Source organism: Mixta mediterraneensis (genome assembly GCF_014946725.1).
GTDB lineage: Bacteria > Pseudomonadota > Gammaproteobacteria > Enterobacterales > Enterobacteriaceae > Pantoea > Pantoea mediterraneensis.
The window spans coordinates 1-51,825 of record NZ_JACFXY010000019.1 but is presented as its reverse complement, the minus strand read 5'-3'; the positions used below and the strand labels follow the sequence as shown (position 1 = coordinate 51,825).

The following is a 51,825-nucleotide window of genomic DNA, read 5'->3' as shown; positions in this document are numbered from 1 at the left end:
GACTGAAAGATAAGCTGAAAAGCGGTCAACTCCAGAAGAAAACGAAAGCAACAACGCTCGAATGATTCAAAGGGGGTGGGTCAGTTTTACTTTGGCAGGGTGGGTCAGAATTCGATCGGTATTGACATGTACCGGTGCGCAGCCTCATCCAGCTCTGCCCGGCTTCCCCATGCCCCTTGTTGCTTACGCCAGTTCAGCCTAACGGCTTTCAGCAGGCGGCACATCTGCTGGCAGATAAAGTAGCAGGCCACCACGTTGCGCGCATCGCCCACAAAGGCCACGTCGCTGTCCGGGTGCATCATTTCGTTCCACAGGTAGATATCGTAGCAGCCCAGCATCATGGCCACGCGTTTTGCCACGAAACCGCCATACCAGTAATACGCGGTGCGGGGAATGTTCAGGCGGCGGCTCTCGGCAATATTACCGGTATGGAATGACAGCAGGCCAGATTCCGTCAGTTCCCGGACCAGCCCCTCCAGCACCCTGTGCCAGGTACCGGTTTCGCTGTGCTCAGACAGTGCTGAAAAGTACCGGCTGACAATGCCGGCAATCTGCTGTTCCGGCACGGCGTCACCATTCTCTGTCTGAAGGGACAGTTTACGGCACAGTTCCTCGCGCTCCACCAGGGCATTCAGCATGGCATCACTTGTCACGTTCTGCGCGGTGGCCAGTGACGCAACACGTTCACGCAGGTCGTCAGAGAGAAAGACGCCCGCCCCGGCGGCCACCGCCGACGGTATCCTGACGCGGCGTGATACGGGCTTGTAGATTTCGCCGGTCTCAGGCCTGATTTTCAGACCAGCCTTAAGCCAGCGGCTCAGCTCCTGGGGAAGGATATCCGGGTTGTCCTTCAGAAAGCGCGCCCGGTTTCCGCGCGCCGTTCCGTACACGCTGTCAATGTAGTCGGTCAGCAGCATAACAATATCCACAGAAGTGTTTATAAACACAATCGTTTATATCATATGCATACCTGACTGGCGAGCAGTGCGCAGCCGGTCCACTGAATGCCGCGTCAGCGGCATGGAGGCGCCAGCGGGTGGTAAACAGGGCACTGGCGGTGAGTGGCGCCGTGACCCGGCGCAGCCGGTTACCGTTCTGATAGGTTCTGCCAATCCATCCCTTTTCCCTGCCAGACACAAACCCGCTAAAAGCGATACAGAAGCTTTTGTGCGCTGTCGGAGTGGTCACGACAAGGCGTAGCCGCAGTCGGGGCGTATCTCCGCGTTAGCGGGCCGTGAGGGCCGCTTACGGGCGTGTTAATCCAGACCTTCCAGCGATACTTCTTAAAGCGACTTGCTTCTAGTTACAACACTCATCATTAAAAGCGACGTTGTTCCGGCCCTCCGGGCCGGGGCGGCCTCGCTTTTCAGTGGTGGGAGGGGCTGTGAGGGTTGAGGCAGGCACTGTTCCTGCTTTTGAGTGAGTATTTTGAATGTTGTAACTATATGTATTGTGTTGGGGCCCGTCGCGTAGCGATGGGAGCTACTTAAGGTAGTTGCCGAACCGGCGCGGACATAGTCCGCTGCAAGGGCGGGCATTTTCAGGAGCCTGTCCACAGGTCAGGCGACGAACAGGTTATATATTTATATGAATGAAATAAAAGATATTTAAAAGAAGTACAGAGCAGGCTTTTAAAGGAAACCACGCACTTTGAAATCAGGTCGGCTGGCGCTCTGTAAGCATAACGGTTGTAACCTTATGGAAAAGTCCCTTGCAGTTATTTGTGGGTAACTGAATCTGGCGATGAGATGTGGCCACTCTGATGCAATTTCTGGCCATTCTGATGGCGGAATGGGGTGAATGTCAGGAAGGACGGCCGTCATTTCGTGCAGAAAACCGTCAGTCTGGAGCTGCAGACGTGCGAAACCCTCCGGCGCCAGCCGGATTTTTCAGTCAGGTAGGTTATATGGGGACGGTGGCCAGCCGCGTGTAGTTGTTGCAGCGCGACATCAGCATGCGCTCTTTCACGCGCCGCTCCAGCTCACGCTCGAGAGCATCCCTGTCGCCGACGAAACGCCCTCTGGCGTAGTCACGCGTCAGCTGCTGTTTCACCAGCGTCACAATGTCCTTACGGGCTCTGTCCGCGTCACGTCGGGCGCGGGCGCGCTTCAGGCCATGCTGTTTACGTTCGGACTGGTAGCTGCGGAACCGTTCACGCACAAACCGCCAGGCCTTCGCTATCAGCTCGTCCATCTCCAGCGGCTTCAGGTTCTGCTTCTTACGCTGCTGATTCTCCCATTCCACACGGCTGCGCCTCGCGGCCACAACGGCCACGTCAGAGACGTCGAGCGCCGAGAACAGTGCCGGCGTGAAGGTGATATCGGTCGGGATATTGCAGCCAATCTGCGGGTCATACTCGGTCTGATAGGTAATCAGCCCCAGCCCCGCCATAAACGTCAGCGCCCGCGTGGCGCGGGTGATGGACAGATTGCCGCTTTTCGACTCGGTGGCGAGACCGCACTCGATGGCCAGATTGGTGATGGAGCGCTGAACGCGGTTGGCCAGCGGGTCATAGTGGAAACACAGCCCCTGGAGCAGGGCATCGATGGCCCGGCGGCGCAACAGTGGCGGCATCCGGTGACGTTTACCCAGCGAGCGCAAGAACGCCACATGGATGGAAAAGTCAAAACGGGACGTGAAGCCTTCGGCTTTCGCCATCAGCTTACGACAGAACGGCAGTGTCTTTTTGCCTTCACGCGGCGTGAATGCCGGGTTCGGGTTTTTGACCTGACGGTAATGGGAGAACAGGGTCTGGGCGTCAGTCACACCTTCCCGCACTTATGTTGCACGGAAGGAGCACTGAGCACAGAAGGTATTGCAGTTTTCTGAGCATGCACATATACTCCCTGCATAGAGCAACAGCTTCTATACAGTTTTATGTAGCCCCGTTAATCTTCTCCGGTCGCCAAACTCAGCGAAGATTATCGGGGTTTTCTTTTTTTCCGGTTCAGGGAATCTCTATAAGAACCAGTATCCTGCCACCTTGCGGCATGGCCAACCACGAATATCATCAAACGATCTGCAATCTAACACTCTGATAGAGTTCAGGCAAGAAAGTGATGTCGCTACAATTCAAGTAACACTACTATCAACTTCTTTTTTGAGCAGTCTCTCAATCATTTCCGCCTGAGTAACACCTTCAATTTCGCACATATGTTGAAGCTGTTCTTTTAAAGCTGCAGGCAGGAAAACCCGAAGTTCTTTATGCGTAGAACGCTTCCTTGCCAAAGATGTCTGTTGTCTTTCGGCAAGACTCAGAGGATTACCTTTTCTATAAGCACGTTTCGATGAGGAAGTTACTGCATTTCCGACCTGCGACATCTCTGCCTCCTCAAGGATCAAACAAGGATCGTTTCGCAGAGGATACTACAGATTTTTGAAATCAGCGACTTAACTTCAGACAAAAGTGTGAACCGTGTTGGCGCACGGTCTACGTTGTATGATCGTTTTCCGGAGGGTCAGTACGTCTGTTTCCAGTCCGTTCCCTACGCCCAGCGGGATGTCCAGTGGTCCAGATAACGCTGCGCCACTGTGGGGTCATCCCAGACTACAAGCACGTTCTCCGAATTCGAACGGTCCGCAGCCCTGCTGAAGTTAAACGAGCCGACCTGAGTGTTGCGCCCGTCAGCGACGATCACTTTGTCATGGAGAATTTTGTAAGCACTGACAGTACGAACCGGTATACCGGCACCCAACAGAAGATTCATGGCTGCTTTACTGGCGTGGTTGTTCTTTCCTGTATTGGCTTTCCCGTCCAGAACCACGGCCACATCCACTCCCCGGCGTTTTGCTCTGACAAGCGCCCTGACCACCTCCGGAGAGGTGAAGGAATAGCCCATCAGGCGGATATCCTGCTGTGCTGAGTCAATGGTCTTAAGGACCAGCTGCAGCGCCGTTCCTTCCGGTGAAAAACCCGCCTCGATACTGGCTGCGCAAACTACCGGCACAGGCGCTGAAAGTGCCAGACTGAGCAGACCTGGCAGACACCATCTTCGGACACTACGGTTTAATCGCATTGCGATCCTCATTACATGCTCCCCATAAAATGCGGGGATACTATCTGCACATCACCAGGCAGCAGCCACAGGCTCAGAGCCAGCTCCTCCATCAACACCAGCGTAACGACGACGAATGTCCACATTCGATGATCGCGCTTCAGAAGACGACTGAAAAATACTGCACTGACTATCAAAATGCCGACGGTTACCCAGGGGGCGAACTGGTTGATAAGCATTGCATCGCTGCTGCATTCAAAACATGCCATATGATTTCATCTTCTCTGAATTAACTAAGAAACGCCGGAAGCGGGGAAAACTCGTTTTTACCCGCTTCCGGGGTTGGCCAACCGAACAGCGTGAGGGCGGCAGGCCAAGGGCACATTGACCAGGCAAACGCGCAGGTCAGCATACCCGGCGATGCCGGAAACAACGTTCAGTCTGGCTGGATTTAGGTTGATGCTGACCGGGGTCAGTTGGGCCCGTCGCAACGATGGGCGTCACAGGGCGGCAGTCAGGAAGACCACCACTAGGATGAAAATCAGCGAATACCGCCCGCCGCTTTCTGGATAGCGGCGTTCAGGGTTTCGCCGTCAGTGAAACCAGGGATAACGGTCACATTGTCCGCGCTGGCACCACTGGACGGCATGACCACCAGGGCCGGTGTGCCGCTGAAGCCCAGCTGCTGTGCCAGTGCACCGATACCCTCGAGGGTCCCCTGAACATCCGGCGCGGTTTTCACATCGAGCTTCACGGCTTTTGCCGCTGCGGTAATATCGGCATCCGTCAGCTTGCCCTCATTATGCCCGGTGGCATACACCGCATTATGGTACTGCAGATAAGCCTCACTGCCCTTTTGCTGGTAAATCTGCAGCCCGGTTTTCGCTGCCATCAGGGACGCCGGCCAGCGGGTTCCGAAGATAGGGAGTTCCTTGAACACGAAGCGCACACCCGGGTTGGCCTTCATCACCTTCTCCAGCGCCGGTGCCAGGCGGGCACAGTAGATGCACTGGTAATCGAAGAATTCGACGACCGTCACTTTCGCATCCGCGGGACCATATGATGGCGTGCCTTTATCGTTCAGTAGCGCGGCCTGATGCTGAATCACGGCCGCCGTCATCGCCTGCTGCTGCTTTTCCTGCTGCTGTGCCTGCAGTTTCTGACTGACCTCAACCAGCACTTCAGGATGAGCCAGCAGGTAGTCTTTCGCGATTTCACCAATGCGGGCCTCCTGCTCCGGAGTAAAGACAGGTGTGGCTTTCTCCGCCGCATTTGCCATACCGGACAACAGAGCGCTGGTCATCAGCATCGCCAGTGCGGTGCGCTTTACTGTTAACATTTTAATGTTCCTTTTTTTCATCTATGGCGGGTACTTTTGCCGCCTGTTTCTTCGGTTTGTCTGCCTGTACCCTCGCAAGCTTTGCCGTGGCTGCACGTTCACGCTCAGGCGGAATGAGCGATTCAACAGAGCCATCCGCGTTGTAGCATGCGACTCCGGCCGTCAGGCCGCTCAGATACGTTTCCGTCCGCGTCAGCGTTTTCAGACAGCGGCGTATTACCTTCTTCGACAACGGCAGTGCCCGGCGTTCTGCATCGGCAAAGAGCTGTTCCCTTACCCCGATGGCCAGCGGGCGCAGCTGGCCGCCAGCGTACAGGCCCGGCCAGTGTGTACTCAGCGTCTGCCCGGCGTCCGCCGGGCGCATCAGCCGCGCCGGACGGCCAGGGCGTGGCTTTTTCTTCGGTGGAGGAGGTATTACCTCCACCGCTTTGTTGGGTGGGAGTGCTGGTTGTTTTTTTTCCTTTGTCTTTTTCGGTTGCCCTTTGCCCGGCTGGAGCATCCGGGAGGCGGGCGGTCGGTCATCCGCCAGCGGCTTTTTATTGCGTTTCGGCCCGGTGTTCACCACCACCGTTTTCCGCCGGGAGACCGTGATGTCCGCCCCCGCCTCGCTGGCAGGCACGGACGCGTCTGCTGGCGGGGCCTTACGCTTCAGGCTCAGGCGCGGACGGGTTTTGTCATCATTCACAGGCTGACTCCTGTAGTGTGTTGATAGCTCGGGGTGACTGATAGGTGAAGTATTCTACAGGACCAACGCTGGCGGCATTGATATTGCGCGACAGATGTCGGTTACTCGCCAATTTCCTTCTCTTTCACTAACTCGCGCTCAACCCGGTGAAGCTGGTCGGTCACACTTTCCCGCTGCCGCGCCTGTTGACGGTCCTGTTGTATGACCTGACTCAGCCCGGCCTGCTCCTGCTGCCGGGACTGTTCAGCCTCACGCTGCAGTGCACGGGACTCTGCGCGCTCCGCCTGTTGCTGAGCATCCGGGCGTTCGGCGTCACCCGACAAATGCGGCGCAGCCTCCGGCTGCTGCTGGCGTCGGGCCTCTTCTGCCAGCGCTTTCGCCATCCGCTGCTCTTCCGGCGTTTTGAGGCTCACCGGGTCCGGCGTGTCGGCAAGGTTGTCGGTCGGGTGATGAGCAATGCCGGCATTGTCCGGCAGAACCAGGCCACCACTCAGACGCTTCATGATGGCATCGGTGGGTGATTCACCCCTGACGACCACAATACCGTCGCCGGGATGCTGCATCCCCAGCTGCCGGGCCTCTGCCAGGTCTGCGGCCTGACGGGTCAGGCCGGTTTCGCTTTGCCGGAATAACACCAGTGTGGCATCTTCACTGCCGAGCAGGCGGGCGTTATCACTCAGGCCCCGTAACCGGCCATCGCCATCAAGCTGCACCTCCCGCAGCAATACCGCCCGCTGTACGCCGCTGGCATCGTGCACCGGCAGCGCCACATGCGGCGCCGGATATTTCCGGCTGCCGTGGATAAAGCGGGCCTCGCCCGCCTCCGGTAACTGTGTTGCCAGTGCCCGCCCCAGGGCGCTGGCCGATAATGGCGTGGCTTTTTCCCACAACTGCCGTGCAGTTGCCGCCTGACGGTCATCATCGGCCAGCAACACATCGTGGGCCGTCTGCCGCTCCGCCGGTGCGGAGACCTTCTTCAGCCACTTACCCAGATTGTCGGTATAGACCTGTACATGCGCTTTTACACGCGACAGGCCGACATACGCATCGCGCAGAGAGGCCAGCGCCTGGCGCCCACCGTCCACGCCGGCAAGCACGATGACATACAATGCGCTGGCCCCCTGAGCCTTGTGCGCGGTTCCGGCATAGCCGTAGTCCAGATGACGGTCGGCAATGTCGGTATTCGGATTCAGGATGCGGGTCTCCTCCCCCTGGGTCAGCTGCAGCTCGCCCTCTTTTGTCACGCCGGTGACGGTCCAGTTGCTGTTCGCTTCGCGTCCGCGCTCGCGGTCAGAGCGGGAGAAACTCACCTTCTCCCCGACCGAGACGGCCATCTCCCGGGGTTTAAACACCGCGATGTCCCGCAGGCTGCTCTCAAAGGCTGACAGCGCCTGTGCCTGACCGGTCTCATCAACCAGCTCGACATAACCGTTCTGACGGCTGTCCTGCCCGGCCCGGATGGTATAATAGCGGTCGTTAATCAGCGCGATATTGCCGTGTTGCGCAGCCATCCCCGCCACCGACTTCAGTCTGTCGGTCTGCGTTTTCACCCGTTCCAGCACGGTAATGGCCACTTCACGGCCAAGCTCGCCGCGCTCCTGCAACTGAGCATGAATGGCGGTATTGATGGCGTTCTTGTCAGCGTTGGTCTGGGTGACAATCGGCGTATTGTCACGTGCTTCTGCGGTACGACCGGTAAAGTCATCGACGATGGCCTGTATCACCCGGTCACCCTGCTCTTCCTTCTGCTCTTTCGTCTGGGGGATGGCCACCACGGATTGTGTCGGTGACCAGCGACCCGGCGTTCTCGGCACCGTATCCGGCGTCACGCTGCGGATGGTGTCCAGCGCAGCCGGGACCTGGCGGGCAATGACCGATTCAATGGCCGGTTTCAGTGCCGGACTCTGGCGCACAATATCCTGCATGATGGCGGTATCTAACGGACTGCGTTCCTGCAGTAGTGTGAAGGGCGCGCCGTTATCCACCGGCAGCAGCTGGTCCCGGTCACCGCTCAGCACCGCGCGACCACCGCCGGCGGCAATATAGCCCATCGCATCGGCCATATCCCGGTTACCCACCATCGAGCTCTCGTCCACCAGGAACAGGGTCTTACTGAAATCGGGCGTCCCTCCGCCCTGAATCCGGCGCTCCACATCCATCAGGAAGCTCGCCAGCGTCTGCGCTTTGACGCCTACATCAGCCATCTCACCCACCGCCCGGTGGGTCGGGGCCAGCCCGACGACGTCCGGGCGCTGGTCTGCCGGCAGGGTCTCCAGCGCCGCCAGTACGGTTTTCAGCTGAGTGGTCTTCCCCACACCGGCATAGCCCTGTATCCCGATGAAACGGTCGGTGCTCTCCAGTATCAGGCTGGAGGCCTGCTGCTGCCCTGCCGTCAGCCCTGCAAACAATGCCGGGTCGGCGTGGCTCAGAAGCGATGACTGCGTATCCAGCCCCTCCACCACCAGACGGATGATGCGTTTCTCCGCCTCATAGCTCGCAGCCGTCACATACAGCTGCTGTGCGATGCCTTTCGGTCCCGGTACCGGGATGAGTTCACCGGTCTGCACCTGGCGGGCCAGTTCACGGTCCACATCATCCTTACGCAGGGAGGCATGCAACGGCAGCGCATTCGCCAGGACGTCGGGGCGACTGAACACCACCTCACTGCCCTGGGTCAGCGTCACTGCCTGCCGTACCGCTTTCTCGGCCGGGCTCATCAGCGCATCCTGCGCCGCCGACATCGCGTCAGCCAGCTCACCGTTCTGCGGGTTCACCTGCGCCAGCGCGGTACGGTACAGCGGCGAGCGGGACAACCGGCGCTCAGCTTCATCGTTTGCCAGCGGGGTATAAAGCTGTATGTGTTCGCCGCTGCGGGCCAGGGTATTGAGCATCGTCGCCCCGGTATCGCGACCGGAGACCGCTGCCAGCACCGTGCCCTGCTCGCTGACACGCTTTCCCGGCGAGGTGACGTAACCGTACCCGGCCTTCAGCGGTTCATCGGTACGAGTAACCCGCGTCTGCCCGTCATGCTCCACCACCAGGCTGTTCTTTCGCACGGCCTTAACGGTGACACCGTCACCGGCACGCTGTTTACCCTGCCGCGCCAGCCAGGTCAGTTTCTCCCCTTCGGCAATATCAACGGTCTGTGACCGGTACAGGCTCCAGCTGCTGTCCACCTGACTGAGCTTCATCCCCTGACGCTGACCATCCTCCCCGACCAGCATCAGTGTGCGGGTCTCCGCGCTGACGCGGTCAATGGTATAGCGCTGAGATACCCGGCTGTCCGGAGAGCGTTGCTCAAGCACCATCCCTTCCCGGTATGTGTCCAGCTGGCGCCGGTTCTTGCTGTCCAGCCACTGCGGAACCAGCGTGTCGACGGACACCGTTTTTACCCCGAGCAGTCCTTTTTCCTGCAGCGTCTTCCGCAACGCTGCCGTCAGTGTCTGCTGTTCACGCTCGCCGCTGACCTGGGCCACTACGTTCTCTCCCTGGCTCACCATCGTTACATAATCCCGGGCCAGAGCCGCATAGCGCTGCCGCTTGTCCGGCTCACTGACCACGCTGACGGCCACGGTACGTTCCGTTTCCGCCCGGTAGCGGGCCACCCCGGCCGCCTCCAGCGTCTGCAGGGCATTGCCGGTCCCGCTGCGCCCGCCGCTGTCCATCAGCAGCAGTTGGGACTGCGCACGAAGCGCCTGGTCGGTGACCGTCAGCGCATCACGGACGGAGAGCTTTTCCGCCCCGGCCACAATCAGCGTACTGTTCTCCGGCAACGCAGACTCTGACAGCCCTTTCAGCGTCACCACTTTATCCGCCAGACCAGGCTGTTCAGCCAGCCAGCGTTCACTGCTGCGGTCGGTGGCCAGCACCACCACTTCCCGTCCCTGTGACTGCGCCAGCTGCGTGCCGGCCAGCACCGATTCGCGCATACCGCCCGCGCCGCCGGGCTGGCTGACAATCGCCAGTGAAGGACGGTCTGCCTCAATCTGCTGCATCACCGGCACAGACGGCGAAGACCGGGCGGGAGCACCACCGGATATCACCACGGTGGATTTCATCTCCCCGGCCATCTGCTGCAGGCTCAGTTCGTCCAGCAGATGAATCGAGGAGGTAAACAGACCTTTCTCCCGGTCCAGCGGTATCAGCTGCTGGCTCTCAATCGCCGACTCAATGGCAGAACGCGCCATCACCGCAATCTGCTCCCGCGCATCGAGACTGTTCAGCGTCCGGTTGAGTACGTCGGAATAAGTGAAGCGGGTCCGCTTTTCACTGAGCTGAGAAATCGCCAGGCTTACCGCCTGACGGACATCGTCCGGGGTCGTCTCCGGCCGTACAGCTCTGTCACTGTCCATTGTCTTCAGACGGGCTTCAGCTTCCTGGCGAAACGCGCCGATATCGAATCCTTCCTGCTCAAGACGGTTCATCCAGTCGGTCAGCAGTTCTACCCGGTCGGGATCTTTCTGTTTGGCCTTACGCGTATCCAGCGCCGCCACGTCACGGGATTTCAGGGACGCGCCATCCCCGACGGCCTCCCGTATTTGTTGCGTACGCTGTGAAAATATCTCCACCGGAACACCCTCGATTTCCCACAGATCGTTTTTGCCGGTCACCACGGTCCGGAATCCCATCTCCTCCACGGCCTGACGCAGTTCGTTACGGTAGATTTTGCCCAGCGCAACCTGCAGGGCATAGACGTTCTCGATAAACCCGCTGTTGCCGACCTTATCGCTGGAAAGTGTCTTCCACTCCCCCAGGTACTCCGTCAGGTTCATCACTATCAGGTGCGTATGCAGCTGTGGATCAAGTTCACGCGAGGTGTCATGGTGGAAAGCCGCAGCCAGCAACTTACCTGTCATCTCTGGCTGGCTGACCCCATCTACCATGACACGCGTACTGGCCAGTCTTTCAATTTCCCCCATGGCCACACCGACAGCACGCTGATGCGCCTCCAGAATACGGCTGTCGCCCAGTACCACACCCAGTACGGAAATACTTTTGGGTGCCGACAGCGTCAGATCGTAACCCGGCCGGTGAATATTCTGACCGCCCGACATCCGGGAGAGATCGACGCCCTGCGGGAAAAATCCGGCCAGGGCATCATCGAATGTCTTCGCATCCACGGGGCCTTCCAGCCCTAACAGCTCTGCGGCTTTCCCCATCCAGGACGCTTCCATACTGCCGAGAAAGTAATAATTATCTTTCGCCATGTAGTAGCTGGCTCCGCCGCCAGCAGTCGATGATACGGTCAGCATTACCAGCGGTCCCCCGGCTCATACTCCCTGTCCGGTTCGTCATGTTCACGGTGAACGAGGATATTTTTCTCTTCTTCCTTCATCGCCTGCAGGGCCTCCTGCTCGTACGCCGCATAGTCTTCGTAACGATCTGGCTCAGTCAGAATTTCACCGGTCTGCGTATCCACCTGCAGTCCGTCATATTCCTTCACCCGGCCACCGTTCTGGACCGGGCTTGCCGTTGCCTGGCCGCTCCGGGTATCAGGTACAGGGGGCGTTACCGCTGCCGGGGGAGATGAATTGATGGCCTCGGATACGGTCGCAACCGGAGATACGGCGGCGGTTGTTGCCGGTACAGCAGACTCGCTGCTCTGTACCGCAAGCAGCCTGTCGATGCTGTCTTCATCCAGTTCACGGCGGGTAATTTCCTCCTCGATTTCCGGGTCCAGACTGTCATTCAGCTCCCGTGGCAGAAACTCTGCCGCGATAAAGTCCATTTTTTCGTAAGTCATATTCATACGCACTACCGGGTAATTCCCCGGCAGGGTTACATAACAGGTCAGGTCCGGCAGAGACTGGATATCGGAGTAGTTGACCAGATACTGGTCATCTTCCTGCTTGCTGAACGACACCCCGTCACGTACGGTATCTGCACCGTAGCTGTACTGCTCGTTAAACACCTTTGCCCGGCGCTGGCCCAGCTGACGCATCACATAGTTCGCCACTCCTTCATCCGGGGAGCGGAAGAAAAAGCGCGTATTGAGTAAATCCATCATCGCGTCAGCAAATTCACGACCGTAGGTGAAATCCAGCTGCGGTTTGTTCTGAAAACCGAGTACAAAACAGCCACCAAACTTACGGGCCTCCGACAGCACGCCAGGAAGTTCCGGCAGCTTATGCAGGGACGTCAGTTCATCGTAGATAAACCACACCCGGCGGGTCGGGTTCTCTCCCATCTCCAGCAGGCAGTTGGCCGCCTGCGCCAGCCACATGGAAATCAGTGGCTTCTGGGACTCGTGCTCCCGGGCATTGGAGGTGATCCACAGCCAGCCATTGCGCTGCCCCGGCTCGTTCACTTGCTTCATCCATTCGCGGATAGCAAAGCGGGGTTTTCCGGTGCGCTCAATCCCCTGCATGTAGCGCAATGCCTTCACGTAGTTGGTCAGCACACCACGGATAGAAATGGCGGTCTTCTCCACCTTCTCTTCCATCAGGTTGGAGGCTTCCGTCCCCTGCACGTATTCCCGCAGTGCCTTCAGATTGATGGCCAGCAGGGTACGCAGCAGCGCGTTATAGCTGCGATGCGGGTCATTCTGGAAACGTTTAGATACCGAGGTAAAAATAGTCCGGGCAGACCCCGTCCAGAATGGATCTTCTTTGGTACTCTGGGGGATCAGCGTATTGCCAATGGAATCAAAGTCCGATGTGGTCTGACACTCCAGCCACAAATCCCAGTTTTCACAGCGCTTATCACGTGGATTCAGCAGCTTATCGATGTTTTCATTAAAGTGGCGCTTAACCAGCGAACAGCCCTTGTCGTAGATAATCACCATGTCCCCGCGTGCACGCAGCTGCTGCAGCAGTTTGTTGAGGGCATTGGATTTACCGGAGCCGGGCGTACCATGCAGCAACAGGTTTTTAACCTCACTGTCGAGCAGCAGTGGTAACTGGTCAAAATGCAGTGGCGATGCTTCATTATTGCGGTGCAGGGTTCTGGCCACCGACTTCACGTCCTCCGTGAGCGAACGGCCGCCCACCAGATCATCCTGGGCCTGCTTCTCGCCGAGTCGGCGTAGAAGGTAATAGACGCCATAAGCCACCGCCAGCACCACACAGCTCGCCAGGAATACCGCAATAAACAGCTCCTGCAGCGTCAGCTGACCTGCATAGGTCATATAGGGGTCTTTCAGAATGGCTGCAGAGGTAAAATGCAGGATTTGCCCGTCATAAGGAACATCATATACGGGCGGTACATTGAACAACGCTTTTTCACCGCCAGCGGAAAAGTATAACCACCAGTACAGCCCGCCGTTACGCATGTCCTGCCACGGAACCCGCATCCAGAAAAATAACGGCGTCAGTACAAAAAAAAGATTCAATAACCAGAAGGCAATACGGCGGTTGACCTGCATAAACATATTCAGCATATAGCTGAATACCTGCCCGCCCTGGGTAATGTGCTTGGTGGAACTCATTTATCCCTCCCGGCATATTCACATGAAGGCGAGACAATCAGCTCATCAGAAAAAACATCGTGAAACTCAGCATCTGGATCATAAATAACAATGAGGTCATCATTATTCCATTTCATCATGGGCAGAAACTGGTTTATATGGGCGTATCCCATTCCTGTCTGGCGCAAAGACGAAACATTTCCTTCAGGCAGTACGGCATCAGAACTGACATTATCAGAACAATTCATATATAAACCCTTATTTTTCAGACTCGACGACGGGTACTGTCGGTGTAAGACAGCACTTTACTGAATATAATGAAATTAATAGGGCAACCCTGAATAGGGTGATGGCAGAAACCTAGAACCACAGTAATCTGGCATACTGATTCAGAATTTATTTCTAGCTCAATATGCCGGAGAACAAACGAAGTGCGTTAGAGTTTAATTTCTGTAATGGTCGTTACCGGAAGAGAAGTAGTCATATATATTGTCCGGACGAGAAGACGAACTCGAGTCAGAGTAGATTTTGGGTTCATGGGCTGGCGCCCCATAAAAATTCCCTTTAGAGTCTACAGCCCCCATCATGGGTAACCCTGTTGTCGGATTAATCTCGAAAGAATTTATTATTTCATGACCGCGGGTATGCGGTACGACGAACTTCTTTTTTTGCTCAGGAAAAAGACAAGACAAATCCTTTTTCCCAACCATCCAAAATATAAACCATCCTGACCAACTGGCAACAATGCTACCACCAAGTACCGCCAGACCACCTCCCCACCATGACCATGCAAGAATAACGATAATTGTAAAAAACGATACAACCGCTTTTTTCAAAAATACGTTATCTAGATATACATGATTAGCATCTAGTTTCCTGATGGCAGGCCATGACACCAATGAAAAAACCATTGGCACCATGCATATTGCAAAAGAGATAACGCATGGCATTATATTCAAATAACTAATCGAAATGAAGGAACCAGAAAACAATATTGCATTAAAAACAATAACAACATAGTTAATCCAGTAACACAGCATCCACTTACGAATCATTTATTTTTATCCTCATACTGTTTTTGCATGTCGCTTGCACGCTTCATTAATTCGTCACGCTTATCACCGCCAGGAAGAGCACTCTGTCGCACCTTCTCATTCTTGTTTTCTTCATCAAACCGGCGTCCCTGAACCTGATGGTCTTGCTCCAGTTCAGTATACTGTTTATGTACCTCGCCCTGCTGTTTATTGACTTTTTCTTGAGCAGAATCAACGGAATGCTGCACTTCGGCCCGCGACTGTGAAACATCGCCAGCGACAGTCCCCTCGGCTTTCACACCGTGATCGGCAGCAGTCTGCGCCATATGCTGTTGCTGGTCGTCAAAGTCACTGCGTCTGACACCCTGCAGGCCGCCGCCCGGAGCAACACTGCCCATATTGTCACTGGTCTGTGCCCGGTTAGCCGCAAATTCCTGCGCCAGCTGCGGCATCAGTCGTTCTTCCACAAAGCGGCCTGCGAGAGCCTCGCGTTTCTCACGCACCGCGGGGTCGCTCACATCGGTCAGTATGCGGGTGGCATCCGGATCGTTCTGCTGCGCATACTCCACAAACTCCTGGGTATAGTTACTGCGCACCGAGTCGCTGTGGTTCTGCACATAGCTCGCCATCTGCGCATATTCGTGGCTCCGGGTCTGTGCATTGTTGTACTGGCTGGACTGTGTGCGCATGTCGCTGAAGGTGGCGGCCATCTGGTTAAGCAACGAGCCGGAGGCGTTGTCCGTATGGCTGCTGTTGTCCGTAGTCCGCTGGCTGGCGACCACGTCTACACCGTGACGGATATCCTTCAGGTCCTGGGCGCTAAAGTCCTTCGTGCTGCTGGTCCGGTTGCTCATATCCGAACTGGTACCATGCGAGGAACCATTCTGACCGTTATAGTCCAGTCTGGTATGAACATCACCTCCTGCACTTGATCCCAATCCCCATGCAGCAAGTTTACCAATAAGCTGGTCTTTCGAATCAACTTTAAAATGCGCTCCTGCACCGGCATTGAATGCCATATTCTGACTTTTTTCCATCGCCATACGCAGAGAATCGGCTTCACTGATATTATTATCACGGGCGTGACGCGTAATGGCGCTCTGCATTTTACTGATAGCTGCCGCATCGTTCGCACTGACGCTGCTGTCTGCCCCACGACTGACAGTGTCGCTGTTCCCTCGCTGACTGGCCCACTGTGACAAAAGGGACATCCCGGTACTGGTGCTATGATTAAGCGAATTGTTCAGGCTCTGCTGCTGGCTCATCGCATCACGCTGTAGCTTCTGGATACCAGTCTGGGATATCCGATCGCCCATTACCTCCGTCGCCAGTTTTGACATAGCCTGGCTGGTTTCCAGCACGGTGCTGCCGTCCCGTGTCCGGGTCGCCGTGGCACCGTTGCCCATCTGGGTCATGGCCATTCCGCTACGGCTGGCATAGTTGGTGTCCCACTTATTGCCGGCAACGTTGTCAGTCTGCAGATTATTGAAGGCCCAGCTGCCATCGCTGGCACGGGAGGATTCAGAAGAAGCCGTACTGTTCATTGCCGTGCCCAGGTAGTTACCGGCCTGCGACACTGCGCTACCCAGCCCTTTCACGATACCCCAGGCGAGGAACGGAATGGAGAGGGACAGCCAGCCGGCAATCGAACCAATATCCGCATGGGTCTGCTGGATGACCGACAGGTTCGACAGCGAAAAACTCAGCGTCCCTGTTTTACCCGTGAGATACATACTGACCGCGTAGTTGAGGATAGCGAACATCGGCCCCCAGGCCTGCAGGTATATCAGTGTGAAGATATACCCCTTCAGCACTTCCATCGTCAGGGTATGAATGGAAGCCAGCAAAATAATCACCGGGAACAGACCAATCACCATCGCCAGCAACACCGTATTGAGCAATGGCAGGTAGGTGGTGGCAATGCTGGTTGACGTGGCCTGACTCAGACGCATCTTGGTATAGGACGACTGCGAGGCCAGGTTGACCAGACCGGCGGCATCGCCGTTCTGCGCACTGGTAGAGGCGATGCCCTGCTTCAGGCCGTTCATTACCACGGTCTGTCGCATAATCTGGCTGGCACCACTCCCACCGCCGTAGTAATAGCTGTAGCTGTCACCCAGCAGGGTACCAAACAGCGCACTGGCGTTGGGTTTTCCACCGGTGAGCCGGGCAACATAGTAGTCCCAGGTCTTACCTCCATTCTGGGTGTCGGTGGTCAGCTGGGGTTGCAGAACATTTTTGGCCAGGTCCTGGCAGGTCATGAACCCCTCTCCGGTCGGATTATCATGCGATACTGCTGCACTATTACCATACGGCACCATCACACCACGTAACGGGCTGGGCTTGCTGAATATCAGCGAATACGGATCTTCGGTGTTCATCAGCTCCTGGAATGAGTATTTGTGGTTAAGCAACATATCGCCTACCACGCAGTTTCGCACATAAGCGGTAAACAACTCTGCCAGGTCACCATTACGGAAGGCAAAGTCGGTTGCGGTCCCCACCAGGTTGGCGCCGAACAGCATCCCGGTTTTACTGTAGGTGGCGGAATCCGGGGTATGGAATACGGTCTCAAAGCCTTCCGTCAGGGCGGTACCGATGCCGGTGATAAACTTCGCCGGTGCCGCCAGCCCCAGCGGCACATTAGCGACCGTATGCACACTGGTTGCGTCACTGCGGTCAATGATTTGCACCGTTCGCTTGGGTATGATGAGCACGCTGGTGAGAAACATAAAGAAAGCAATAAACTTCAGCACCTCCAGCGGGTCATGACCGCGGATGTAGGTGGCAAACAACACCATCACCGACATCAGCGCCGCAATACGAAACATTGAGGCCCATTCTGTGGTCCCCATCAGGACGGCCACGCCGTTAAAGATGGCCGTCAGAAACTCCCCGCCGCTCAGGACATAAACCGCATCCATCACAGGCCCCCTTCGCTGCCGCCGAAGCGGTAGTTCTGCTGATAGCGGTCAAGCAGCTGGCTTGAGGTCTGCTGACGCAAATAGCTCATCTGACGATCCATCTCAGCCAGCGCGTCGCTTTTCACCTGCACTTCCTGCTGCAGAGCCTCCACCTGACGGCTGGATTCGCTGATGTTGGCCCTCAGCGGTTTCATCACCTCTTCATCATAATTCCGGCTGGCCAGAGAGAGTTTGGCCTGTTCAATCAGCTCTTTCAGATACTGCAGCATAATGTCGTAGGCGATGTAATCCGACAACGAGGACAACATGTCAACGTTGAGGCTCAGTTGCATCGGGTCCACCAGGTAGCGCAGCACCGGAATGGAGGTACTCTGGATAAACCCTTTTTCCGCCGCTGACAGCGGTTCATCAGTACGTAATTTATCTCGGATACTGCCAATCATGTCTCTCACCCGCGATATCAGGGCGCGGTTACTGCTGATAGTCACGGACCCGTTTTTCAGCTCCAGGCAGTCGCCGCTCGAGACGCAGCGCTGGATCTCAACATTACCGCCCTTCATCAGGGCTACCAGTAATCCCTGGTGGTTTACCTCCGGTATCAGAGATTTTGCCGCGCCATTGCGGTCAAATATCAGCGTCCCGGTCAGGTTCATCACCATTTCTTTCAGTTCAGTGTCCCCGTCAAGCATGGCATTACGCCCCAGCAGTTCCCACATCAGGTTTTTGTTACGCAGTACCCGGTCCTTGTCCTTGTCACCAGCCTTATCCAGCACGCTGTTCATTTCTCCGCCGACCGTGCAGCCCTGTCGGGAGGCCGCCCAGTCGGCAAAGAGGTTGCTTTCCCCCGCAATGTCCTGACAGACCTTCTGCTGGGAGACCTGGGTCTTCGGCCACAGGCCGCCGATGATGCCCTGCGCCGCCTGGCAGCTGGAGATGTTCATGCTGTTCATGTCCGCCGCCAGCTTCTGCAGATAGTCCTTGGCGTCCTTCAGCTCCGGCGCCACGGTTTGTAGTGCAAGGTCGAAAAAGTAGCCCTGGGCGTTGGCCATCAGGTTTTTGATGAACTGCTGCAGCTGGTCACTGTTAATAAATGAGAACGACCCGAGGTAGGCATCGATGCCGCCGCAGCCGGCATTCAGTGACGGCGGGGTAAACGACATCACCTGCATCTGTTTGACCGGGCTCCTGAGAAACAGGTTACCGCCGGTCATATAGCCTGCCGCCTGCCCCTGCCAGGCAGCAGCGCCGGTGGCATTACCTTCAAAACCCAGCTTGTTGAAGTAGTTATTAAGATCGCCATTCACATCTGCATACGCGCACGCACTACAGACCAGCGCCAGTATCCCGGCCAGAAGCGTTTTACGCATGGTTGTCATCCTTACTACGCATGGCTAAATACAAATCAACGAAATGCGTTTTAATATCACCAACAACATCAAGGAGAAAAGACACACCGGATGCGGCAAGAAAGCCGGCCGCTGCACACCAGAAGCCAACCGGCATGGCATACATAGTCAGATTGAGCGGGGTTTTCATCGACTGATTTTCCGCGTTTAGCGTCATAAATTCCGCAATGCCATAACCGAGCGCACTGAACATGGCGTTCCAGTATTTCCATGCGCCCCAGCCAGCAAAGCCACAGGCGATCGCCAGCAGAAAAAAGACAACAGCAAATTTCATCAGAAAAGATGCCTGTTTCATTGAAGTTCTCCGGAAGTTACAGATAAAAGGAGTTATATGAAGCGGTAAGTGGGACGCTACCTCTGATGGAACATCAGAGCCTGATTTATCCTCTGCAGCAGACTGTTCATATCCGTTATCCCCTGCGCCAGTGGCCAGCTCTGCAGGGTATTCACGTTCACCAGCCAGGTCGTGGGCGTCACGCCGTTATTACCGGGGCCAAAGAACTGATCGAGAACGGCACGCGGGGCCGGGATCGCCTGCGGAAAACTCACATCGCCCTTTCCGTCCAGCGTATAGGGGAACACCTTAAAGCCCGTCTGCGTGGACAACTGGATAAGCTGCGGATCAAACTGCTGACAAAAATGACAGGAAGACTGCATAAACAACACCAGTCGATAATCGGCAGTATTTATCGAACGACCATCCGGAAGACGGTATGCCCGCCCCGCAGGCGTAGTGGAAGTCTCTGGTACTGACCTTAGCTCTGCCCGGGGCTGCAATTCTGACTTGCCGGCTTCCAGCGCCTTTAGCTCATCCAGCGTCGAGCCGTGCGCCATCAATACAAACCCGCTCAGCATCAGTACCAGCCCCAGCGCCACTTTTGGATATTGGATTTTCATCACAGTCCCCCCGGCTGCCGTACCGCTCGCCAGGCATGCCATGACGCCAGCCCCCAGCCTGCCAGACCCAGGGCGGCACCACAGAGACTGAGCAATAGCGAAACGGCAATACTGACCCACTCAAGAACATCAACCTTGTCCGGCCCCAGACTAATAGCCCGCGCATCCAGCGCCATCCCCGCCAGATACCAGAACACTGGCCCCGCTGCCATAAAGGCCATGCCACAGAACATCAGCAGGTTCTCCTGCCTGATCTGTTGTTCGTGCTTATGATGAGAAATGCCTTCTTTTGTCATATTTTCCCTTACCTTAGTATTGCGCCTTAAAATCAGTCGCCACATCGAGGAAGCGGCGGGCTAAGTCGTCCTGCGTCATGAAGCCCCAGGCCAGCGGCTGATACTGCTCACTGCCCGGTTCAACCAGCATCAGGGCCGGGAACTGGCTGACGCCCATCTTCGCCGCCTGGCCACTGTCCTGCCGGGTCTGTGGCAGGGCTTCGCTGCGCGCGCCGTCCATGCTGACGGGGATCAACGACAGTCCGTACTGTTGTGAGAACTGGTTCACCGTGGCCGCCATCTGCAGATCCTGCGGATTGTTACCCCGGTAGAACATAAACAGGCCATAGCGCTGACCCAGGTTATGAATGGCATCATTCTGCTGCTGACGGGCCGCCGTCTGCTGCAGGGTTGCGGTGCCGTTATAACGGCTGTGCTCCAGGTTGTAATCGAGATCCGGATACAGCAGCAGCGCCTTTTTGGCCGACTGCGTAAACTGCCCGGACAGGTTCATCAGATAAGACTGCATGCGCAGATAGTCCGCCGCTTTCTCCGGGGAAGGAGACAATATGGCGCTGTTGAGCTTTTCTTTTGTCAGCTTCTGCAGAAGTGACATCTGCAGGTTTGGCGGCAGGACGCTGAGCGGGACAGTGTCATCTTCCGGCTCATCCTCCTCTTCTGGCTGAGGTTCGTTGTACCAGTGCCAGCCCACAATGGGCGCATCCACATAGGTCCCGGTGGATGAGAAGGCAGCCGGAGGAAATGCGCTTTGTGACGGTTCAGTACTGACGGTCGCTGCCTGCGCCCCGGTAACAAGCAACAGAAAAGCTATAGAGAATGTTCGCTTCACTGGCCTCCTCCCGTCACCTTACCGGCAATCTGCTCTTTGACGCGGTCAAGCAGCTCCTGGTCTGCCGGCAGCGTGGCACCGTTCTCCAGGTCATCATAAAAGTCGGCAAAGTTAATATTATCGAAATTCAGACGCTGCAGTTCTGGCACCGTCAGCCCACGGCAGTCCGGCGAACTTCCGCTGCCAAAGCCAATACCCAGCTGGCCGCGACGCCCCTGGTCCTGAACGATTTTCGCGAGCTTGCTCTCAAACTGGCAGTACCCTTCTTTCTTCTCAAGGCAGACGCCTAGCACCTTATGCGCACAGTACGAGCCGACGTAGATACTCAGCTTGCGCTTCTTGGCCTCCGCCAGCGCCTTCTCTTCGGTGTTACAACTGGCAAGTCCGACATCGTTACCCCAGCCACTGTCCTTGCAGCAATTGCTGAAACCCGCCATCGCCTTACGACAGCTGTGGCCCTCACCGGTAAAGGCGGAGACGTTGACACCATTCAGGGCGGCGATATCTTTACCAGCAGCGGCCAGCGCGGCCAGCCCCGAAACGGCTGACTGAAACCCATTTGACTTACCGTCATCCAGCTGGTCGCAGCTGCCATCAGTACAGACCAGTTCACCACCGCACAGCTGCGCGCTGCCGCTCATTTTTTCCTCGCAGGAAAAGACTACCTGCTCACGCAAACAGGTACCATTCAGGCTGTCGAGGCAGGCAGTGGAGCCAACGGTACAGGCGGGGTTCTGCATATAGTCGTTACAGGTACCGTTATCGGCAGACTGAGAGACATATGTGTCGGTATACTGCCAGCAGTCGCTGTGCAGAACATAGTTCTCACCGTTGATGGCAAAAGTGCGATCGCCACCAGGGTCGGTACAGACGCTGTTGATCAGCACCTGGTCTGTTTTGTCGAACGGACAGTTTTCTGACCACACCACGTCCGGGACCCATTTTTTGGCGGGTACTCTCATCATCACCGTCAGAGTGAAACGTATTTGCCCCTGCTGAAGCTGTCTGAAAAGGATGTCATCCACCGAGCCAATGCAGGTACCGTTTCCCGAACAGCTTGTTCCCTGCACTACCGTTCCCTCATTCAACTGCATTCCTGCTGCATTCAGCGTAAAATCGCCGCTTCCGCTTGCATTGAAGGTAGTGTTCATGAAGCTGACTTTTGAATTTAACAGGTATGCCTGAGTAGTGATGTTGAGACTGGCAGAGAGGCCGACCCCGGTTTCCGGCGGGGAAAACCCAAACACTATCTGTTTTCCACTCCGGGAAAACGTGAAGTGATCGTGACTGATAATGAAACGCTTGTCTTCTGTTGTATCTTCTTCATGACCTCCTCCGGGACCCGCGGTGCGTGTACAGGCCAGTTCAACCGCCGGGGTACGTTCGCAGGTGTAATTGGTGATTTGGGTCTTATCCACGTTCACATCCTTGCACTGCGTATCGGTACCAGACATGATGGTTTCAGCCTTATCCTCAATATCCAGCGAACCGCTGATAAAGGGAGCGTCGGTGGAGATGAGATCCTTCGGGCGATTCTTAATGACCTCCATGATGGTCTTACCGGCTTCTCCGTTATGCATCTCACTGTTGCCGGCGTTTTCCAGGTCGGGATTACTGGTGGCGGTGGTCCCGCCGTAATAACCGGATTCATCCGGTTTCGCGGTGTAGCCGGGGATCGTCGCCGCCGGGTCGGTCCCCTTCATCACATTCATCCCCTGATTCTTCACGCTGCCGGCATACTTTGCCGCCTCGTCATACTGCGGGCTGGCCAGTACGGATACCGCCGTTGCCAGCAACAAAATGCCCGGTATCAGCTGTTTTTTCACGATGCCCCCTCCTTCAGCAACTTCTTCGCCGTATCGGCACAGTCCCCTTCTGCTGCAATCCGCTCCAGAGCTTCCTTCAGTTTCAGGTTGCCAGTGAGGCGGTCATATCCGGCATCACAGGTCACCACCAGGGCCGGAACCGTGGTGATGCCGTATTTGCTGAACTGCCGGGGATCTATCTGCACCCCGCCCTGATTGTTCTCCCGCGCCAGACGAAAGACCGATTCCACGGTTTTGCGGAAGTTGTTATCAACCAGACCGTTAATCAGTGCCGGGATATGAAAGCGCGTTGCCGCCGGAACCATCTGCTTCAGCCCTTCCTCGGGGATGGAAAACGACAGAAAGTACAGCGCATCCGGGCGGGCCTCGCTGTCCGGCGCAACGGACGACTGCACCCGGCGTTGCATATCACCTATCCACTGGCGATCAGCCCCGGAGAGCTTGTCCTGCAGAAGGGCGTTGACGTCCGGCATTGTTGCGGCGTTCTGCGGAAGCTGACGTATCGCCGCACTCTGCTCCCGCAGTGCACGAAAAAGGTGCTGCTCGTCTGTCAGGCCATCGGCCTGTACGCTGGCAGCCGCCAGCAGTGCACCGACCAGCACGGTAAAAATTTTAAGGTTCATCAGGTTGTTCCCGCAAAATCAGAGGAAGACGCAGTTACGCTTGCGCCAGATGAGGTAACCAAAGTTCTGTCGGCTCGCCGGCGTGGCATGCCCGGCCTCCCAGGCCATCACAGTACGACCAAACGGGTGACAGCGTCCCGCATCCGGATACATGTTGACCATCTGATAGCGGTAACGATCTTTCGGCATAATGGGCGACGGATACTCATAGCACACGGCCGTATCGGCACCGACGCTGTTCAGGATCATCCCCTGGCGGTGCAGCTTGTAGTCCATTCGCTCGGAGAGCAGCACACTGGCGGCCTGCGGGCTGGCCTGATTGGAGACAAACCCCGTAAACGGGTACATGCTGCCGTGCGAACCGGCACACCAGAACAGCGGGTTTAAAGGTTTTGAAACGGCACTGGCCAGCGCATCAGCGGCACAGGCCCCCTGCGCGATAGGGTTGGCGAACAAAAACGCTTCAGGTGCCAGCACCGAGGCCAGCGAGCTGTCATCCCAAGTCGGGTCCAGTTCGGACAGATAGCCAATATCCATGTCCCCGCCCTGCAGACAACCGAGGTCGGTGATAATATTGAGCCACCAAGTCAGCGGGTATTTGTACCAGTGGACGTGGTAGAAGGCACCGGTATTGACCGCCCCCTGGCGTTTCCCGCCACCGCTGCCGAGCTTGCCGGCGCTGATGCTCACACCACCGAGATTGACCATGCAGAATGGCGCGCGGGTTACATCGGTCAGGGCAAACGGCTCCCAGAAACCAATCGCCAGTCCGATACGCTGAAAGACAGGCGGCGGAACCGGGCAGAACTGGATGGGGGACGACGGGTTCTCCGTATCCGGCAGCGAACCGGACGACACCGTCGCATTACCGATAGACATCGGGAACATACATTCCCAGCAGATATCGGTGATCGGATTGACAAATCGCCCCTGGCATTCGGGTTCAGAGGCCTGCGTACCGGTACCGATTGTCAGACCGCAGGCCAGTAGAAAAGCAGAAAGTCTGAATGTCATTTGCCGGCCTCCGGGTATTCAGGCTCACTCAGCCAGCGCTGCCGATCGGCATCAGACAGGCGATAACGGTCAGACACCTGCTTCAGTAACATGCGCATTCGTCCATTCAGGCGCTCAAGAATAGGCTCAGCGGTCTCCCGTATTTCACGGTCGGGCAACGCCTTCATCCGGGCCGCAAGCTGCTCCACCTCCATCAAATCATACAATACACCGCCGTAAGGCTCAGTCAGCTCACGAACCAGAGATTCAAACCGCTCAGCAACCGCCAGATAGCGCATCACGATCCCATCGGCATCCGCCCGCAGGCGACGGTATTCCCGTCGCTGGAATATCACCACTAACAGCAGCGCGCCGACGGTGAAACACAGCAGGGTAATAACAAGCGGGAACAGCATTATCGGGCCTCCTTTATGGGGGCTGAGGTGATCTTCAGGCGCTTACCGTCCTGACTGACCATCGCAGGAATGTAGTGAATACCCAGTTTCTTCGTCAGTACGCCTTGCTGGTCGAAGTAGATACGCTCTGACAGCGCATCTGCTGCCGTTTTGATGTTGCCGTTGACCAGGATGACCTTGTACACAGGCGTGGGCGGGATTTGCGCCTTCATCCAGGCGACCTGGCGCGTATCATCACCGTCGATAAAATAGAGGGTGGTATTCAGCGCCAGCGTATCCAGCGTATCCAGCGTATCCAGCGGGTTCAGGGTATCGCCCTGACGCGCAAAGACCTGGCCCTGCGCATCGGCCAGCGTCTGGCCAACCACAAAGGTCGGGTCATACCAGGACGTATGTGCCTTCGTGTCTGTAACCAGTCCTTCTGCCGGTGTCGGGCGCAGCGTGTGCGCCACCACCCGGTCCTGGAACTGTTGCTGCAACTCCGCCAGCTGGCCATTATCCTGCAACCCCTGCAGGCGATCCTGAATCAGCGCCAGAAAGCTCTGCTCCTGCACCGGCCAGACATCTCCCCATGAGCCCAGATCTTTTGCCTGCCCGACCAGTGGACAGACCAGGAACAACAACGTCAGGTATCGTTTATGCATCAGTACCCCACCTTATTTCGGTGCTCCAGTACGCTCTGGCACGGCGTGCAGGTGTCCGCCCACGGTGCCGCCAGACGGCGGGCCTCCGGGATGGTTTCACCACATGACTGGCAATATTCGCTCCCCGCTGCCTGCAACTGATGGCGGATAGCCAGCACCGCCACGGTGTTCGTCAGCTCAACAACGTCCTGGGCCACATCGGCTTCGTCACTCATGACTGTCTCCTTCTGCCATCCGGTTCGCCACCTCTGCCTGAACATCAGCAGTGATATCGCGGGCACCGCCCACCACTGCCGGTGCCACCAGGATGACGGCGCCGTGATGGCGTTGCCAGTCGGTCAGTGCGGCATTGAGGGCGGTATTAAAACGCGCGGTGGTGGCTTTTACCTCCTCGTCGCTGAGATGACGCCCGGCCACCTGAGCCATAAAGTTATTCACCGTTCCTGTCATATCGAAGCTCACCGTCTCCGGTCGCTGCCATTGCGCCAGCAACATCGAGATGCCGGCATTCATGACCAGAATAAAGGCGGTGACACAGGCCACCGGTACCAGGCAGCGCCGGCGACGGCGACTAAGACGTTGATGGGATGATGTTGAAGAGACGTTATGACGCGTTCCGTCTGCCGGGGTAACGTCCGCAGACGGTTGTAATTCAGGGGACTCCGGTTGATTCACGACTGTATCTGCCATTGTTCCAGCACCTCCATTTCCTTAGCGTATTTTTTACGGGCCAGTAACCAGAGCGCTTCGTGGACGGTTTTCCCCTCCTTCAGGCACTGTTCACGGAACTCAAAATCATCGCCATCGGACGAGAACATCACCCGGCTCAGCGGGTCAAGAATCAGGCGGTGATACGAGACCTGCCCAGCCACGCGCAGCATAAAGGCGCTGAAGTGCGCGTCTTTTGCTGAGGGGAAGCCCTTAATGATGGTCTGCTCCGGTTGGCTGAACTGCCCTTCGTTCTTCTGGTTGTACTTGATGAAGGCTTCCGGGTTCTGGCGCAAAATGATCTTGAACGATGAGTTGGACCAGGCGGCTTTCGCCGCGATGCTGGCCTTGTCGCCGTCAAAGTCTTCAATCCCCTGGGTGATGGTGATATAGGCCCCTCCGTACTTACGTGCCGTGCGGTAGCCGTTCTCAATAAAGTCACCGATAAAGCCGTTTTCGCTCGCCAGCAGCTTCCAGGCCTCATCGATGATGGCTGCCTTACGCTCACTGCGCGGGGACAGGAACATCCGCTGTTCCACGTAAATCATCATCGAGAACATGATGGCCGCCAGCAGGTCGGGTTTGTTCTTGAGGCGCCCCATCTCCAGCACGCAGAAGCGGACGTTGTCATCGAGCGCCGGTTCCGGGCTGTTGAAGTACTCGCCGTAAATGCCGCCGGTGGTGTATTTGTGCAGGGAGACCACCATTTCTTCCATTAAACTGCGGACCGTGGTGGTATCCCGGTATTCCGGGTCGGCGGTCCAGGCCTTCAGCAGCGCCTGAACATCATCAATCAGAACGGCATTCCCCTTACGCTTCGACGGTGCCTTTCCTTCCCATACCGCCTGCACGGCGTTGAGCAGGATGGATTTGGCGGTATCTTCCACTTTGCCAGACGGGTTTGAGAGGACAAGAAGCAGGTCGCGGATACTCTCTGCCGATTCAACAATATTGACGATACCGGCAAACGGGTTGAACTTGAGGTCGGTGGCATCGACATAGACCCCGCCAACGTTGGCGCACAGGGCCTTGTACGAATCCCCCATATCGAACACCCAGGCCCGCCCTCCGCTGTCGAGGATGTGCCGGATGATGGTCTGCATCAGGAAAGACTTCCCGCCCCCGGAGGTGCCACACACCCCGAGGTTATAGTTGTCATTACCCAGCCCTGACTTGCTGTCGAACAGGTCCAGATACGAGAGCTGGTTACGGTACGACGGAATGGGCACGCCCTTCGGGCAGATACGGTTGTCCGCCACCACCGGCAACAGATTAGCGACATTGAAGGACTCCGCCCGGAGCGTCGCACCGCTGCGGCACATATCGCTCCATAACCCTTCCGGCATCATGAACGGAAACAGCGACAGCCAGTTACGCAGCTGCATAAAGGTGGGCGAGCACAGTGAAATGCCATTGGCGCGGAAGGTATTCTGCAGCGCCAGTTCGCACATCAGGGCCTTATCATTATCATCCTCGCAGAACAGCGTGACGCCTAAACTGTAGCGCGCCAGCGCCGACTGCCCGGTAGACAGTCGCTCACGCAATCCGTCCCACTCACGGGCGGCCTTTTTAACCCCCGGCACCCACTTACCGAACGGGGAGTTTGCCCGCTTATCGTTGGTGGCAAACTTGCGTACCGCTTCGTTCTGACTCTTCGCCTGAACATCCAGCTCTGTCGTCAGCGTGATAGCAAAGGGGCACGGCACCGTCGACGTCGGGTCCAGCAGATTGCTGAGGTTGTTCCCGCCCTGCCACAACGCAAACTTCACCGGGTTCTTCTCCGGCATGTAGCTCATGATGCGGGTTTTCACCCGCCCCCCCTCTGCGGAGGACTGGCTCTGGTGCAGACAATCCGGCGTCACCTTCAGATTGATAGATCGGGCGACGCACTGAGCATTCAGTTCTTCATACGGATCTACTTCAACAGACGGCTGCGTGATGCGATCATGGCGGAAGTTCACAATTTCACGGACCAGCCCGACCAGCCCCCGGTCATCCAGCACCTCAGAGTGCAGGTTCGCGGCAAACAGCGACTGCTGTACGATACTCATCGTCTGACCCAGCGAGGCAAACAATTCATCAACATCACGACGCAACGGCTCGGCGTAGCTGATAAAGAGGCGATAGTTACGCAGCGACAGCGGGTAGCCTTTGTTGTTAGGCAGTCCGTACAGGGCACCGTGTTCATAGAACGCGCGGGTGATATGGTCAAAGCGCGTTGCCTGCTCCCCCTGCCAGGCCATGTCTGACAGACCGTTATCCAGCAGATGGCTGACGCACTTGCTCCCGAGGAGGAGCACGCTCAGCGGCTGTTCGCGGGGGAGTTTGTTACGCAGGAAATTGTCCAGGGCCTCCACGATACCGTCGTTGGCCCCAATCAGCGGCGTACATTCGAGGATAAAACCCATGGTGTTCTGGTTTACAAACAGGCCGCTGTCTTGGTCGTAATGCTGGTACGGCAGCACGCTGACCAGAGAAGGGTAGTCCATATCATCCAGCGCCTCTCCGGCCTTCGCGGCACCGTCCTTCCGCTGCCAGTCGGTCATCAGGCGACGGAACAGTTCATCATGCAGGGCCATATTCAGCTCCCGGCCCAGTGATCAGGCTTCACCACGAAAGACACTACCGACGGTTGATGCATAACATCATCCCGGTCAATCCAGCCTGCAATCCACAGTCGTGCCGTGGTCGGATTGATCCGTACAGGCTGACTGACCCCGGTATCGGCATAGCGCCGGGCTTCAGTGACAGGTGATGACGCCGGCAAGGCAGGAGAAACGGCTGGCCGGTGAGAAGGTACTGCCGGGCCTCCCGCATCCGGACGAACCGGGTGCGGCGCGGGCAGCAGACTCCCCGTCGTCGTTCTTACTGAGCGCGAACCCGCATCACGGGTAGCCGCCTGAATACCGGTCAGCGGTGAGGGTGAGACCGGAACCGGTGCCAGGCGCGGCAGGGTCTCAGCAGCCGCGTCCGTCTTTCCTGCATCACCATCAACGCCGGGCATCGCAGAGGAAGACGACGTACGTCCTGCCGCCTGCTGGTTAGCCTGCTCCATGGTGATGCAGCGGTCATGGGCCACGGTATTACAGTCAAAGTCAGAGTTCATCCCGGCACAGCCGGAGAGCAGGCCAGCGCCTGCCAGTAAAGGCATAATGAATTTATTCATGATTTATCCTGAGAAAAAGAGGTTCAGCGGGTGAAGGTTTTTATGGCCGCCGGTGCGCCGAAGAAGCGACGCTTATCACTTATCAGCGCGCCCGTCACCGGAACGGCGAAGCACATCATTCATGACACGGGCGCAGAGGTCGGATTTACCGCCACCGGTACGCCCGACAACTATCGTATGGCTACTTTGCGGCTCACCCTGCAGGCAGAATGGGTGAGCGGGCTGGTTCAGCGTGATAAACGTCGTGCAGTTATCCAGAATGTGTTGCGCCAGCTCCGGGGAAGACAACGAAGCCAGAGGATGGCGTTGTGGTTTACGCATACAATATCCTGAGTGGGGAAGAAAAATTAACGACGCGGGTTGAACGGAATGCGGGTACGGTCAGTGACGGCAGGATACTCCGGAATAAATCGAACAAGCGTCACCCACAGACAGAACAGCGGCAGGCCCCAGCTCAGTATCGTGATGCACTGCCACTGCCAGCGAACCACCACCTCATGAACCACCGCCAGCAGGTCCGGAATCGTTGATGCCACCCGCTCCGGCATCTGTTCGAGATAAAACAGCAGCAGTCCGCCATAGGCCATAAGCAAGAGAATGCAGCCCATCACCCACCACAGCAGACAGCGGACGGTCAGCGCCATGACGTGCAACGCCGCTCCGGGGCCCGTGTAGTGAAATTGCATCGCCCGCCATCCTGCTCTGACTCCTGTCCATAAAATTTTCATCGCATCGACTCCTGCATTCCTGCCTGTATCTGGTCCTTCATGGCACCCACCGAGTCCCCGAGATTGAGGTTGCGCAGCGCTTCTTTGGTGATAGTGATTACATTACCGATCGCTTTTTCCTGGGAAGATACAGCGGGCTTCTTCTCCTTCTTCACATCGGCATACTGCAGCTGGAAACCTTCCTGGAAGACGACCGAAACCTGCACACCGGCACCGACCGGGATAACCGGGTGGTACTGTTCAGCGCGTTTGATGAAGTAATCTGAGAGGGTTTTGCCTGCCTGTGACGTACCACCACCGAACCCGGCGCGAGCAACATCGCCACCGCTGACGGTATTCGCTGCACCAAGGCCAACGCTGGTTGAGCCGACGTTCGATATGGCGCTGCCCATTGCATCGATGGCACCACCGGCAAAGGCATAGCCGACAATTTTGCCGTTGCGGATGACCGGCTCGGCCCGGATGCCATTTTTCCCCATAAAGGAGACGTGTCCTTTGAAGGGCTGGTCGATAACGTGACCATGAACACGGCAGGACAGACGGTCGGTACGCAGTAGCGCGCGCTCACTGGAGATATCACCGTAAGCGGCTGCGGTTACAAAGCAGCCCCGCAGGTCATATTCCCCGTCGTTCGGTAAAATCACCTTTCCGGTCAGGCGGAACTGCATCGGTGATGAGGCGCTTTCACCCGTGACAGAGGCGTTAGCATCCGCCCCCTCAATCACCGTCGCCCCGACAAAACTCCCCGACGGAATATACGGCAGCGCCGGCGCATCATCCTTTTTTTCGCCGTAATCGATACTCATGGTGGACAGCCCCTGATTCAGCTGTGGAGCGATATTCACCGTCGTCTGATTGCCGGGAACGCCCGGGTAAAAGGCGGTTGGCGGTGGGACCGCGCCTGAACCGCCACCGACAGGCAGGGTGCCGGCTGGCGCTCCCGGACCAGGCGACGCATGACCGCTGCCGCTATCGCCTGCCTGGTTCATGGCATCAATCTGCGTCTGCAGCAGTTTGATATCATCATCCTGTGACTGAATTTTCCCCCGGTAGGCCTTGTTTTCACTGGCGAGTTTATTGAGCTGATTCTCGAAGCTGGCCAGCTTTTTATCGGCTTGATTCGCGGTATGCTGCAGGTCAGCCACCGCCGTATCGCTGACTTTTTTACCGAAGGTACTGGAGGTCACCGCGCCGGTCATATCCGGTACCGGTTTTTTTGCCTGGCTCTTACCGGGGGATACCTTTGATGGTGCACCGATATACCAGGCGACACCGCCGATAGCGCTTAATCCCAGCGCCACGGCGATCAGCACCGCCATCTGCTTGCGACGGGTCAGCACGTTAATGTTAGCCATTAGCCTGCCCCTCCCCGTCGTTGCTGACCGTGACCCACACCTGCGTATCGGTACCAGGCATCAGCGTGGTACTGAACGGAAACACCATCACTGCACGTACGCCAGGTGCCTGAAACAGTCGTTCAGGTATAGCCAGCACACTGGCACCACGATTACGCACCGTCAGGCGATAGAGCCGAAGCCCACCACCGCTCCACATTTGTTGAGGCGTCACCGACAACCAGCCCGGCAGGGAAAATGTCGGTACCGCCACGACAGGTGCTTCGGTAAACCCTTTCGGTACGCCGCCGCTCAGTACCGCCTGCTGGACAGAGATCAGGGTGCGAACATACGGCTGCGACTGCTCCCAGCGCCGCGCATCATCATGCTGTACCGGACGGCTGGAGATAAACTGCAGCACCCGGCCATCCCGTTTCTGCGGGACACCAATAACAGAAACGGTCAGCCCTCCTTCCGTGCGGACATAGAAGGTGAACGGGGTAGTCTGGGCGGTCATCAGCTGCACACCGCCGTTAGCCTGCCCCAGCGCCTTGTTGTCATTAAGAAACATCCCCTGCGCACTGTCCACGGCGATAATCTTATCGCCGGGCACAACCAGCAGATTCGGATTAGTGTTGCTGAGCGCGACCCGGACCTGGCTGTCCGGCGAAACCGGTATCTTTGTCGGTAGTGCGGCCACCGGCTCTGCCAGTACGTTGCCACTCAGACAGAGCAGACTGGCCAGCAATGCAAGACGGTGCCTGCCATGCCTGTTATTTTTTCTTTTCATCCACCTGCTCCCTGAAATCCTGAATGGTGGTAATACCCCGGTGATAGCGCAGTGTCATCCGGATAGTTTTGTCTTCCGGCAGCTGCTTACGATTGCCTATCCACTGCTGTACCGTCCCGTGAATATCCACAATCCCCGAAGCCGGGTACGTGTCGAAGCCGGACAGATAAAAGGCGGTCGTCACGTTATTGTCGATAACGCGCTGCGCCTCGCTGGCCAGCACTTCCTGCATGGCGGGACGCTCTTCGTTATCAAAGAAGCGCAGCAGCGCTTTGTGATTGGCCTTCACCGATTCCGGTGACACGTTGTAGCGCAGGAAGACCAGTGACTCGGCGGTTTGCTCCAGATAGTTCGCATCCATCCGGTTGCGCGTCAGGGTGAACGGGGTATCAAACCCCATCGGGATATAGGTCTCTTCACGGCTGTTAATCAGCGTATCGAGTCGCAACCAGGCCACCAGGTTGCCGGCGAGGCTCAGCCCAAAGAACACCAGAAGCAGCAGAAAGATGAGTGATGTGTAGCGGGCCGACAGGCGCTTTGCCTTCAGGTCCATGGGAATACCTCCTGATCATCAACGCAGCCACAGCCGGAATGACGAATCGGGAATGACTTTGTACATGCCTTTGAAGAGTGAAGACGGGAGGTACCAGTAGCAGGCGTTAAGCAGCCAGTCGGTCCCTCTCCCCTTTTTGAAATACTTCAGACAGAACCAGAGCAGAACGGCAATGACCAGACCGGTAACGTACTTACCGGTATAAAAGCCCCATCCCATCGGTGCGAACAGGGCTATTGTCTCATCCATCGGTAGTCCGATGGGCCGTGTCTGCTCTGTCAGTGTCTGAGGAAACATGAAGCGCGAAGCGCGTTCCTCATCCATTGACTAGTCTCCGTGCCGATCAGCCCCCGGAGCGGGCAGAAATGATGGAGAAGATGATTTTGGTAATCACGATAAACACCGGGATGAGCAGGAAGGTCGCCGGGTTATGTGATTTGAGGTACAGCAGGAAGACCAGCACCACTTCCGCGATCATGAAGTAGTACATCATGGTGGAGCCTTCACCAAAGGTATCAGTCGCATCCTGTTTGCCCGCCGCCGTCAGGTCTTCGGCATGCGCCATACCGCGTGCCGCCAGAAATAATGCCAGCGGCATTGCAACATACTTAAACAGTGTTTTAGCCGTTCTATTATTCAACTTCGCAGGCACCGATTTCGCCGCAGAGACCATGCGGGACAGCCCCCCTTTATTCTCACCTCTACGGGGGAGATCCCCCCCGGTGTTAATAACTGAAATATCAGCCATGTTCTTTCCTTAAATAAATGAGTAAAACTTCAGGCAAAAATGCCCGCGCTACACCCGTAGAACAGATGTAGTGCGGGGATATTTATTTTGAGATAATCAGAAGGTGAAATTCAGACACGCTACCGCCCTTGGATATAAGTCCAATAACCTAAACATTATGAATATAGAAACAGAGACGTTGACTTTACTAAATATCAGAAAAGTCATATCCTGCTACAGAAAAAACAGCCGCAATCAAAAATAATAAAAAAAGAGGTTTGCATTACTAATTATTAAAAGATTGAATCAAAAAAAATATAAACAACAAACCTCGCAATTCATTATTTTATAATTATTTCATTTTTCCCTGGTATGGCAAAATATTTTAGAATTTCGAACATATTTCTTTTACAAAAGCGTCAACGATTGAAAAGGTTGAGACACTAAAAAAATTACGCATGCGCACAAGTGAGTGATTAATTTCACCTGACTGTACCCCTCATTGCTTTTGCCCCTCTAAAAAACAGAAATCATTAACAATATGAAAGTGAATATACCAAACAAACAACGCCAATAAAAACAAAAATTTTGTTATTTACAAAATTGCTTGTTAAATATATGATTTCATTGACAAAATAAAGGTTTTTTGTATTCTTGCTTAGGACAACAACTAACATCGGTCGTACGATAGTAATGGATACACTTGCAGAAAGATTAAAGTACGCGCTATATCTGCTTGGCTTAAATCAGGCCGAAGCAGCCAAAATCTCAGGAATTTCGCAACAGTCCATTAACTACATTATAAAAAACAACTTAAATGCATCACGCCTTTCAAGTAAAATCGCTGATGGACTCAATATAAATTCAGAGTGGCTGATAAATGGAAAAGGAGAAATGAATTCACCAAAAATATATAAAATCCCACTCATTTTTGATTACCTGTCACTTCAACTCTATATGAATGACAGGAAGATAGATAAAGAAACCGCATATTTGTTAACTCACAGATTCATAAGTGCTAAACCATTCGCTGTAAAAACCGAAATTAATAAGTTATGTATATGTAAAAAACTTTCTGATGAAGACTCAGAAAACCTGATAGACGACTATTTGTGTTATGATGAAAAAGGCATGGTTATTATTAAATCTCATATGCTCGATCTCAAAGACAGAAATAGTATTTATAAAATAGTTGAATGGCGGGAATATGATATCGAGATTTAATGATTTTATAGGATATGTCACAGATAACATCAGAACAGGAAGATACCTTCACACTGTTGTCATAGATTCTTTTGTTGTGGAAAAAAACATGAAAATCTACGTTTTATATCATACCAATAGATATGATATAAATACCAGCCTTGAACTTGAAGAATTCTACTCCACCTATTATGAAAATCTGAACAGAGATCAGTTGAAAATCTGTACAACAGCTTTAAAATTGAGGGAAGTATATTTCTCTCTATCAAAACATGAAGAAGCAACCAAGGATCTTATCTATAAGATGATCAAAAAGGAACTTATAGAATATGAACAACATTCAGCATAATACACTTAAACTTGTTATACTGATATCTTTAATTATTAGCTTGTCTATTACTTCGCATATTATATGTTTTTACTTGATATACTTAGGGAGCATTCCAATAATACCTTCCACAATAACTTATATGTTAGTATTAGCTTTAATGGATTATCTTGCTGTTAATTTTAATCGGAAAATTGTTTTTGGAACTATCGTAATGGAAAGCCTTTCGAATGCTATACTATTGACGACATTAAAAATTATAATATTTTTTTCTTCATTTAATCATCACACATCGCTAACAGTAATTGAAGATTTGGTTAATAAATTCGGAAGTATGTATGTGGCCAATCTTATCGGAAGCATGATTGCTTTTGTTATAAACTTTTTTATCTTCAGTTATCTTTATAAAGCAAAATCCTTTCTTACTTCAAGTATTTTATCTTCGTTAATTATGCTTTTAATATATACTCCAATTACAGATTTAATAGCATTTAAAGACTTACCAATCGTAAACATAATTGAAATTATCGGCACGAACATAATCAGCAATATAATTTTCTTTATCTTTTGGTCTGCAATATTGTCAACGCAAATAAAAAAGGAGATGCAATATGCTTAAAATAACAGGACTGGGCCACATAAACGTGGTTGTTGAAAGCATAACCGAGGGTATTAATTATTATAAAAACTTGTTCGAATGCACACCATTACAGATATTCCCTCACTTCAGGAATAAAGGATTTTCTTTTTCAGCTGGTTTTGTGGAAAACAGTGAAGACATTGATGTTACAATTTGCTTCGTGCAAATACCAGAAACAGATATCACTTTGGAACTGATGGAATATCATACACCAAAAGGTAATTATAATAGGACTCAAAAAAAAACCAATGATATCGGAAATGTTGGACATATATGTTTGAAGGTTAAAAATATAGATTATGCTTTTGAACACATAAAAACCATACCTGATACAAAATTAATATCTTCTCATGATGATTATCACCCTCATAAAATATCACCGATTAATGTTACCTCATTTACTTTTTTCGATGAATCTAAAAATAACAATACTATCGAAAAACAAACTGTGTGCAATATAATAAAAGAAATAAGATATTTTTATTTTATAGACAAATATGGTATTCAATGGGAATTTGAAGAGGGGCATGATGATATAGGACAGTAACATTATACCCCTACCATTACGGGGGCCATACAGGGGGGGCTCTGACCCCCCCCCTGTATGAGCGATTACTTATTGTCTATCACAGAACCTTATCTTGTATTTAAAATACATCGCAAAAAGCCATACTTACAAAACTAATTAATCATATTTAGTAGATGTTTTTCCTAAAGTAAAATCACAGAGATCATTCCTTAGCACTATTGTTAGTTTGCTTCCATAAACAGGAACACCTACTCTCTGTTAAGTACCGTTCTGACCCGCAAGTCTGTTTTCTCTTTTAGTGCGTCGGTCAATTTACCGTAATTGTTACGGCTGTCAGATATTATCTCCTGCAAAGAAAACATCAGCGCCAGTATCTCCTGTGACGCCATTCTTGATTTTACAACCTCTTCAAAAAGAGATCTTTGAAATACATCTTCACCGGCTTCTGCATCAGACGCCTTTTTATTCTTTGCATTAAGATATACTCGCATCCCCAGTTCCAGCATTTCGGAACAAACACTGGAGATATTAGCATCAGAAGCTGTCGCCCCTTCTTCTCTTCTCATATCGACAATCTGTCGAATCCCGTCTATCGTCTTTTGCTTCAAATAAACATTTTGCCGTGGCATGACTTTATTTCCCTCTTGCCCTGACAGCACCACACTGGCACTGTTTAAAAATAGCCTCAATAAATATTCAGCACTATTGCAGTGCTAACTGGCCATAATCAGGCACTACAATGCCACACATTTAGCGGCACCGCAATGTGTGGCATTCATAGTAATTGCATGATTATTCTCATTTAGCACTACATTAGCCACAATAGAGCCACAAACAGGCGACATTACGGCACTATGGCAGTGTCCTTCTGTGCGATAAAACACTAATTTGCATTCATAATCCAATCGTAAATACATGATTTAAGTATATAATCCTGCAAAATGAAATTTTGCGTGGGGTGTGAGACAGAACTACCGGAGAAGCATATTAGCACAGGCATCCATAGAGTAATTCTCGGCCATATTTGGCTTGCCTGAGATCAGGTAATAATGCGATCATCAGGGCATCTAAAACACATCACAGGGAAATAATAGTGAGGAATCTACTTCTGGCAGCATTACTCCTGATAGCCGCTCAGAATGCTAATGCAGATTGTTTTGATATGGCGGGCAGAGATTATCATATAGATCCAGATCTGCTTCGGGCAATCTCCTGGAATGAATCGAACTTCCGCACAGACGTTAAAGGCTACAATCCTGTTTCGGGCTTTGGCTCCGGACTTATGCAGGTGGACTCCCAGCACTTTAACGAACTGGCTCGTTATGGAATAAAACCGGAGCACCTTATTTCCGACCCATGTATGAATATCTACACCGGGGCTTACTATCTTGCAATTGCATTCAAAAAGTGGGGAGTCAGCTGGCAGGCCGTGGGTGCTTATAATGCAGGTTTCAGGAAAACAGAAGAACAGGCGCAGAGAAGATATGTCTATGCCAGAAAAATTGAGGCAACATATCGGGCGATAAAGAATAATAAAAATGCAACGCAGACTCTTGCAAAACAGTAAAAAGACCTCAACACGAGGTCTTTTTTATCCATGCGGTCTTTAACTCATCAATCAATAGCCTGGTAGATTAAATGTGCTTCAGGGTGTTTTATGATACTGATATAGTCTTTCAGTGCATCCTGACGAGCGACGAGGTGTTTACAGACTTTCGAGTATTCAGGCCCCATATCTGCGACCTGCCATGACAACCAGTTCATTATCATCAGCGTGGCAATAATTCCGGCAGCATCAGCACTGACCTCTGCTTCAAAGTAATTACCAGGAATAACCATGTTATAGCGCTGTTCACCTTCCGGTGCGATATATCCTGTTTGCGCGGTTGTGAATCTGACACAGTTCGGAGCCACGTTTCCTCCGGTGCCCTGCGGAATAATCCAGTAACGCCAGAAACCACCATCATAATCTGAATGCTGACGTAACCAGCTGGCAATCATGTTATCAGCAGAAGGCGTAAAAAAGAGCGCAGGAATAAAATCCAGACGTTCATCACCATCTGTAACAGAGTAGCGCTGGCGTTTATCGACTTTAAATTGTTCGGCTGATTCACGAGTGGCGGTTTTGACGTTTAATGTGTGCATTCTGGTTTCTCCTCATTGGGTTATTACATCGTTCGACTTCATCACTGAGCGGCGAAGGGCAATGAGCAGCTGACAGTAAGGAAATAAAGGGGCGCGCAGCGTTTATATACCCCTTTATTTCCTTACTGGCTGATGCTAAAAGCAGCCCTCCGCGAACTGATGAAATCGGGCGATAGTCACACCAGGAGAATGCACACATCCCGGAACGGAAAATCGGCGCAAGACGAATTTCCGTTCCGGGCATCAGAGTGGGGGTAATTTATTACCGCCACGGTGAAAGCGGCGCATCCTTTCAGGATGCTGAAGCGTGAATTTGAATTTGCGTCAGGATGGAAGCCCGAAGGGCGGAGACGGTTTACCGGCTCCGTTCACGACAGCCGTGTCCCTTAAGGGACGACGCCCGGAAAAGAAACATTTATATCCATATCAGTGAAAGAAAAATAAAGATCATCGCCAGCAGGAGAATGAGGAATATTAACCACCTGACCAAAAGACAGGAAGTTCAGACTACCACGCGCCGGAATAATGCAGGCAGCGCGTCAGCGCAGCCTGCTTATTCTGCGCCGCAGGCGCGCGGCCTTTGATGCCACGAAAGGCAGGGTATTCCCCTGCCCTTCAGGCTGGCTATGCGGCTTTATTCAGCCCGCGCAAAAATTCGCGCATGGCACTCACCCGGCGCTGGTCTTCCAGGCGTTTTTCAAAGTTGTTGATATAGTACACGGGCGTGTAGCGAACCCTGTTAAGCTGCATTGTGAGCGTATTGCCCGTGACCACCTCGGCAGGAATACCCAGAAGGGAAAGCTGAATAAACGCCATATCGGCCGCAACAGGATCAATATCGATGCAGCTTCCGAACATATGTTCAGACGGGTTATAGCCCGCCTCCAGCAGATATTCCGCATACGCCACAATCATTCCCGCCGCACCGCTTGCCGGATCGCTGACGGTCACGAATCCCTCACGGCGTATCGTTTCGTCGACGTCCGGCATCAGCAGCCTCGCCAGCAGTGACTGGACGTGATACGGCGTGAAATACTGTCCGTTGCGGTCGTCGCCCAGCTCAAGCTCCATGAAGATCGCGCCGAGAAAGTCGTGGAATTTGGCCTCCAGTGCGCAGACCATCAGGCAGAAAAGCGTATGCAGGTTGCTGATATCGCTCTCGCTGTACTTCGCGCAGATTTTGCGGCTCTGCTCAATATTCTCCGGCGTTCTTATCCGCGCCATATCCAGCTCGCTGGCGGCCAGCGTGATAAAGTCGCTGAACACCTCCCAGCGGCGCAGGCTGCGGGCGGTATCCCTGAACACGCTGATAAACTGGCGGCGGGCCTGGTCGATTGTCATCATCCGGTGCGGTATCGGCTGCGCATTCACGGTGGGCAATACGGGTTTAGCGGGTGTTAAGGGTGCGGCTTCTCTCGCTTGATCAAAGAAGCTGGCAAAACTGAGTTGAGACATAGTTCCTCCTTAAATGCCGCCCCGTAAGAAGCGGCTCAGTTATCAGTTAAATGCCCGCTTCAGTTCGAGCGTGCGTAACACCTGCCCCCACTCACTCCCGCGCATGGCAGGAATACGAACGGCGCGCCCCTTCTTCCGGCAATGCGCTATGTGATTACCCAGCGCCCGCATTTCGGCGCTGATGTCGTCACGGTCAATATCACTGCGTTTAATACGCACCTGTTTTTTTACGGGTGCGTTTTCCGCCTCAAGCATCTGGACATACAGGGCGGTCGGTGTAACAATCGAAACTTCACTGAGTTGCATTGGTTTGTTCCTTTTGGTGAAGGCCGGATTAATCGTTCCTAGGCGTCTAATCCGGCGGGTTAAGGCAGGCGAAAGCCTGCTTTTCTCATTTCTGGCGCTGCACTCCCTCCTTAACGCGTGCCAGAATCTCAGCGTGGTCAAGGTTGCTGTAGTCACGCATCCGGTAATAACGGATACCGATCCGCGCGTAGATTTCGGTCACATTGCCGCAGACCATTTCCGCCAGCATGAAGGTTTCACACTCGCCGTCTTCACTGCTGCGCCAGTTCATCGGGTACATCAGGCCCAGTGCATCATGGAAGGCGTGAACGTCGATTTCGACGGGCGCGGTCAGATATGACTTTTCGCAGCTCAGCCAGTATTCGCGCTCGGCCTCACTGGTCGCGTAAATACCTGCTTCGGCACTGGATTCGGTCAGATTTAAGTGCATGGTTTATCTCCTTCTGGTTAATGGCGTTGATATTTCGCCGTGGTGGTTATTCGTCAAACGTGATGCCGGAAAAATGCGCCATCAGGTGCAGCATGTCGGCAATCCCGTCGACTTTCTGCTGAATAGCTGGCGTGGCTTTCAGGATGCGCGTTACAGCGGTTCTGAGTTCGCCCATATAGCGGTTTGCAGACTCGCACAGCGCCGTTTTGTCTGTATCGCTCTGGTACTTCATCAGGGCTTTACTGACGTGGTTTTGCAGGGTATCAAGCTCGCTGAGCGCGTTTTTCTCCCATGCGTCGAAGCTGAATGTGCTGTTCGTGTTGCTGATGCTCATGATGTTTCCCCGTTGTCACTGGCGGCATCCCCTGCCGCCGTGGGTTATGCTTATGGACGGGCTTCCAGGCGCAACATGGCCTGAGCAAAATTTATGTTGTTACAAAGGTCTTTACGCGCGATGTCCCATGCCTCACGCCCGATAACGCCGTATAAGCGGATGGCATGATCCTGAGCCTGCAACCACGGCTGCACGACATGAAACGACACAAGCGGGTATGAACGTTCCCAGCACAACACGCCTTCCCTGTGAACGTTGTCGCTCATCAGGCTGAGAAGACGCAGGATTTCCTCAGCCTCATCTTTCTGGCTCAGCTGGAGATTCCACACGCCGCAAAGCTCGATCAGGTATGACTTTTGCTCTGCGATAATGTCAATACCGATCGAATTCTGACCCACCCTGCCAAAGTAAAACTGACCCACCCCCTTTGAATCATTCGAGCGTTGTTGCTTTCGTTTTCTTCTGGAGTTGACCGCTTTTCAGCTTATCTTTCAGTCGATAGCTTTGGCCGCTGATTTGGGCGATATGCGCATGGTGAAGCAGCCGATCCAGCATCGCTGCCGTCAGTGTCTCGTCATCACCAAACGTTCCGGACCACTGCGTAAACGGCAGGTTGCTGGTCAGGATCACGCTGCCTGACTCATACCGTTTAGCGACTACCTGGAAGAACAGGTTCGCCTCCATTTTACCGAACGGCAGATATCCCACTTCGTCGATGATCAACAGCTTAGGTTTACCTACGACGCGGTTCAGGTAGCCCTTCAGGTCACCCTGACGATGTGACGCCATCAGTTGCAGCATCATGTCGGCGGCGGTAATGAACCGAATGCTTAAACCCGCCATCGCGGCCTTATAGCCAATGGCGGTCGCCAGGTGCGTTTTGCCGACGCCAGAAGGCCCGAGCAGGACAACGTTCTCCTGACGTTCGATAAATGTCAGACCCGCCAACTCCTGGATCTGACTTCGTGGAACGCCACTGGCATAGGCGTAATCGAACTGCTCCAGTGTTTTTATCACCGGCAGGCCTGATAACCGCAAAATGGTCTGGCGACGCCGTTCGTTCTGGCCATCATGCTGGAGCTGCAAAACGGCTTCCAGGAAGTCGGCATGCGTGCCGCTGTTGTCGATGGTCGCCTGTGCCACACCCGGCCACTCTGCCGGCAGGCGGTCGAGCTTGAGTTGCTCGCAGAGCGCGGCAATACGATCATGTTGAAGGTTCATGCTGGCACCTCGAGCAAGGCCTGGTACGTTGCCAGAGGATGTTGCAGGCTCTCGGTCGGCACCGGACGCTGGCTGAGCGCTGGGACAGGTGCAGGCAATGCCAACGTGACCTTCGGTAACGGCAATAGCGCAGCACGCTCGCGCGGCATGCGCTGCTCAGGCGGTACGCCTGTGGTGCCATGCACTCGTGTGTTCGCGACGGTGACCAGCCACTCGCCGATGCGTGTGTTGGCAGCAGGTACATCCAGTACCAGCCCGGCCTGCCGGAAGGTCGCGGTAAGAGGCACGATAAAGCTGTTCTTGAGGAAATGGTGAAACCGCTCAACCTTTCCCCTGGTCTTGTCGCGATAGGGCCGGCATACCTTGGGAGTAAAGGCATACTTCTTGGCGTCGCGCATCAACTGCGGGTGCGAGCGATGCTTACCGTGGCCTGAGACATCTTGACCAAGGATGATGGCCTTGGCGTTGTCGAACAGCAGCTGATGCGGCGTCCCGCCGAAGAACCTGAGCGCAGACTCAATGCCGTCACACCAGGCAGCGGAGTCCTGGTTGCTGTAAAACTTGACGAAAGTCGCGCGGCTCCAGCCCAGCGTGGCGACAAAGGCCAGCAATGGGTTATGACCGAGTCTGATGATGGTGAAATCAACTTGCATCTGAAAGCCAGGCTCGGTCTCGAAGCGTGTTACCTCTTCAGTGACGGGCTGCTTAATGGGGTGCAGGAAAGCGGTCAGCATGCTGTAACCACCCTCGTAACCACGCTGACGGATCTCGCGCAGCAGCACACTGGCGGGTATCCAGAGGGGCCTGGCAGCGGCCACGCGCTCAAGGATATAGGTCTTGAACGGGTCAAGCTTGCAGGGTCTGGGTGCGCGAGGCTTGTAGCGCATATCCGCTACGGGCAGCGGGCTACGAATATATCTGCGAACGGTCTCACGAGAGCATGAAAGCTGGCGCGCGATGGCGCGTATCGACATGCCCTGACGGTGTAAAACACTAATCTCCACTCTGGTCTCCAATGTCATCATTGGCAGTGCCTTAAAACTGCCATTTTTACCCTAGGTGGGTCAGATTTACATCGGCAGGTGGGCCAGTTTTACATCGGTAGCGACAAACTGGAAGCACCCACAGCGGACTGAACGGCCTGGCCTGCGGATATAACCTGCTGTAAAATGGGGTTATGGACGCATCCCTTCCCGATGAAAACGCCCGGCTCAGGGCGCTGCTGCTGGAGCAGCAGACCACCATCCGCAAAATGGCGGAGTATAACCGCCTGCTCTCACAGCGGGTGGCGGCGTACGCCAGCGAAATCAACCGGCTGAAGGCGCTGATCACTAAGCTTCAGCGCATGCAGTTCGGCAAAAGCTCCGAAAAGCTGCGTGAGAAAACGCAGCGCCAGGTGCGCGAGGCTGAAGAGCGCATCGGCGCCCTGCAGGAGGAGATGGCTGAGGCGCTGGGTGAGCAGCATGACCCGGTGGTTCCGCAACCGCTGCGCCAGTCTTCTGCCCGTAAACCATTACCGGCCACACTCCCCCGCGAAACCCGCACGCTGTCGCCGGCAGAAACCGCCTGCCCGTCGTGCGGCGGAGAGCTCAGCGCGCTGGGCTGCGACGTATCGGAGCAGCTGGAGCTCATCAGCAGCGCCTTTAAGGTTATCGAAACGCAGCGGCCAAAACTGGCCTGCTGTGGATGTGACCACATCGTTCAGGCGACCATGCCGGCAAAGCCCATAGAGCGCAGCGCCGCGGGTCCCGGGCTGCGGGCGCGCATCGTCACGGCAAGGTCCGCAGAGCACACGCCTCACTATCGTCAGTCAGAGATATACCGGCGTCAGTGCGTGGAGCTGAGTCGTGCCACACTGGGGCGCTGGTCCGGTGCGGTCAGCGAACTGCTGGAGCCGCTGTATGACCTGCTGCGCCAGTACGTGCTGATTCCGGGCAAGGTGCATACCGACGATATCCCTGTGCCGGTTCAGGAGCCGGGCAGCGGTAAAACCCGCACGGCCCGGCTGTGGGTCTACGTGCGGGACGACCGTAACGCGGGCTCACCGCTTCCCCCGGCGGTGTGGTTCGCGTACTCGCCGGACCGTAAGGGGATACATCCGCAGCAACACCTTGCCGGATACAGCGGTATCCTGCAGGCCGATGCTTACGGCGGCTACAACCCACTGTACGAAGACGGCCGTATCGCCGAAGCGGCCCGCATGGCGCACGCCCCGCGAAAAATCCATGACGTTCACGTCCGCACACCGACCGACGTCACAACCGAAGCGCTGAAGCGCATCGGTAAACTGTATGCCATCGAGGCGGAGATACGCGGCAGCCCGGCAGAGGAGCGGCTGGCGGTCCGGAAAGAGCAGACGGTCCCGCTGATGCAGTCGCTGTACGACTGGGTACAGGCACAGATGAAGGTGCTGTCGCGCCACTCGGATACGGCGAAGGCGTTCTCGTACCTGCTGAAGCAGTGGGATGCGCTGAACCTGTACTGCAGCAACGGCTGGGCCGAGATAGACAATAACATCGCAGAGAACGCGCTGCGTGGCGTTGCCCTGGGGCGGAAAAACTGGCTGTTCGCGGGTTCAGACGCGGGCGGGGAACGTGCTGCGGTACTGTACTCGCTGATCGGCACCTGCCGGCTTAACGGCGTGGAACCGGAGGCGTGGCTGCGTTACGTCATCGGTCATATCCAGGACTGGCCGGTGAACCGGGTCCGTGATCTGCTGCCCTGGAAGGTCGATCTCACTTTTGTCTGAGCGTCAATACGGTCTGGATGAGACGCTTACTGTTGATGCTGAATGTACACAACCGGAGCGGAGAAAGATGGACAGAGAAATGCTGGCAGAGTGGCTGCGGGATATTGCCCAACATATAGAAGAGGAAAGTCCACTGATTCGTGATGTCAGTGTGGATGATGCCCTTTCCGATGAGGGGCTGGCCAGAAAGATCATCACCATCACGTTCAATGCGCCTGGTCGCGCCCCACAGTCTGAAGAAGACGTCAGCAGCATCCCCCGGCATTAAATAACCTTAAGGTGTTAGCCCCGGGAATTTGCCGGGGTTTGAACATATCTACGACAGAGATCAGTCACGGTGTAGCCAGAAAGAACAAAACTATCAGGCAGGAAAGCGCATCATTATTTATCAAAAAAAATTAATAATATTTTGATAAATTGATAAATTGATAAATTATCAACTATTGCTATTCCGCCGTTCCAGATATTGCTCTAGAGCCTCTCGTATGACAGCACTGGTGTTTTTCGGACCAGAGCCGCTGAGTTTGTTTTCTGCTGACACTCGGGTAATTGCCTGATCAAGCGAGAGAGGAAGAGCAAGACTCCGCTGTACTGTTTTTTCAGTTTTAACGATGACCGCAGGCTCCCCATATTGCTTATCAGCCAGTTTGTCAGCGAGAGCTGCAACCTGAGCATCGGATGGTTTTTTAGCAGACCGTGGTTTTAAAGCCATTTGGAATACACCTCTTCGATAAGTTGCTCCACCTCCTCTATTGCAGTTCTGTTAGTTGCCTCCAAAACAGATTTCCCAAGAGGAACAACATCTCGATAGATTTTTCGTTCACAGTTAATGGCATTAAGAGGAGGTAAGGTTGGGAAATCCTTCAGGTATTCAAGAAATTCTGCACGTTCTTTACCACGCAATACAGGATTAGTAGTCGCCCGTGTCTGGTACATATAGAGGTTTAAATCAGGATTTAGATCCTGCCAAGCCTCCAGTTGGCTTTCAAGCTCTTCCAAAGTGTCCAGATCGAACTGTGAGCATAAATGTGGAGCAATTATTATATCAGCCACAGCTCCCGCATTAGCCAGTTCACGACTATTGCGGCCAGCCACATCGACAATTACGTGATCAAACTTTGCATCGAGCTGACGCAAAGTTTGGCTGATGTTTCCATATTTCTGAATAAGGGTTATGCGAGGTAACAAGTCTGATTCCTCACGAGAAGCATGCCACTTTGCCGCTGATGACTGAAGATCAGCATCCAAAAGGCAAACATCCTTCCCGCGTAATGCCAAGGCAATCGCAATGTTAGTAGCGGTCGTGCTCTTTGACGCACCGCCTTTGTTTGAACCTATAACTGTAATCATAGGGACCTCAAGTGCTAATGGAAGTTATGAGGTCACTCTATCATAAAAAAATAAATTGATAATATAGTTTTTTATCATTTTATCATTTTATCATTTTATCATTTTATCAAAATAATAATCCATAAACACATACCCACTCAGGTCCTGACTCATAGAGTGAGATGGCTGCATTTATGTATACCTCAGCGGGATGTACAAAACCGACCGGTTTCGTACACCACTTACAACATCTGTCCAAAATTTAGTGAAATTAGTTTTGGACATGCCCTATAATTCGAACATCCATTTCGTACAGAAAATTATGCCATGTCACGAGTGTTTGCTTACTGTCGGGTCTCTACGTTTGAACAGACAACGGAAAATCAGCGCAGGGAAATTGAAGCAGCCGGTTTTACCGTTAAACCACAGCGCCTGATTGAGGAACAAATCAGCGGTTCGGTTGCCGCCAGCGAACGGCCTGGTTTTGCCAGGTTACTTGATCGCATGGAAAATGACGATGTGCTGATAGTGACCAAACTTGATCGCCTTGGCCGCGACGCTATGGACGTGCGGAAGACAGTTGAGCAACTGGCGGCGTCCGGCATTCGCGTGCACTGCCTTGCGCTGGGTGGCGTTGACCTCACCAGTGCGGCCGGAAAGATGACCATGCAGGTTATTTCGGCGGTGGCAGAGTTTGAAAAAGACCTGCTGATTGAGCGTACACATTCCGGCCTTGCAAGGGCCAGAGCGGCGGGAAAACGGTTTGGTCGGCCACCGGCGCTGAATCAGGAACAGCGTCAGGCGGCTCTTGAACACCTAAAAGCGGGTGCCAGTATCAGCGCCGTTGCCCGCGAATTTGGTACCTCACGACAAACCATCATGCGCCTGCGTGACGGTGGGGGCAGCGCAGCCCGGTAATATTAGCATCATACCAGTGTTGTCCCGGAGTGACTTTGCACAATTGCCAGTTACGATATTTCGATTAGACTCTTTGTGGTACCTGCAATACTTTTTTTTCTAATGTCACAGGATATTTGCAGGAGCCAGCGCCATGAGTTACGGCGGATGTGTGCTTTTTGCGATATTGACCCTAATTGTATGGACTGTCTGCGACGAATTGCACCATCTGATTGCAGATCTGGGCAGATGGCTGGTGAGCGTTAGTTAGCATCCATCATTTTTTTGTAGAATTAGGGGTAATGTAAAAAGCAAAACAGTACGCAGGCACACTACACTACGATAGCATCATCGGGCAGCCCTGATGCCAGCGCCTGTCTGACTGTCAGGGACACTGACCAGATATTCTGGACGCAGCGGTATTGCCCGGACAGATGTCATTCCTGCTCTTTAAATCGCCCAGCGTCACGCCGTAGGGAGCCGAGCAGCCGGATAAAAGTAAGCAGGCAAGCAGCGCCATTTTTATCCCATATCTGAGAGAAGTTCCCATTATATGCTCCAGTATGATTAGCCATCGTGATTATTGCCCTGCGTGATACCAGATTGGGTGGTTATCAAGACTGCCTGTAATTTTCGCAAACAGTATCGCTCTTTCATCCGCCATTCCACCCTCCTCAAGGTTAAGCCAGGTGAGTGATTCATGGTCTGCTTTCCCCTCACGTGAGGAGTACAGCGCGTGAGTCTCTTTTTTCCGGGGAGACCAGAGCACCGCAATGGATCCTGCTGCGCAGTCATGGGGCTTGCAGCCGGACATCACGATATAACTTTCATCATCCAGCCGGACGTTATACGAGGCTCCGGTCGTTCCGCCATTTTTTACCCATCCTGGCAGGGCTGCTTTATCAGTCAGCTTATGCCATATCACTTTCGTATCATTGCCCGTAGCGAAATCCTGCAGGGTCGGAAGCGGCTGCTTTGCTGCCGCCGTCAGCGAGGCGGCCAGCAGAAGAGGCGTAAAAAAATAAACGTGTTTCATTCACAGATTCTCCATTGCTTAATAGTAATCGTCATCACGCGCCTGTAACGTTGTCACAGGCACGCCGCAAACCGGCACGCCAGCTTTCTGAATAATGTATGACACCTTATATCCTGCGGTGGCGCTCAGACAGCGCGGCGTTCTCCCCGCATAACCCGGCTCTCAGGGATTATTTGCTCACTAACGCTGAAACAAGGCTGGCATAGGCGGCAGCGTAGCCCTCCGGTGTCGTCGCCTTCACGCCGCCATTATCGATAAGGTAACGACCTTTCACATAAACGGATGGTGTGCCGCTGACCCCGAAAGTGCTGACGGCGGCTTCCTGACGGTCCACAAGCGCTCTGACCATCACGCTGTGACGCGTGTTTTCATATTCTCCGGGACTGATACCCGCTTTACTGAAAACGGCCTTGATATCATCCGGGCTGTTGATGGTCCTGTCGCGCTGAACTGCGGTAAACAGCAGAGGCCCGATGTGGTCAGTCACGCCCTTTATCGTAGCAACCGCCCAGGCCTCGCTCAGTTCGGGGCCGAGTTTTCCCATGGCGCTGACGTGATACCGGGTTACGGCGGCTCCTGCTGGCAGAGCCTGGTTTATCGCTTCCACGGCCCGGTACTGTTCATTGAATGCATAGCAGGGGCCGCAATAAAATGAGAAGAACTCAACCACAACGGGTGCATCCGCGACGGGCTGTGAGAGCGTGCTGTACTGCTTAGCTGACGCTCCGGCGCATAATAACAGCGAGGTCAGCAGTGCAGCTGATAACCAGGAATACTTCATCTTTACCTTTTTTATATGAAGTGCGTGCATGTCGTACCTGTAACAGGCGCGCCTGTTGTATCACCACCGAGATAAATGAACGTTATATGTCGCTCATTTCCGGCCATTCAGTTTTTCTGACTCCGCTCTGGCTTCATCCAGCATTCTGGTGAAGCCGGGGTTGCTGTGCAGTGCAGCAACCACTGCGGCGCCCATCAACCTCCCGGCATCCACGTCGCTCTGCCAGTGCGCACCGCAGACAACCCGGCTCTCACCAAAATCATAGCCACGTCGGAGTATTTCTGTCTCGCGCTGAGGATTGATTTCTGACAGCACCAGCGCAACGGCCCAGCCAAAGGAAGCGTGACCGGAAGGATAGGAGCCGGTTGTGGCCATTTTTTTATCTTTTTGAGGCGTACAGGTCGCATCCTTATAGATGACAAACGGGCGCACCCTTTTATAGTGCTCTTTGGCACTGCGCATGGCGTAATCGTGACTGTCCTGGAGCACCTGCGCCAGCAACTGATACAGCACCGGCGTATGTTTTTCTGAGATGTCCATACCATAAGCTGCTGAAAACGCCTCGCCAAAGTTCTTATAGTCAGCATCTTCGCTGGCAAGGCGTACTCTGTCATCATTTCGCAATACTCTGCCCGACTCATAGCGCGCCTTGTCAGCCAGGAAGGCAACGGAATCCTCTGCCGGTGGGGGAGGCAGTATCGCCAGACTGTCTGGCGAGGACTGGGCCGTCAGAAAACCGGGAGCCTTCAGGGCATTCGACGGGGAAGAAAACATTACGCCGGTGGTGGCAACGGTCAGTAACAGGGCCTGTAATTTCATCTCAATATCCTTATATGTCAGACCAGAAAATCCTGGTGATGATATCCCCATACTCATTTCATAAACAATGTGTTATCGAACGATAACCTCAATCGCATGCCTGACCCAGAAGTTTTTATCCCAGGGCTGACCGTACTGTAGTTTTATGGTTCTGTCGCATTAACAGAGCAGAGTCAGCAAACGTTGTGCTGCCGATATTTTAGGCAGCCAACAAATAAAATTGTTCCGCTGGTGACAATCTGTCGCCGGCGGGATGCTGAAGTTGTCCTTTGCGTATCATCTGTAACAACTCGATGCCTGCTAACAACGTCTGCGCCCGGCGGAACGACTTGAATCCCAGCATCGGCCGTATTCGTCGTTTGATATTCCGGTGATCCTGCTCAACCAGGTTGTTCAGGTACTTGCTCTGCCTGATGGTCATCCTTTCTTCTTCTGGTTTGTTGGCGTTAAGTGTGGTCAGGGCGGCCGTGTTGGCGCCACTTTTATCGATAGTCACTACCTCGGGTTCGCCATGATGACGAATGGCCTTGCGAAAGAAACGCAACGCAGCGGCAGCGTCGCGTCTGGCGGTCAGCAGGAAGTCGACGGTTTGACCTGCAGTATCTACCGCGCGGTACAGATATTTCCACTGGCCTTTGATTTTGATGTAGGTTTCGTCCATGCGCCACCGCCGACCCACGGTGCGCTTATGCCGACGAAACGCCTTATCCAGCAACGGCACCAGACGGATAACCCAGCGGTGAAGCGTCGAATGGTCAACAATAATGCCGCGCTCGACCATCATTTCTTCGAGATTGCGCAGGCTAAGGGCATAAGCCAGATACCAGCGAACGCATTGAGCAATAACATCGAGGGGATAGTGCAGGCGTTTGAAGGCTTTTCGTATCAGAGGCATGAGCAGGCAACATCATTAAAAAAAACAGCATGTTACCCGACGCCGCCTTAATGCGACAGAACCGTCAGAATTTATTCTGGCTCAGCGGGCCGGATGGCAAGCGAAGCGCGGCAGTAAGGGTCTATCGCACCATTAAAAGACTTTAAAAAGCACCACTAAAGAGCTATCCTTGAATCAAATCACGCAACAGGAGCCACCATGACTTATCAAATCCTGACAAATATCGCAGCCAGCATCACCGATCTGAAACGCAATCCGATGGGCACCGTCGCGGAGGGGGAAGGTAATGCCGTCGCTATCCTTAACCGTAATGAACCGGCATTTTACTGTGTTCCCCCGGAGCTTTATGCTTATTACCGCGACCTTGCCGAGGATGCGCAGCTTAACGCGGTTGCAGACGAACGCATGGAAAATCCGGATATCGTGAGCGTAAACCTCAATGACTTATAAACTTTCATTTGACAGACGCGCCCTGAAGGAATGGGAAAAGCTGGGTCATACCATTCGTGAGCAGTTCAAAAAAAAACTGGCCGAGCGGTTGCATGACCCGCATATCCCATCGGCCAGACTGAGCGGAAGAACTAACCGGTATAAAATTAAACTGCGTTCATCCGGCTACAGGCTGGTTTATGAGGTTATCGACGATCAAATCCTTCTGCTGGTTGTCGCCGTAGGCAAGCGAAACGACAGCGAGGTATATCATCAGGCCGACATGCGCTGAGCGGGTTAAAACCCTGGTGCAAAATCGGTTGCCACAAGAAGGAACTGTGAGGCTAAATCCTCCTGGGAGTGGAAACCATACGCCAGCGGCTGATAAGCCTCCGTGCGGGGGTTCACCAGAAAAAGCGCGGGGTAATGGGTAATATGCATAGCCTCCGTCTGTCCGTTGTCAGGCCGTGACCCCGGCAGTTCCGGCACAATTTTGCCATCCACTGACACATAGATAAGATTGATGCCGTACTCCATGACGAACGAGCGCACAACCACGCCCATCAGCACATCCACCGGCTCTTTCCCCCGGTAGAAATAAATGAATCGCCACAGGTTTAACAGACATCTCAGAGTCATTTAAAATGGCTTAAAGAGAGGTGCACATGAGCAGTAAGCGTTATCCTGAAGAGTTTAAAATTGAAGCAGTCAAACAGGTTGTTGATCGTGGCCATTCTGTTTCCAGTGTCGCAAAACGTCTCGATATCACTACCCACAGTCTTTATGCCTGGATAAAGAAATACGGGCCGGACTCTTCCATCAACAAAGAGCAGTCAGATGCTCAGGCCGAGATCCGCCGACTCCAGAAGGAGCTGAAGCGGGTTACTGACGAACGGGACATATTAAAAAAAGCCGCGGCGTACTTCGCAAAGCTGTCCGACTGAGGTACGCCTTTATCCGTGACAACTCCTGTTGTTGGCC

60 protein-coding genes and 1 pseudogene are annotated in these 51,825 nt (G+C 54.1%); 11 read left to right on the top strand and 50 right to left on the bottom strand.

Annotated elements, in window-relative coordinates; all coding sequences use genetic code 11:
• Positions 1 to 104: 104 nt before the first annotated feature.
• The 34 genes from H2P46_RS21350 to H2P46_RS21185 form a co-directional block, all read right to left on the bottom strand.
• A complete protein-coding gene (locus H2P46_RS21350; RefSeq protein ID WP_338103677.1) occupies positions 105 to 929 on the bottom strand; it encodes a hypothetical protein in 825 nt (274 codons plus the stop codon).
• Between the two features lie 973 nt (positions 930 to 1,902).
• Complete coding sequence (gene repA, locus H2P46_RS21345) at positions 1,903 to 2,778, bottom strand: incFII family plasmid replication initiator RepA (RefSeq protein WP_193406787.1); 876 nt, start codon at positions 2,776 to 2,778, stop codon at positions 1,903 to 1,905.
• Positions 2,759 to 2,833: a RepA leader peptide Tap gene (tap, locus tag H2P46_RS21340; RefSeq protein WP_071594637.1), complete on the bottom strand. Its 75-nt coding sequence runs from the start codon at positions 2,831 to 2,833 to the stop codon at positions 2,759 to 2,761. Before tap ends, repA begins: the two co-directional genes overlap by 20 nt.
• A 239-nt stretch (positions 2,834 to 3,072) precedes the next feature.
• On the bottom strand, positions 3,073 to 3,321 hold the full coding sequence (locus tag H2P46_RS21335) for a replication regulatory protein RepA (RefSeq protein ID WP_095105102.1): 249 nt from the start codon (positions 3,319 to 3,321) through the stop codon (positions 3,073 to 3,075).
• A gap of 164 nt (positions 3,322 to 3,485) precedes the next feature.
• Entirely contained in the window at positions 3,486 to 4,016 is a 531-nt protein-coding gene (locus H2P46_RS21330; RefSeq protein WP_193406786.1) for a phospholipase D family nuclease, read from the bottom strand.
• Between the two features lie 11 nt (positions 4,017 to 4,027).
• Complete coding sequence (locus H2P46_RS21325) at positions 4,028 to 4,264, bottom strand: hypothetical protein (RefSeq protein ID WP_238939063.1); 237 nt, start codon at positions 4,262 to 4,264, stop codon at positions 4,028 to 4,030.
• 272 nt (positions 4,265 to 4,536) lie between these two features.
• Positions 4,537 to 5,334 (bottom strand): DsbA family protein, encoded by a 798-nt coding sequence (locus H2P46_RS21320; protein WP_193406785.1) that lies wholly within the window; start codon positions 5,332 to 5,334, stop codon positions 4,537 to 4,539.
• A gap of 1 nt (position 5,335) precedes the next feature.
• On the bottom strand, positions 5,336 to 6,019 hold the full coding sequence (locus H2P46_RS23360; protein WP_338103676.1) for a ProQ/FINO family protein: 684 nt from the start codon (positions 6,017 to 6,019) through the stop codon (positions 5,336 to 5,338).
• Between the two features lie 101 nt (positions 6,020 to 6,120).
• On the bottom strand, positions 6,121 to 11,271 hold the full coding sequence (gene traI / locus H2P46_RS21310) for a conjugative transfer relaxase/helicase TraI (protein ID WP_193406784.1): 5,151 nt from the start codon (positions 11,269 to 11,271) through the stop codon (positions 6,121 to 6,123).
• Positions 11,271 to 13,445 (bottom strand): type IV conjugative transfer system coupling protein TraD, encoded by a 2,175-nt coding sequence (gene traD, locus H2P46_RS21305; protein ID WP_193406783.1) that lies wholly within the window; start codon positions 13,443 to 13,445, stop codon positions 11,271 to 11,273. Before traD ends, traI begins: the two co-directional genes overlap by 1 nt.
• The gene (locus H2P46_RS21300; RefSeq protein WP_193406782.1) at positions 13,442 to 13,672 is read right to left on the bottom strand and encodes a hypothetical protein; all 231 of its coding nucleotides are present in this window, start codon (positions 13,670 to 13,672) and stop codon (positions 13,442 to 13,444) included. The genes traD and H2P46_RS21300 overlap by 4 nt, the downstream gene beginning before the upstream one ends.
• A 195-nt stretch (positions 13,673 to 13,867) precedes the next feature.
• Positions 13,868 to 14,479 carry a hypothetical protein gene (locus tag H2P46_RS21295; protein ID WP_193406781.1) on the bottom strand — a complete coding sequence of 204 codons (612 nt, stop codon included), beginning with the start codon at positions 14,477 to 14,479 and terminating at the stop codon, positions 13,868 to 13,870.
• Positions 14,476 to 17,382 (bottom strand): conjugal transfer mating-pair stabilization protein TraG, encoded by a 2,907-nt coding sequence (traG, locus tag H2P46_RS21290; protein WP_193406780.1) that lies wholly within the window; start codon positions 17,380 to 17,382, stop codon positions 14,476 to 14,478. Before traG ends, H2P46_RS21295 begins: the two co-directional genes overlap by 4 nt.
• Complete coding sequence (gene traH / locus H2P46_RS21285; protein ID WP_058655873.1) at positions 17,382 to 18,749, bottom strand: conjugal transfer pilus assembly protein TraH; 1,368 nt, start codon at positions 18,747 to 18,749, stop codon at positions 17,382 to 17,384. The genes traG and traH overlap by 1 nt, the downstream gene beginning before the upstream one ends.
• Positions 18,742 to 19,083 carry a hypothetical protein gene (locus H2P46_RS21280; RefSeq protein ID WP_193406779.1) on the bottom strand — a complete coding sequence of 114 codons (342 nt, stop codon included), beginning with the start codon at positions 19,081 to 19,083 and terminating at the stop codon, positions 18,742 to 18,744. Before H2P46_RS21280 ends, traH begins: the two co-directional genes overlap by 8 nt.
• A 56-nt stretch (positions 19,084 to 19,139) precedes the next feature.
• Positions 19,140 to 19,685, bottom strand: coding sequence for a type-F conjugative transfer system pilin assembly thiol-disulfide isomerase TrbB (gene trbB, locus H2P46_RS21275; RefSeq protein WP_193406778.1), 546 nt, complete (start codon positions 19,683 to 19,685; stop codon positions 19,140 to 19,142).
• A complete protein-coding gene (locus H2P46_RS21270) occupies positions 19,685 to 19,981 on the bottom strand; it encodes a hypothetical protein (protein WP_017694233.1) in 297 nt (98 codons plus the stop codon). The genes trbB and H2P46_RS21270 overlap by 1 nt, the downstream gene beginning before the upstream one ends.
• 13 nt (positions 19,982 to 19,994) lie before the next feature.
• A complete protein-coding gene (traF, locus tag H2P46_RS21265; protein ID WP_338103675.1) occupies positions 19,995 to 20,810 on the bottom strand; it encodes a type-F conjugative transfer system pilin assembly protein TraF in 816 nt (271 codons plus the stop codon).
• Positions 20,807 to 22,636 (bottom strand): type-F conjugative transfer system mating-pair stabilization protein TraN, encoded by a 1,830-nt coding sequence (gene traN / locus H2P46_RS21260; protein WP_193406777.1) that lies wholly within the window; start codon positions 22,634 to 22,636, stop codon positions 20,807 to 20,809. Before traN ends, traF (H2P46_RS21265) begins: the two co-directional genes overlap by 4 nt.
• Positions 22,633 to 23,259 (bottom strand): type-F conjugative transfer system pilin assembly protein TrbC, encoded by a 627-nt coding sequence (trbC, locus tag H2P46_RS21255; protein WP_193406776.1) that lies wholly within the window; start codon positions 23,257 to 23,259, stop codon positions 22,633 to 22,635. Before trbC ends, traN begins: the two co-directional genes overlap by 4 nt.
• Positions 23,260 to 23,277: 18 nt before the next feature.
• The gene (traU, locus tag H2P46_RS21250; RefSeq protein ID WP_058655878.1) at positions 23,278 to 24,273 is read right to left on the bottom strand and encodes a conjugal transfer pilus assembly protein TraU; all 996 of its coding nucleotides are present in this window, start codon (positions 24,271 to 24,273) and stop codon (positions 23,278 to 23,280) included.
• Positions 24,270 to 24,668: a hypothetical protein gene (locus tag H2P46_RS21245; RefSeq protein WP_193406775.1), complete on the bottom strand. Its 399-nt coding sequence runs from the start codon at positions 24,666 to 24,668 to the stop codon at positions 24,270 to 24,272. The genes traU and H2P46_RS21245 overlap by 4 nt, the downstream gene beginning before the upstream one ends.
• Positions 24,668 to 25,312 (bottom strand): type-F conjugative transfer system protein TraW, encoded by a 645-nt coding sequence (traW, locus tag H2P46_RS21240; protein ID WP_193406774.1) that lies wholly within the window; start codon positions 25,310 to 25,312, stop codon positions 24,668 to 24,670. Before traW ends, H2P46_RS21245 begins: the two co-directional genes overlap by 1 nt.
• A complete protein-coding gene (locus H2P46_RS21235; RefSeq protein WP_193406773.1) occupies positions 25,312 to 25,527 on the bottom strand; it encodes a TraR/DksA C4-type zinc finger protein in 216 nt (71 codons plus the stop codon). Before H2P46_RS21235 ends, traW begins: the two co-directional genes overlap by 1 nt.
• Positions 25,520 to 26,002, bottom strand: a complete 483-nt coding sequence (gene trbI / locus H2P46_RS21230; RefSeq protein ID WP_238939062.1) for a type-F conjugative transfer system protein TrbI — start codon at positions 26,000 to 26,002, stop codon at positions 25,520 to 25,522. Before trbI ends, H2P46_RS21235 begins: the two co-directional genes overlap by 8 nt.
• Positions 25,984 to 28,599: a type IV secretion system protein TraC gene (gene traC / locus H2P46_RS21225; RefSeq protein ID WP_193406772.1), complete on the bottom strand. Its 2,616-nt coding sequence runs from the start codon at positions 28,597 to 28,599 to the stop codon at positions 25,984 to 25,986. Before traC ends, trbI begins: the two co-directional genes overlap by 19 nt.
• A gap of 2 nt (positions 28,600 to 28,601) precedes the next feature.
• Positions 28,602 to 29,186, bottom strand: coding sequence for a type IV conjugative transfer system lipoprotein TraV (traV, locus tag H2P46_RS21220; protein ID WP_193406771.1), 585 nt, complete (start codon positions 29,184 to 29,186; stop codon positions 28,602 to 28,604).
• Positions 29,187 to 29,261: 75 nt separating this feature from the next.
• Positions 29,262 to 29,507: a hypothetical protein gene (locus H2P46_RS21215; RefSeq protein WP_115408843.1), complete on the bottom strand. Its 246-nt coding sequence runs from the start codon at positions 29,505 to 29,507 to the stop codon at positions 29,262 to 29,264.
• 26 nt (positions 29,508 to 29,533) lie between these two features.
• Positions 29,534 to 29,914 carry a hypothetical protein gene (locus H2P46_RS21210; protein WP_193406770.1) on the bottom strand — a complete coding sequence of 127 codons (381 nt, stop codon included), beginning with the start codon at positions 29,912 to 29,914 and terminating at the stop codon, positions 29,534 to 29,536.
• Entirely contained in the window at positions 29,911 to 31,269 is a 1,359-nt protein-coding gene (locus H2P46_RS21205) for a TrbI/VirB10 family protein (protein WP_193406769.1), read from the bottom strand. The genes H2P46_RS21210 and H2P46_RS21205 overlap by 4 nt, the downstream gene beginning before the upstream one ends.
• Positions 31,262 to 32,038, bottom strand: a complete 777-nt coding sequence (gene traK, locus H2P46_RS21200) for a type-F conjugative transfer system secretin TraK (RefSeq protein WP_193406768.1) — start codon at positions 32,036 to 32,038, stop codon at positions 31,262 to 31,264. Before traK ends, H2P46_RS21205 begins: the two co-directional genes overlap by 8 nt.
• The gene (gene traE, locus H2P46_RS21195) at positions 32,022 to 32,591 is read right to left on the bottom strand and encodes a type IV conjugative transfer system protein TraE (RefSeq protein WP_193406767.1); all 570 of its coding nucleotides are present in this window, start codon (positions 32,589 to 32,591) and stop codon (positions 32,022 to 32,024) included. Before traE ends, traK begins: the two co-directional genes overlap by 17 nt.
• An 18-nt stretch (positions 32,592 to 32,609) precedes the next feature.
• Entirely contained in the window at positions 32,610 to 32,915 is a 306-nt protein-coding gene (gene traL, locus H2P46_RS21190) for a type IV conjugative transfer system protein TraL (RefSeq protein ID WP_017694217.1), read from the bottom strand.
• Positions 32,916 to 32,934: 19 nt separating this feature from the next.
• A complete protein-coding gene (locus H2P46_RS21185; RefSeq protein WP_193406766.1) occupies positions 32,935 to 33,339 on the bottom strand; it encodes a type IV conjugative transfer system pilin TraA in 405 nt (134 codons plus the stop codon).
• Positions 33,340 to 34,011: 672 nt separating this feature from the next.
• On the opposite strand from H2P46_RS21185, the gene H2P46_RS21180 reads away from it, so the two are divergent.
• From H2P46_RS21180 to H2P46_RS21165, 4 genes are all read left to right on the top strand, one after another.
• On the top strand, positions 34,012 to 34,542 hold the full coding sequence (locus H2P46_RS21180) for a helix-turn-helix domain-containing protein (protein WP_193406765.1): 531 nt from the start codon (positions 34,012 to 34,014) through the stop codon (positions 34,540 to 34,542).
• Positions 34,526 to 34,870 carry a hypothetical protein gene (locus tag H2P46_RS21175; protein WP_193406764.1) on the top strand — a complete coding sequence of 115 codons (345 nt, stop codon included), beginning with the start codon at positions 34,526 to 34,528 and terminating at the stop codon, positions 34,868 to 34,870. Before H2P46_RS21180 ends, H2P46_RS21175 begins: the two co-directional genes overlap by 17 nt.
• A 121-nt stretch (positions 34,871 to 34,991) precedes the next feature.
• Positions 34,992 to 35,468 carry a hypothetical protein gene (locus H2P46_RS21170; RefSeq protein ID WP_193406763.1) on the top strand — a complete coding sequence of 159 codons (477 nt, stop codon included), beginning with the start codon at positions 34,992 to 34,994 and terminating at the stop codon, positions 35,466 to 35,468.
• Entirely contained in the window at positions 35,461 to 36,036 is a 576-nt protein-coding gene (locus H2P46_RS21165; protein ID WP_193406762.1) for a VOC family protein, read from the top strand. The genes H2P46_RS21170 and H2P46_RS21165 overlap by 8 nt, the downstream gene beginning before the upstream one ends.
• A gap of 230 nt (positions 36,037 to 36,266) precedes the next feature.
• Here H2P46_RS21165 and H2P46_RS21160 read toward each other — a convergent pair whose 3' ends face one another.
• On the bottom strand, positions 36,267 to 36,677 hold the full coding sequence (locus tag H2P46_RS21160) for a relaxosome protein TraM (protein ID WP_338103673.1): 411 nt from the start codon (positions 36,675 to 36,677) through the stop codon (positions 36,267 to 36,269).
• Between the two features lie 434 nt (positions 36,678 to 37,111).
• Here H2P46_RS21160 and H2P46_RS21155 point away from each other — a divergent pair, with 434 nt between their 5' ends.
• Entirely contained in the window at positions 37,112 to 37,585 is a 474-nt protein-coding gene (locus H2P46_RS21155) for a transglycosylase SLT domain-containing protein (RefSeq protein WP_193406761.1), read from the top strand.
• Positions 37,586 to 37,632: 47 nt separating this feature from the next.
• Here the strand turns inward: H2P46_RS21155 and H2P46_RS21150 are convergent, their stop codons facing one another.
• From H2P46_RS21150 to istA, 8 genes are all read right to left on the bottom strand, one after another.
• Positions 37,633 to 38,163 carry an antirestriction protein gene (locus tag H2P46_RS21150; protein ID WP_193406760.1) on the bottom strand — a complete coding sequence of 177 codons (531 nt, stop codon included), beginning with the start codon at positions 38,161 to 38,163 and terminating at the stop codon, positions 37,633 to 37,635.
• Between the two features lie 624 nt (positions 38,164 to 38,787).
• The gene (locus H2P46_RS21145; protein ID WP_369702115.1) at positions 38,788 to 39,504 is read right to left on the bottom strand and encodes an N-6 DNA methylase; all 717 of its coding nucleotides are present in this window, start codon (positions 39,502 to 39,504) and stop codon (positions 38,788 to 38,790) included.
• 156 nt (positions 39,505 to 39,660) lie between these two features.
• Complete coding sequence (locus H2P46_RS21140; RefSeq protein ID WP_193406759.1) at positions 39,661 to 39,924, bottom strand: hypothetical protein; 264 nt, start codon at positions 39,922 to 39,924, stop codon at positions 39,661 to 39,663.
• A gap of 85 nt (positions 39,925 to 40,009) precedes the next feature.
• Positions 40,010 to 40,354: a hypothetical protein gene (locus tag H2P46_RS21135; RefSeq protein ID WP_193406758.1), complete on the bottom strand. Its 345-nt coding sequence runs from the start codon at positions 40,352 to 40,354 to the stop codon at positions 40,010 to 40,012.
• A gap of 46 nt (positions 40,355 to 40,400) precedes the next feature.
• Positions 40,401 to 40,688, bottom strand: a complete 288-nt coding sequence (locus H2P46_RS21130) for a hypothetical protein (RefSeq protein ID WP_193406757.1) — start codon at positions 40,686 to 40,688, stop codon at positions 40,401 to 40,403.
• A 50-nt stretch (positions 40,689 to 40,738) separates the two neighbouring features.
• Positions 40,739 to 41,086 (bottom strand): ammonia monooxygenase, encoded by a 348-nt coding sequence (locus H2P46_RS21125; protein WP_338103672.1) that lies wholly within the window; start codon positions 41,084 to 41,086, stop codon positions 40,739 to 40,741.
• Positions 41,087 to 41,120: 34 nt separating this feature from the next.
• On the bottom strand, positions 41,121 to 41,909 hold the full coding sequence (gene istB / locus H2P46_RS21120) for an IS21-like element helper ATPase IstB (RefSeq protein WP_193403211.1): 789 nt from the start codon (positions 41,907 to 41,909) through the stop codon (positions 41,121 to 41,123).
• Positions 41,906 to 42,934, bottom strand: coding sequence for an IS21 family transposase (gene istA, locus H2P46_RS21115; protein ID WP_193406756.1), 1,029 nt, complete (start codon positions 42,932 to 42,934; stop codon positions 41,906 to 41,908). Before istA ends, istB begins: the two co-directional genes overlap by 4 nt.
• A gap of 152 nt (positions 42,935 to 43,086) precedes the next feature.
• Here istA and tnpC point away from each other — a divergent pair, with 152 nt between their 5' ends.
• Together tnpC and H2P46_RS21105 are read left to right on the top strand one after the other, a co-directional pair.
• A complete protein-coding gene (gene tnpC / locus H2P46_RS21110; RefSeq protein WP_193406755.1) occupies positions 43,087 to 44,658 on the top strand; it encodes an IS66 family transposase in 1,572 nt (523 codons plus the stop codon).
• A gap of 67 nt (positions 44,659 to 44,725) precedes the next feature.
• The gene (locus H2P46_RS21105; protein ID WP_193406754.1) at positions 44,726 to 44,926 is read left to right on the top strand and encodes a hypothetical protein; all 201 of its coding nucleotides are present in this window, start codon (positions 44,726 to 44,728) and stop codon (positions 44,924 to 44,926) included.
• A 168-nt stretch (positions 44,927 to 45,094) separates the two neighbouring features.
• Here the strand turns inward: H2P46_RS21105 and H2P46_RS21100 are convergent, their stop codons facing one another.
• On the bottom strand, positions 45,095 to 45,370 hold the full coding sequence (locus tag H2P46_RS21100; RefSeq protein WP_139569857.1) for a hypothetical protein: 276 nt from the start codon (positions 45,368 to 45,370) through the stop codon (positions 45,095 to 45,097).
• Positions 45,361 to 46,008, bottom strand: coding sequence for a division plane positioning ATPase MipZ (locus tag H2P46_RS21095; protein WP_139569858.1), 648 nt, complete (start codon positions 46,006 to 46,008; stop codon positions 45,361 to 45,363). The genes H2P46_RS21100 and H2P46_RS21095 overlap by 10 nt, the downstream gene beginning before the upstream one ends.
• 306 nt (positions 46,009 to 46,314) lie before the next feature.
• Here H2P46_RS21095 and H2P46_RS21090 point away from each other — a divergent pair, with 306 nt between their 5' ends.
• Positions 46,315 to 46,905 carry a recombinase family protein gene (locus H2P46_RS21090; RefSeq protein WP_193406753.1) on the top strand — a complete coding sequence of 197 codons (591 nt, stop codon included), beginning with the start codon at positions 46,315 to 46,317 and terminating at the stop codon, positions 46,903 to 46,905.
• A gap of 559 nt (positions 46,906 to 47,464) precedes the next feature.
• On the opposite strand, the gene H2P46_RS21085 is transcribed toward H2P46_RS21090, so the two are convergent.
• The 4 genes from H2P46_RS21085 to H2P46_RS21070 all read right to left on the bottom strand — a co-directional run bounded on the left by H2P46_RS21085 (position 47,465) and on the right by H2P46_RS21070 (position 50,415).
• On the bottom strand, positions 47,465 to 47,920 hold the full coding sequence (locus H2P46_RS21085; protein ID WP_193406752.1) for an Ivy family c-type lysozyme inhibitor: 456 nt from the start codon (positions 47,918 to 47,920) through the stop codon (positions 47,465 to 47,467).
• Between the two features lie 169 nt (positions 47,921 to 48,089).
• Entirely contained in the window at positions 48,090 to 48,701 is a 612-nt protein-coding gene (locus H2P46_RS21080) for a DsbA family protein (protein WP_238939061.1), read from the bottom strand.
• 93 nt (positions 48,702 to 48,794) lie between these two features.
• Entirely contained in the window at positions 48,795 to 49,520 is a 726-nt protein-coding gene (locus H2P46_RS21075; protein ID WP_193406750.1) for an acid phosphatase, read from the bottom strand.
• Between the two features lie 199 nt (positions 49,521 to 49,719).
• Positions 49,720 to 50,415 (bottom strand): IS6 family transposase, encoded by a 696-nt coding sequence (locus tag H2P46_RS21070; RefSeq protein WP_193405569.1) that lies wholly within the window; start codon positions 50,413 to 50,415, stop codon positions 49,720 to 49,722.
• Positions 50,416 to 50,613: 198 nt separating this feature from the next.
• Between H2P46_RS21070 and H2P46_RS21065 the strand changes: the two genes are divergently transcribed.
• Together H2P46_RS21065 and H2P46_RS21060 are read left to right on the top strand one after the other, a co-directional pair.
• Positions 50,614 to 50,865, top strand: coding sequence for a type II toxin-antitoxin system Phd/YefM family antitoxin (locus H2P46_RS21065; RefSeq protein ID WP_193406749.1), 252 nt, complete (start codon positions 50,614 to 50,616; stop codon positions 50,863 to 50,865).
• A complete protein-coding gene (locus H2P46_RS21060; protein WP_193406748.1) occupies positions 50,855 to 51,136 on the top strand; it encodes a type II toxin-antitoxin system RelE family toxin in 282 nt (93 codons plus the stop codon). The genes H2P46_RS21065 and H2P46_RS21060 overlap by 11 nt, the downstream gene beginning before the upstream one ends.
• A gap of 5 nt (positions 51,137 to 51,141) precedes the next feature.
• Here H2P46_RS21060 and traF (H2P46_RS21055) read toward each other — a convergent pair whose 3' ends face one another.
• Entirely contained in the window at positions 51,142 to 51,483 is a 342-nt protein-coding gene (traF, locus tag H2P46_RS21055; protein WP_193406747.1) for a conjugal transfer protein TraF, read from the bottom strand.
• Positions 51,484 to 51,509: 26 nt separating this feature from the next.
• Between traF (H2P46_RS21055) and H2P46_RS21050 the strand changes: the two are divergent.
• Positions 51,510 to 51,825, top strand: a pseudogene (locus H2P46_RS21050) (transposase); the annotation flags it as partial.

Coding starts and splice junctions, on each gene's coding strand:
- H2P46_RS21335 (WP_095105102.1), bottom strand. CDS start 3,321: ATGTCGCAGGTCGGAAATGCAGTAACTTCCTCATCGAAACGTGCTTAT.
- H2P46_RS21330 (WP_193406786.1), bottom strand. CDS start 4,016: ATGCGATTAAACCGTAGTGTCCGAAGATGGTGTCTGCCAGGTCTGCTC.
- H2P46_RS21325 (WP_238939063.1), bottom strand. CDS start 4,264: ATGGCATGTTTTGAATGCAGCAGCGATGCAATGCTTATCAACCAGTTC.
- H2P46_RS21320 (WP_193406785.1), bottom strand. CDS start 5,334: ATGTTAACAGTAAAGCGCACCGCACTGGCGATGCTGATGACCAGCGCT.
- traI (WP_193406784.1), bottom strand. CDS start 11,271: ATGCTGACCGTATCATCGACTGCTGGCGGCGGAGCCAGCTACTACATG.
- traD (WP_193406783.1), bottom strand. CDS start 13,445: ATGAGTTCCACCAAGCACATTACCCAGGGCGGGCAGGTATTCAGCTAT.
- H2P46_RS21300 (WP_193406782.1), bottom strand. CDS start 13,672: ATGAATTGTTCTGATAATGTCAGTTCTGATGCCGTACTGCCTGAAGGA.
- H2P46_RS21295 (WP_193406781.1), bottom strand. CDS start 14,479: ATGATTCGTAAGTGGATGCTGTGTTACTGGATTAACTATGTTGTTATT.
- traG (WP_193406780.1), bottom strand. CDS start 17,382: ATGGATGCGGTTTATGTCCTGAGCGGCGGGGAGTTTCTGACGGCCATC.
- traH (WP_058655873.1), bottom strand. CDS start 18,749: ATGCGTAAAACGCTTCTGGCCGGGATACTGGCGCTGGTCTGTAGTGCG.
- H2P46_RS21280 (WP_193406779.1), bottom strand. CDS start 19,083: ATGAAACAGGCATCTTTTCTGATGAAATTTGCTGTTGTCTTTTTTCTG.
- trbB (WP_193406778.1), bottom strand. CDS start 19,685: ATGAAAATCCAATATCCAAAAGTGGCGCTGGGGCTGGTACTGATGCTG.
- H2P46_RS21270 (WP_017694233.1), bottom strand. CDS start 19,981: ATGACAAAAGAAGGCATTTCTCATCATAAGCACGAACAACAGATCAGG.
- trbC (WP_193406776.1), bottom strand. CDS start 23,259: ATGAACCTTAAAATTTTTACCGTGCTGGTCGGTGCACTGCTGGCGGCT.
- traU (WP_058655878.1), bottom strand. CDS start 24,273: ATGACATTCAGACTTTCTGCTTTTCTACTGGCCTGCGGTCTGACAATC.
- H2P46_RS21245 (WP_193406775.1), bottom strand. CDS start 24,668: ATGCTGTTCCCGCTTGTTATTACCCTGCTGTGTTTCACCGTCGGCGCG.
- traW (WP_193406774.1), bottom strand. CDS start 25,312: ATGCATAAACGATACCTGACGTTGTTGTTCCTGGTCTGTCCACTGGTC.
- H2P46_RS21235 (WP_193406773.1), bottom strand. CDS start 25,527: ATGAGTGACGAAGCCGATGTGGCCCAGGACGTTGTTGAGCTGACGAAC.
- trbI (WP_238939062.1), bottom strand. CDS start 26,002: ATGGCAGATACAGTCGTGAATCAACCGGAGTCCCCTGAATTACAACCG.
- traC (WP_193406772.1), bottom strand. CDS start 28,599: ATGGCCCTGCATGATGAACTGTTCCGTCGCCTGATGACCGACTGGCAG.
- traV (WP_193406771.1), bottom strand. CDS start 29,186: ATGAATAAATTCATTATGCCTTTACTGGCAGGCGCTGGCCTGCTCTCC.
- H2P46_RS21215 (WP_115408843.1), bottom strand. CDS start 29,507: ATGCGTAAACCACAACGCCATCCTCTGGCTTCGTTGTCTTCCCCGGAG.
- H2P46_RS21210 (WP_193406770.1), bottom strand. CDS start 29,914: ATGAAAATTTTATGGACAGGAGTCAGAGCAGGATGGCGGGCGATGCAA.
- H2P46_RS21205 (WP_193406769.1), bottom strand. CDS start 31,269: ATGGCTAACATTAACGTGCTGACCCGTCGCAAGCAGATGGCGGTGCTG.
- traK (WP_193406768.1), bottom strand. CDS start 32,038: ATGAAAAGAAAAAATAACAGGCATGGCAGGCACCGTCTTGCATTGCTG.
- traE (WP_193406767.1), bottom strand. CDS start 32,591: ATGGACCTGAAGGCAAAGCGCCTGTCGGCCCGCTACACATCACTCATC.
- traL (WP_017694217.1), bottom strand. CDS start 32,915: ATGGATGAGGAACGCGCTTCGCGCTTCATGTTTCCTCAGACACTGACA.
- H2P46_RS21185 (WP_193406766.1), bottom strand. CDS start 33,339: ATGGCTGATATTTCAGTTATTAACACCGGGGGGGATCTCCCCCGTAGA.
- H2P46_RS21180 (WP_193406765.1), top strand. CDS start 34,012: ATGGATACACTTGCAGAAAGATTAAAGTACGCGCTATATCTGCTTGGC.
- H2P46_RS21175 (WP_193406764.1), top strand. CDS start 34,526: ATGATATCGAGATTTAATGATTTTATAGGATATGTCACAGATAACATC.
- H2P46_RS21170 (WP_193406763.1), top strand. CDS start 34,992: ATGTTAGTATTAGCTTTAATGGATTATCTTGCTGTTAATTTTAATCGG.
- H2P46_RS21165 (WP_193406762.1), top strand. CDS start 35,461: ATGCTTAAAATAACAGGACTGGGCCACATAAACGTGGTTGTTGAAAGC.
- H2P46_RS21150 (WP_193406760.1), bottom strand. CDS start 38,163: ATGCACACATTAAACGTCAAAACCGCCACTCGTGAATCAGCCGAACAA.
- H2P46_RS21145 (WP_369702115.1), bottom strand. CDS start 39,504: ATGACAATCGACCAGGCCCGCCGCCAGTTTATCAGCGTGTTCAGGGAT.
- H2P46_RS21140 (WP_193406759.1), bottom strand. CDS start 39,924: ATGCAACTCAGTGAAGTTTCGATTGTTACACCGACCGCCCTGTATGTC.
- H2P46_RS21135 (WP_193406758.1), bottom strand. CDS start 40,354: ATGCACTTAAATCTGACCGAATCCAGTGCCGAAGCAGGTATTTACGCG.
- H2P46_RS21130 (WP_193406757.1), bottom strand. CDS start 40,688: ATGAGCATCAGCAACACGAACAGCACATTCAGCTTCGACGCATGGGAG.
- istB (WP_193403211.1), bottom strand. CDS start 41,909: ATGAACCTTCAACATGATCGTATTGCCGCGCTCTGCGAGCAACTCAAG.
- istA (WP_193406756.1), bottom strand. CDS start 42,934: ATGATGACATTGGAGACCAGAGTGGAGATTAGTGTTTTACACCGTCAG.
- tnpC (WP_193406755.1), top strand. CDS start 43,087: ATGGACGCATCCCTTCCCGATGAAAACGCCCGGCTCAGGGCGCTGCTG.
- H2P46_RS21105 (WP_193406754.1), top strand. CDS start 44,726: ATGGACAGAGAAATGCTGGCAGAGTGGCTGCGGGATATTGCCCAACAT.
- H2P46_RS21100 (WP_139569857.1), bottom strand. CDS start 45,370: ATGGCTTTAAAACCACGGTCTGCTAAAAAACCATCCGATGCTCAGGTT.
- H2P46_RS21095 (WP_139569858.1), bottom strand. CDS start 46,008: ATGATTACAGTTATAGGTTCAAACAAAGGCGGTGCGTCAAAGAGCACG.
- H2P46_RS21090 (WP_193406753.1), top strand. CDS start 46,315: ATGTCACGAGTGTTTGCTTACTGTCGGGTCTCTACGTTTGAACAGACA.
- H2P46_RS21085 (WP_193406752.1), bottom strand. CDS start 47,920: ATGAAACACGTTTATTTTTTTACGCCTCTTCTGCTGGCCGCCTCGCTG.
- H2P46_RS21080 (WP_238939061.1), bottom strand. CDS start 48,701: ATGAAGTATTCCTGGTTATCAGCTGCACTGCTGACCTCGCTGTTATTA.
- H2P46_RS21075 (WP_193406750.1), bottom strand. CDS start 49,520: ATGAAATTACAGGCCCTGTTACTGACCGTTGCCACCACCGGCGTAATG.
- H2P46_RS21070 (WP_193405569.1), bottom strand. CDS start 50,415: ATGCCTCTGATACGAAAAGCCTTCAAACGCCTGCACTATCCCCTCGAT.
- H2P46_RS21065 (WP_193406749.1), top strand. CDS start 50,614: ATGACTTATCAAATCCTGACAAATATCGCAGCCAGCATCACCGATCTG.
- H2P46_RS21060 (WP_193406748.1), top strand. CDS start 50,855: ATGACTTATAAACTTTCATTTGACAGACGCGCCCTGAAGGAATGGGAA.
- traF (WP_193406747.1), bottom strand. CDS start 51,483: ATGACTCTGAGATGTCTGTTAAACCTGTGGCGATTCATTTATTTCTAC.